Source organism: Thermostichus vulcanus str. 'Rupite' (assembly GCF_022848905.1).
Taxonomy (GTDB): Bacteria; Cyanobacteriota; Cyanobacteriia; order Thermostichales; family Thermostichaceae; genus Thermostichus; species Thermostichus vulcanus_A.
Map to the genome: position 1 here is coordinate 31,846 of NZ_JAFIRA010000011.1, position 45,848 is coordinate 77,693.

The window sequence follows — 45,848 nt, forward strand, 5'->3', positions numbered from 1 at the left end:
GCGAAGGTGCTCCGCACCGCTGTCGCGAAGGTGCTCCGCACCGCTGTCGCGAAGGTGCTCCGCACCGCTGTCGCGAAGGTGCTCCGCACCGCTGTCGCGAAGGTGCTCCGCACCGCTGTCGCGAAGGTGCTCCGCACCGCTGTCGCGAAGGGGCTCCGCACCGCTGTCGCGAAGGGGATTAACCCCGTGCTAAGTGACTAGCGTGCCCTTGGCGCAAAGGGCTGTAAGGTGGCAATTGAACCGGGATCCCTTGCCCTCAACGACTCAGGAAACTGGGATCCCTGGTCTATAATCCTGCCAATCCTCCTCCTGTTGCTTAGGTTGCCATGACCAATACCGCTGCTGCTGCTGCCGAGGCTGCTCTGCTGACTGTCGAAGGGTTACGGGTTCTCTTGCCCAGCCGTACAGCTCGGGCCAGCGGGACGGAGTCCTGGGGATCCCCAGTGGTGGATGGACTGTCGTTTCAACTGCAAGCTGGCCAAACCCTAGGCCTTGTTGGGGAGTCCGGCTCCGGCAAAACCATGACCGCCCTCACCCTCATGGGTCTTTTGCCCCCTCAAGCTCAGGTGGAAGGCCACGTGTACTTTCAAGGCCCGCAGGGTCGTGTAGATTGGCTGGCCTTGGATCCCCGGCAACGGCGGCGCTATCGCGGATCCCAAATCGCCATGATCTTCCAGGAGCCGAGTACCGCCCTCAACCCCCTCTATACCTGTGGCCAACAGTTGCGAGAAACCCTGCAGGCCAACACGTCCCTAACCCCAGGGGAAATTCGCTCCCGAGCTGTGCAGCTTTTTGAAGAGGTGCAACTTTCCCCACAGCTGCTGGAGCGCTACCCGCATCAACTCTCGGGCGGGCAAATTCAGCGAGTGGCCATCGCCTGTGCCATCGCCTCCAACCCCAAATTGCTGATTGCCGATGAGCCGACCACGGCTCTGGATGTAACCGTCCAGGCGGAGATCTTGCGCCTGCTGGCCAACCTGCAACAGCAACGACAGATGGCCATTTTGTTCATCACCCACGACCTGAGTTTGGTGGCAGAGCTGGCGGATCAGGTGATAGTGATGTATCGCGGCCAGGCGGTGGAACAAGCCAGCGTCGAGCAGGTGTTTCGGGATCCCCGGCATCCCTATACCCGCGGTTTGTTGGCCTGTCGCCCGGTGTTGGAGCGGCGGTTGCGGCGGCTGCCAACTTTGCAGGATTTTCAGGTGGAGGAGACGCAAGAGCAACCGGGATCCCTGTCGATTGAGCACCAGTGGCGGCAGGTGGAGATTACAGCGGCAGAAGAGGAAGAGCGGCTGCAGCGATTACAGAGTCAGCAGCCTCTCCTGCAAGTGCGCGAGCTAAGAACCCACTATGCCGTGCGGCAAGGACTGTTTCGTCGTCAGGTGGGGGAACTGCGGGCGGTGGATGGGATCAGCTTTGATCTGTATCCGGGAGAAACCCTGGGCTTGGTGGGGGAATCCGGCTGCGGCAAAACCACGCTGGGTCGGACTTTGTTGCGCCTGATCCGAGCCAGTTCCGGCCAGGTCCTCTACGACGGCGATGAGTGGCTCCGCCTGCCACCCCAACGCTTACGCCGGTTACGCCGGGAGATCCAACTGATTTTTCAAGATCCAGTAGCCTCTCTGGATCCGCGCATGACGGTAGGGGAAAGCGTTATGGAGCCGATGTGGCTCCATCGAATTGGGGCCAATTCTGCAGAGCGGCGGAAACGGGCCGAACAGTTGTTTCAGCGGGTAGGGTTGGATCCCGAATCCCTCAATCGCATGCCCCATCAGTTCTCCGGTGGACAACGGCAGCGTATTTGTATTGCTCGGGCCTTGGCCTCTGAGCCGCGCTTGATCATCTGTGATGAGGCTGTCTCCTCCCTAGATGTCTCGGTACAGGCGCAGGTGTTGAATTTGCTCAAAGATCTGCAGGAGGAACTGGGGCTCACTTATCTGTTCATTTCCCACGATCTGAGCGTGGTCAAGTTCATGAGCGACCGCATCATGGTGATGAATCGGGGCCGGATCGAGGAAATCGGCCCGGCCAGCCAGATCTACCAGTATCCGCAGCAGGACTATACCCGCCGCCTTATCGCCGCCATTCCCAAAGGGGATCCGAAAAGACGAACCCACTTACCCCAAACCGGATGACAGGTCTCCATGCACTTTGAAACCCTGGCCATCCATGCCGGACGGCACCTGGATCCCAGCACCGGCGCAGTGATTCCGCCCATTCACCTCTCCACCACCTTCTGGCGGGATCCCTTGCGAACCCTCGCAGGTGCATCCTTGCCCGACTACACCTACACCCGCGAAAGCAACCCCACCCGTGTTGCCCTTGAAGAGGCCCTGGCTCGGTTGGAAGGAGGATCTGCAGCCGCTTTGTTTGCCTCCGGCTCGGCGGCTACGTTGGCGGTACTGCAAACACTGTCCAGCGGAGATCAGGTGTTGCTACCGCAGGATGTCTATTACGGCACCTTCAAATCCGCCCTCAAGGGGAGAGACCTCTGGGTATGCTTGGGTTGGATCCCTCTGGAGATCGCTGCAACCGGATCCAGATTCTGGTCTACTATAGGGAGCTATGACAAAACTCACCCCCAGCTCCAGCTACAGCATTGCCCTCCGCATTCGCTTGCCCAACCAACCGGGAGCCTTAGCCCGGGTGACTCAGGCGATTGCTGATGTGGGCGGTAACCTCAGCCAGATCGATCTCATCCAGCAATCTGCTTCCGAGACGGTACGGGAAATTTGCGTGGATGCTGCTAGCCATGACCATGCCCAACAGATTCGCGCTGCCGTTGGATCCCTGCCGGGGGTGAAAGTGGAACGGGTGGTGGATCGCACCTTCGAACTGCATCGTGGCGGCAAGCTGCGGGTGGTGGGCAAAAGCCCGCTGGAGAGTGCTGCCGATCTGGCGATGGCCTATACGCCGGGGGTGGGTCGGGTTTCCATGCAGATTGCAACGGATCCCGCCTCTGTGTACGAGTACACTATCAAGGGCAATACGGTTGGCATTGTTACCGACGGCAGCGCCGTGTTGGGGTTGGGGGATATCGGCCCAGAAGCGGCCCTGCCGGTGATGGAGGGGAAGGCGGCTCTGTTCAAGCGCTTTGCCGATATCGATGCTTTCCCGCTGTGTTTGGCCACCCAGGATGTGGAGCAGATCGTCGCAACGGTAGTGCATCTGGCCCCTGGTTTTGGCGGCTTTAATCTGGAGGACATCAGCGCTCCCCGTTGCTTTGCCATTGAGTCGAAGCTGAAGTCTCGCCTCACCCTGCCGGTATTTCACGATGACCAGCATGGGACAGCAATTGTGGTGTTGGCGGCGTTGCTCAACGCCTTGAAGGTGGCGAAAAAGCCTCTGGAGCAGGTGCGCATCGTTTTGAATGGGGCGGGTGCAGCCGGTATTGCGGTGATTCAACTGTTGCGCCGAGCAGGGGCCACCCACATCCTCGCCTGCGATCGACAGGGGATCATCAGCCGCTCTCGTACCGATTTAACACCGGAAAAAGCCAGTGTCGCCGTCCCAGAAAGCGGATCCCTATCGGAAGCCCTGGTGGGGGCGGATGTGTTCATTGGGGTGAGTGTGGCCAATGCCCTGACGGTGGACATGGTGAAGAACATGGCCTCCGACCCTATCGTTTTCGCCTTGGCTAACCCAGTGCCAGAGATCCAACCGGAGTTGATCAGCGATCAGGTGGCGGTGATGGCGACCGGACGCAGCGATTACCCGAACCAAATCAACAATGTGCTGGCCTTTCCGGGGGTGTTTCGTGGGGCACTCGATTGTCGGGCCAAGCAGATTAATACCGAGATGTGTGTAGCGGCTTCAGAAGCGATTGCCGCCTTGATCCCCGCTGAGGATCTGGATCGCAACTGGATCATTCCCTCCGTGTTTGATGGACGGGTGGTTTCTGAGGTGGCTGCTGCCGTCATTCAGGCTGCCCGCCAAACGGGAGTGGCCGGGATCCTTTAGCCCTCAATCTCAGCTCTTTTTTTAACTGGTTTAACCGGCTCCTTGTGGTCCCGAGCCTTTGTCTGTCCTTAATTTCAACTCATTTCACCAGATGACAGGCGACAAAATGTCCCCCACCCACATCCCGAAACTCCGGGGGGGGATCCTGACGGCAGGCCTCGGTCACCCAAGGGCAGCGGGTATGGAAGTGACATCCTTTGGGCGGGTTGACGGGGCTGGGCACATCCCCCTTGAGAATGATCCGTTGCCGTTTGGCCTCCACCTCCGGATCCGGAATGGGTACGGCAGACAGCAGGGCTTGGGTGTAGGGATGAAGGGGATTTTGGTAGATGGTATCTCGATCCGCCAGCTCTACTACCTTGCCCAAGTACATCACCGCCACCCGGTCGGAAATATGGCGTACCACGCTTAGATCATGGGCAATGAACAAATAGGTAAGACCAAATTGCTCCTGTAGCGCCTCTAATAGATTCACCACCTGCGCCTGAATCGATACATCCAAAGCCGAGATTGGCTCATCACAGACGATAAAATCCGGGTTCAAGGCCAAGGCCCGGGCAATAACAATCCGCTGCCGTTGCCCCCCTGAAAATTCATGGGGATAGCGATTGATAAAACTGGGGTTGAGGCCAACCACATCCAGCAGTTCTTTGACGCGATCCTGCTGGGCTTTGCCTTTGGCCACGTTAAAGACCGTCAGCGGCTCCCCGATGATCGCTCCGACGGTCTGGCGCGGATTCAAAGAGGCATAGGGATCCTGAAACACCATCTGCATCCGGCGGCGCATGCGGCGCAGCTCTTCTTTGTGCAGTTGCGTCAGGTCAGTGCCCTCAAAATACACATGGCCAGCAGTAGGCCGATACAGCTGCAAAATGGCTCGCCCGGTGGTGCTTTTGCCGCAGCCCGATTCCCCCACCAAGCCCAGGGTTTCCCCCCGCCGCACCTCAAAACTTACCCCATCCACCGCTTTGACGGATCCCACCTGTCGCTGCAGAATCAACCCCCGCAGGATGGGAAAGTGCATTTTCAGGTTTTCGATGCGCAGTAGCGTCGCTGGACTGGAGGGAGGTGAGGTGGGGTTACTGACATTGACAGAGGGGCTTCCCCCACTGGGAAAAGAAGTGGAGTTAACCATTGACTGTCCTCCCCAACGATCCGCTCTCCTCGTTAGCCATGGCAGCGGACAAAAGGTGCTCTTTCCCCTCCGGTTTCACCCAGCAGGCCACCTTATGAGCAGGGCCAACCGGCTCTAGCTCTGGATCTTCGCTCCAGCAACGGTCAATCACAAAACGACAGCGGGCCGCAAACGGACACCCCTGCGGATAATTGACCAAATCCGGCGGCATGCCTTCAATAGGTTGCAGCTTCTCGTGACGACGTTCATCCAGGCGCGGAATGCTCTGCAATAGGCCGATGGTGTAGGGGTGGCGGGGATTTTTGTAAAGCTGATGCAGGGGGGCTTCCTCCATAATCTGGCCCCCGTACATGACCAAGATCCGATCGGCAATACCGGCCAAGAAGGCCAAATCGTGAGTAATCCAAATGATCGCCATGCCAATCTCATCCCGCAGCGCTTTGATCAGCTCCACGATCTGGGCCTGGATCGTCACATCCAAAGCGGTGGTCGGTTCATCGGCAATCAACAACTGCGGGCGGCAGGACAAGCCCATGGCGATCATCACCCGCTGCCGCATCCCGCCCGAAAACTGGTGGGGGTAGTTGTCCACCCGTTCGGCTGCTGCCGGGATCCCGACCATTCGTAACAATTCAATGGCCCGTTGCCGTGCTTGATCGGCGCTCATGCCCAGGTGTAACTGCAAGGATTCGGTAATTTGCCGGCTCACCCGTAGGACAGGGTTCAAGGAGGTCATGGGATCCTGAAAGATCATGGCGATTCGGTTGCCCCGAATGCGCCGCATTTCCGATTCTTTCAACTTGAGCAGGTCTTGGCCCGCAAACAGCACTTCACCCCCTGTAATTTTGCCGGGAGGCGTGGGGATCAAGCGCATGACCGAGAGCATACTGATGCTTTTGCCGGAGCCAGATTCCCCGACAATGCCAAGGGTTTCCCCTTCGTCAACATGAAAGCTGGGGCCATTGACGGCATGTACCACCCCATCTTGGGTATAAAACCGTGTCTCCAGCCGCCGTACTTCTAACAATCGCGCCATGCCATCGGGATCCCTGCTATACAGATTCTTTTAAGTTTTTTAAGTGGATCATCTCAGAAAAAGCCAGTCAATCCTGAATGATTCAGACATAAACTAAGTTCACCCTCCGACTGACCTCAATTTTGGCAAAAGTTGCAACACAGATTCCGACCCTAACCGGAAATGAGCAATGGGAAGAACCTTAACACACGGCCAGAAAGGCAAGCCGTATAGGCAGGCACACAAAATTCTTGATCTACAAAAGCTGGCATGCCACACCTGCAAGGAAAAATCAACCCATCTCTACGATTTGTTGACAGAAAAATCTTAAGAGGGAAAGAAGCTGCGCCCCGGAGCCCGCCTAAGATTTGTCATACTGTGTAACGAATTACAGAAAAATCGAACCCAGCTGCTACCGTGTTTCGATGGGAACTTGAAGGGGTTGTGGACTGGGGCGAGCATCCAATAAGGCCGAACTCAATTGGGCTGCAAGGCGGGAACTTCACCTGGCTCTTCACCAGTCAAGGTCTCAAATCTGCTGGGATGATTCGGTTGTCGTAGTCTCAATCCCCTGATTTGGTTGTCGCTTAACAAGAGGTAAGCATAGATGTCTTTTAAACGTCTGAAGATGCAGCTGGTCAAGCTGCGGCTTTTGTTGATCCCACTGTTTGTAGTGGGTGGTTTGCTCGTCCACCATTGGGTGCCAGCCCAAGCCCAAGCGGATGACACATTGCGGTTGCTCTACTGGCAAGCCCCAACCCTGTTGAATCCTCATCTTTCCACTGGTACCAAAGATTTTGAGGCCAGCCGCTTGGTATACGAACCCTTGGCCAGCTTCGATGCCCGTGGGGAAATGGTGCCTTTTCTGGCTGCCGAAATTCCCAGTATTGAAAATGGCGGTGTTGCAGAAGACTTAAGTTCGGTTACCTGGAAGCTCAAGAGTGGGGTTACCTGGGCCGATGGCGAACCCTTTACTGCCGATGATGTGGTCTTCACCTACGAATACATCTCCAACCCGGAAGTCGGAGCCATTACCTCTGAATACTATACCGATATTGCATCCGTAGAGGCTTTGGATCCCACCACAGTGAAAATCACCTTCAAAGAGCCGACGGTGGCTTGGTTTGTGCCTTTTGTGGGGACCAATGGCATGATCATTCCCAAGCATATTTTTGAAACCTACAACGGACCCAATTCCCGTGAAGCGCCTGCCAACCTGGCCCCGATTGGTACTGGGCCCTACATCACCGAAGATGTGAAACCGGGGGATGTGATCGTCTACGTGGCCAACGAGAACTTTCGCGAAGAAGGCAAACCCTTCTTTAAGCGGGTGGAACTCAAAGGTGGCGGGGATGCCACATCGGCAGCTCGGGCGGTGCTGCAAACCGGGGATGCTGACTACGCCTGGAACACCCAAGTGGAAGCAGCCGTGCTGACCCAGTTGGAAGCGACTGGCATTGGTCGAATTGTGCCCAAGCCTGGCCCTAACATGGAGCGGATCGTCATCAATTTCTCGGATCCGAACGTGGAGCGAGATGGGCAGCGCTCCCACAAGGATGTGCCGCATCCGTTCTTGACGGATTTAAATGTGCGCAAGGCCCTGAGTCTAGCGATGGATCGTCAAACCATTGCCGATCAACTCTACGGTGTGGCCGGGACTCCCACCAACGACTATGTGCTCTCGCCGGAGAACCTGCGGGCCAATGCTCCTTGGGAATTTAACCTAGAAGAGGCGGCCAAGCTGCTGGATGAAGCCGGTTGGGTGGACAGCAACAACAACGGCATCCGCGACAAAGATGGGGTGGAAATGCGCATGGTGTTTCAAACCTCCGTCAATCCGGTGCGCCAGAAAACTCAGGAGATCATCAAGCAAGACTTGGGCAAGATTGGCATTGACCTGGAGCTGAAGAGTATTGATGCCAGCATCTTCTTTGACAGTGAGCCCAACAACCCCGACAACCTCGGTCACTTCTACGCCGATTTGCAGATGTACACCACCGGCAATGACAACCCGGATCCCACCGGTTACATGCGCCGTTACATCTGCGAAGAGATCGCCCAAAAGGAAAACAACTGGTCGAGTGCCAACGATTCTCGCTACTGCAACCCCGCCTACGACGCCATGTATGCGGAACTGGTGGCGATGACCGATCCAGATGCACGGGATGAACAGGTCAAGAAGATGAACAACTTCCTGACGGTGGAGGATGTGGCGGTGATCCCGCTGATTGACCGAGCTAGTCCCGCAGCTGCTGCCAACAGCATCGAAGGGATCGACCTCACCCCTTGGGATCTGGAACCTTGGAATATCAAAGATTGGACTCGTAAGTCTTAATCCCAGGGCAATCAGCCCTGAGAGCACCCAAGGGATCCCTTGCCTCCGTCGGCCATCAACGGGATCCCTTGCCTTTTTTCTCTTTTGTAAACCTTTTGTCAACTGCTCGGTTTTTCTGGTTTTTGCCGATAACCCCAGATGTTTTTCTTTAACGGTTTGGATCAACGACCTGAACTATGATGGCGGTGCTTTTGCCCCTCTCCTGACCTACCGGTTTTACGGATCCCATGACTCGCTATCTGATTAACCGTCTGTTCATCTCCATCCCCACCTTGTTGGCCATTAGCATTGTGGTTTTCGCCATTCTCGCCTTGGCCCCTGGTGATCCGATGGCAGAATTTGCCACCAATCCCGCCATTACTGCCGAAGTACGGGAGAACATTCGCCGCTCTTTGGGGCTGGATCAACCGATTTACATCCGTTATGTGAAATGGCTGTGGGCCTTCCTGCGCGGGGATATGGGTTTTTCTTTTAATAGCCGGAGCCCGGTGGTGAACTTGATTTTGCAGCGGTTGCCCACCACTCTTTGGGTTGTCGGTACGGCTTACCTCTTGGCTGCCTTGCTGGCAGTGCCTTTGGGGGTGATCTCCGCATTGAAGCGCTACACTTTTTTTGATCAGGTGGTGACGACCTTGGCCTTTGTCGGGTTTTCTTTGCCCACGTTTTTTACTGGCATTTTGTTCATCATTATCTTCAGTGTGCAACTGCGCTGGTTCCCGTTTATCTACAACAGCACCCTGCGGGTTACTGATTGGGCCAGTTTTGTGGCCCAGGTGCGGCAGTCAATTATGCCGGTGATGGTTTTGGTGTTGTTTCAGGCGGCAGTGCTGATGCGCTTTGTGCGGGCCTCGATGCTGGAGCAAATGAACCGGGATTATGTGCGTACCGCCAGGGCTAAGGGGTTGCGGAACTTTGTGGTGGTGAATCGGCATATTTTGCGCAATGCTCTGATTCCGGTGGTGACGCTGGTGGCTTTGGATATTCCCACCGTGTTTACCGGGGCGTTGGTGACGGAACAGATTTTTCGGGTGCCGGGTATCGGTGCGCTGTTGGTGGATTCCATCTTTCGGGGGGATACACCGGTGGTGATGGCGATTACTTTTATCTATGCCATTCTGATCGTGATTTTTAACTTGGTGGCAGATATCCTCTACGGCATTCTGGATCCACGGGTGCAATATACGCACTAATATCCACGCTAATTTCGCTAATTTCAGGGATCCGGATCCCGGACTTCATGGCTGGATTAGATTGCTTTCGGATCGCTGGGTTCGTTGTGACGCTTTGAACTTTTGGATGAGAGATTCTGGATATGTCGGCTTCTATCCCTGCTCCTTCCCAAGCTGCCCAACCAGAACGTCCACCGCGTACGTTGTGGGGGGATGCTTGGCGACGCTTTCGGCGGGATAAGTTGGCCCTGTTTGGGGCCGCAACCCTGGTTGTTATCGTTTTAGCCTGTGTGTTTGGCCCGCTGGTTTATACTGCCTCCCACAGCCAGATCGATTTCTCCCGTGCCCAAATGCCCCCCAGTTGGGCTCATCCGTTTGGCACCAATGATCTCGGGCAAGATGTCTTGGCGCGGGTGCTGCGGGGGGGGCGAGTGTCGCTGTCGGTGGGTATGACCTCGATGTTGGTGGCGATCAGCGTGGGTACCTTGATCGGGGCGATATCGGGCTTTTATGGGGGCTGGTTGGATGTGGCCCTGATGCGCTTTACGGATTTGTTTTTGTCGCTGCCGCAGTTGCCGGTGTTGTTGATGGTGATCTTTCTGTTCCGGGAAACCTTGCGACGGTTGGCGGGGCCGGAAACCGGGATTTTCATGCTGATGGTGCTGGTGATCGGTAGCCTGAACTGGATGTCGGTGGCGCGGCTGGTACGGGCCAGTTTCTTAAGTGTGCGGGAGATGGATTTTGTCTTGGCGGGGCGGGCGATTGGGGCTCCAGCACATCGATTGATCTGGGTACATATTTTCCCGAATGTGCTAAGCCCGGTGATCGTGGCGGCCACCTTATCGGTGGGAACGGCGATCATCACGGAGTCCACCCTGAGTTTTTTGGGGCTGGGCTTCCCGCCGGATGTGCCCACTTGGGGGAGGCTCCTTTATGATGCCCGCGATTACCTGGAACAAGCGCCCCACATGGCTCTTTTCCCCGGTTTGATGATTTTCTTGACAGTGCTGAGCATCAATTTTGTCGGGGATGGCTTACGGGATGCCTTGGATCCGCAAATGCGGCAACGGTGAAGAAGAGATCCTGATAGGCTGGAGGTTAAAGGGCTTCCGTCTCGGATCCCACGCATTTCTGTTTTTTAAGTCTTTTTGTCTTTATTATTGACAAACCGGCCTGCTGCAGAAGGGATCCCGACGATGTTTTACCTGCCTGTCTCACTGCTGTTGTTTGTGGTGCTGGTGCTGCTGCTGCCTCTGTTGTGGTTGGGGTTGGCGGTGGATGTGGTGGCGCTGGCGGTGGCCAAGCTGGGCTTTTCGCGGGATGCGGCCTTACTGTTGCTGGTTGCGGTGCTCGTCGGTAGCCCGATTAATATTCCCCTCTACCGGGTGGAATGCGAAGTGACGGTGGTGGAGGATTTGGCCAGCCTATGGATGCGACAGTTTTGGGGGATCCCGTTGGTGAAAATGCCGCAGGAGACGGTAGTGGCTTTGAATGTGGGTGGGGGATTGATCCCGGTGGTTTTGGCTCTATATCAATTTGGCCGGGCCAATGTGGCTTTGATCCTAGCGGTTTTGGCACTGGTGACTGTGGTCAGCTACTTTGCCTCCCATGTGGTGCCGGGGATTGGCATTCAGATGAATCCTCTGGTTGCCCCTGCTACAGCGGCGTTGGCGGCTTTTTTGATCGCGGGGGAGGAAGCTCCAGCTGTCGCCTTTGCCGGTGGCGTCTTGGGAACCGTGATCGGAGCAGACTTGTTGCATTTGCCGGAGGTGTTGCGGCGAAATTGTTCCGGCATTCTCAGTATTGGCGGGGCAGGCGTCTTCGATGGGATTGCCCTTTGTGGCCTGTTTGCCCTGCTGTTGAGCTAGGGGCAAGCGCAAGGAACTCTACCCCAAATCACACCAACGTATAGGTGAGGGAGAGGGTCAGGGATTGGGCGGGATCCAACCACCACAGGTCAGGATCACCGGAGCCAAGAGACTCAGCCGCGCGGGTGGTCAACTCCTCCATCAAGATGTGCGTCCATTCCAACGGCCCATTGAGCAACATCGGCGAACGGGTTACCCCCAGTTTGCGAGCCATGCTTTTGAGCGCTTCCAGGCTGGCCTGTAGAGGGCGAGTGCTGGCCACAAACAACAACTCTGTCAGCCCCTGGGGGTTACAGGTTAACAAATCCGAGCTGCCTGGGGTGGTACGCAACTCACCCTCAGTTTCGGGTAAACGGGGCAAAACCAAGGTGTTTTGGGCTTCCAGGCGCAGCGGCAGGGTGAAGTTATCTTGTGGCATTGGGGCCAACAGGTGCAGTTGCCCGGTCGGGTCTGTCATCAACACATAGCCGAACAGATCTTGCTCACCGTTGTTGCGCAGCGTTAAGCGCAAGGGATCCCCCCGCATAAAGCGTTGCATCCCCAGTTCAACGGGGGTAGAGGTCACCGCCTGAGTAAAGCGTGCGGCCAAAGAGGGGGCTTTGTCTTTGGATGCTAACTCTGCCACAACCGCCAAGGGAGAACTGGCAGCATTGAGGGTGGTTCGTAACCGTTTGGCAGCTAGCAAATGGGCAAGACGGGGAACCAACCGTTGTACCGCCACGGCTGCAGCTTCCCCCACCGGCCCACAGGAATCCAGGAGCAATTCTCGCCCGGGCCAGAAGAGGCTATAACTATTCACCTGCAGGGGTTTGGGCAGAGTATCCGCCTGAAAAGCGGCGGCCATTTCCGGGGTAATGCGGCCCAACAAGCAATCCACCTGCCGTTCGTGGGGGTTGGCGGTTTCCATCCAGCTAAAACTGGCAATGGCATTGGTGATGTCCACCTTTTCGATGCGGCCCAGGTTGTCTTCCAGGCCCACCAAGAGCTTGAGGTTGTTGGAAATGGCGCGCAGGTTTTCCCGCAAAGGGGTGCCCACAGGAGGAAACTGCCCTTCGGGGGTAGAAAGCTGCACCTGAGCCAACAAGCCGCTCCGAGACCGAAGCACTAGCGGGGTCGGTGTCTTCGCTGCTTCCTGAGAAACATCGGCAGAAATAGGGGTTAACAGTGTGCCCGGTTGCAGACCGCACAATGCCGCCGGTGGGATCCCGCCCAACCACACTTGCGCCCGGTTGCCTTTCACGTCTTGAATCACCCCACTCACCCCAGACTGAGTCAGGTTGAGAAAGTAGGGGGGAATGCGCCGAGCCGTTTCTTTGCCTTCTAAAGTGGGCCGCTGACAGGCAAACATACCCAGTTCCCGCCGACTGGACACCTGATTAAAGGCCACTGCCAGCCGAGTGGCAGGTGTGGTTTCCCAAAGGTACTGGGTGAGCAGATAAGTCAGCACTCCAGCATAGAATCCGGGCCAACTGGCCTCAGCCGCCAAATCTTGAGGAGTCGTGGCGGTAATCAGCAGGCCCTTGGGGGGAGCAGGCCAAACCCGCTGCGGCTCTGGAACACTGCCGATAGATGGATGAGCTGAAGGGGAGGATCCGGATCCCTTCACAGCTGCCACCGGACGAGCCCGCAGTTGCCAGTTACCGCGCACCGAGGGAGCAGTATGGGTAAAGCCACAGTCCAGTAGGGTGGTGAGCTGGGCCGTCCCCAACCCTTCTAGCAGATGGAAAAAGTGTTCTAAAGGGATCGCTGGCATCCCGGTCGAGGCTTCTGATCCTGACAGCAACAGCGCCGGTTGCCAACGATGGTCGGATCCCGCTAACCACTGCCCATGACCGCTAAAATGCACGACAACGGTTTCGGCAGTCCGACTTTGGCCTCCCAGATGCTCAGCAAAGGCAGACTGGATCCCACTCAAGGTAGCGGCTCCATCCGTCAGGGTGAGGATTTCGGGTGGGGCAAAACCGAAGCGATGCAGAAGCAACTCCCGTTGCAACTCCACATCCATCAGGCACCCCTGCAACAGGGATCCCTCACCGGGATAGCGGTTAATGCCGATCAGCAGCGCCAGTTTGCGGGAATTGGCCGCCAAAGCTTGCCCGTAGCGCTCAGACTGCCACGCCATCCAGCCTGGGGGCACACCAAGACTGGCAGCAACCAGGAGCAATTTTTGAAGAAAAGACCGCCTTTCCATGTTGACCTTCAGGCCCAGCGGCTACCCGATTGGTGAGCCACGGCTGAGCTTTAGACTGGATATCTGTCGCTGCCTAGTTTCAGGATATCCCCATCTACAAAGCTTTTTCGAGGGATCTCGTGACAGTTTTTAGCGTTTTCTTTGCATTCCTTACCAAAATCCCAGTCGTTCCCCGATCAGATATCCCACAAGCATTCTCGCCCCTCTGAACAGCCGGAAAAATAGTAGAAATACTTACGGCACCTTTGGGTTAGCGGTGCGTAGCACCTTTATTTAACCAGAGTCCTCTTCTACACCCTTTGAAGTCGTAGGCCAAATCCTGCGGATCGTTCTTGAGGATAAAGTCGGGGCGGGATCCCTTGGCCCCGTGACAAACCAGACAGGTGGCTTCAACATTGATGCGGCGATAGGAGTGAGTTCCTGGCTGCCCATTGAGCAGCTCCTGAGCCCAAAATCCGATCAAATCGGCATTTTGTTGAAAGCGAGCAAGGACGATTTTGGTGTGAAGGTTATCGGGCGGTAGAGGCAGCCACAAGCCGCGTCCCCAATATCCAACACACCAGCAACAACAAGACCCAGCGGCTAATTGTGGCAACTCTAGTAACTGTCATGGCTGTTCTTCACTTGCAAATTTCCTATTTCCTACTGATTTACTGAAAAAAGAATCCTCACTAGGTAGGTAAACTGGCTGCATCCGGGGCTGTTGTAGATTCAGGCCCCAAAGACTGCTTCTGATCCCCGTAATACCAGATTGGGATAATTACCAACGTCAGCGCTGACGACGTCAACATGCCACTGAGTAAGGTCCAGGCCAATCCCGACCAAACCGGATCCGATAAAATCGGCACGGTGCCCAACATCGTGGTGATACTGGTCAGCAAAATGGGGCGAAATCGAACCGCTCCTGCAGCGAAAATGGCCTCCTCTAAACTCACACCAACCGCTCGTTGCTCGCCAATAAACTCCAATAAAACAATGGCATTGCGTACCACAATTCCCGCCAGAGCAATCACCCCAATCATGGCGGTAGCACTAAAATAAACCCCATTCAAGCTGAAACCGAGAAGGATACCAATCAAAGCTAAGGGAATGCTACCCAAGATGATCAACGGGATCTTAAAACTGCGGAACTGACCCACCAAAATCAGGTAGATCAACAACACCGCCACCAACATGGCTAAGCCCAAATCTCGAAACACATCCAACGTTAGTTTCCACTCTCCATCCCACTGAATCCAGTAACCAGAGGGTAGGGGATCCCGCCAAACACGAAGCCATTGATCGATGACTGCGTACACAGAAGAACGATCCGCCATTTCCCCCATCACATAAGCAACCGGGCGTTGATCTTTATGGAAAATCGGTTCATCGGCAACGGTAGGGGTCCATTGCACCAGCTCCGTCAGCGGCACCAAAGAGCCCGATGGGGTGGGCAGTTGAATGCGGCTCAGATCCTCAATGCTCTGGCGGGCAGACTCTGCCAAGCGCAGATGGATACCCATCGGAGTCAGTTCTCCCGGCAGCTGCAAAATACTGACGGTAGAGCCGCTCAGGGCTAAGTTCAACGTTTGTGCCACATCCGCCGTGGTTAGCCCCGCCCGGTTCACCCGCTCTCGATCCACCGTTAACGTCAGTTGGGGCAAAGGGTTTTTCACCGAATCATCGATATCAACCACGCCCGCTGTTTCTGCAAAGATCTGTCGGACTCGTTTGGCCAACTGCCGCACCTGGACATAGTTGGGGCCGTACACTTCCGCTAGCAGGGTTGAGCGTACCGGCGGCCCCGGCGGATCTTCCACCAATTTGACAATGGCATTGTGAGTTGCTGCCACCGCTTGCAACTTTGGCCGCAGCCGCAACACAATCTGTTCCGAATCAAGCGAGCGAGATTCAGGTTTGCTCAGGTGCAGGCGAATATCCGCCACATCCTCTCCACCCCGTCCGGAGCCCCCCCGCAACAGGCCATTAAAATCTATTGGGGATCCCAGCCCCACATAGCTTTCAAAGCTGGCAACATCGGGATCCCTTTGCAGCACCTGTTCCAACGCCTGCACAACTTGGTCGGTAGCTACCAAATCGGCTCCACGGGGCATATCCAGTTGCACCAAGAAAGTATCTTTGTCGGCTTTGGGTAACATGCGAAACTTGACCACCTGGGTCAAAGGCAAGAGAAAACTGGCCAGCAACAATCCCGTCACGACCCAAGAAAGCCAGCGTCGCCGAGATCTTGACTCCAACAACGGTTGCAGGATCCGCCGATACAGCCGATACAGCCGTGTCTCTTCCAGGGCAGGTTGAGCAGCTTGAGTGTGGGGTTTGAGCTGGATCCAACGCAATGCCAAGAAGGGGGTGACCGTCAGTGCCAGGGTTGTGCTGATCACCATGGCAACCGGCACATTAAAAGGGATCGGCCCCATGTAGGGCCCCATCATGCCTGTAACAAAGCGCATCGGCAGAAAAGCCAGAATCACGGTAACGGTGGAAAGGATGATCGGGGTGCCCAACTCCGCTACGGCTGCAATCGCCTCTTCGGTTTTCTGGCGAAAATCCATGCCCGGGCGCAAGTCAAAACGGCGATGAATGTTTTCTGTGACCGCGATCGCATCGTCCACCAAGGTTCCCAAGGCCAGGATCAGGGCGAAGAGGGTAATGCGGTTAATGGTTTGTCCGGCGATCCACCCAACCCCCAGCGTTCCGGCCAAGGTGAGGGGGATGACAAAGGCGACAATGCTTGCTTCCCGCCAACCCAAAAACAGCAGCAGCAAGGCCACCACAATACCAATGGCCTGAACCAAGCTGGTATACAAATCCCCAACGGCCTTAGCTGCAGTCCGTCCATCATTACGGGTGACGGCGATCTGGATCCCAGGGGGTAACTGCGGTCGCAATTCCTCTACCCGTTGGAAAATCTGCTGCGCCACCGTCACTGCATTGGTACCCGGTTTTTTGGCGATGCCAATCGTGATAGCCGGTTGACGGATCCAGTCCCCTGTAGCCCGCCGGCGGGGATCCGGGTTGGGATCGGTAATCGGTTCATCGGTGCGAAAGTGAATGCGCGTGAACTGGGTACGCTCGGCAAAATCATCCCGAACCACCGCCACATCTTCTAGATAGACATCCGGCTTGAGCTGAATCGCAGCCACATCTGCCGCCGAACCCAGCCGATGCCCCCCTTCTACCTGTAACCGCTGGGATCCCACCGTCAAGTCTCCGGCGGGCAATTTCAGGTTTTCCGCTGCGATGCGCTGGGCAATCTGGGTCGGTGCGAGCCCGTAACTGGCCAGTCGTTCTGGATTCAAATCAACTCGAATGGTACGGGGGTGTCCGCCCACAATCGTCAAGTTGGACGTATTTGGGATCCGGCGCAGATCCTCCAGTAGCCGTTCTCCCACCCGACGCAATTGGTTATCGCTGTAGTCAGCCCCCGTCAAGGTTAAGGTAACAATTGGCACATCATCCACAATCACCGGCTGCACCTGATAACTGGATCCGGGCGGAAACAGTTCTGGATGGTTAAACAGCTGATTCTGCAGCTTGAACAAACTGTCTTCCCAGTTTTCGCCTACACGATATTGCACCGTGATCAGGCCACCGGACGCCTGCGCCACCGAGTAAATATGCTCAATACCCGTCAACTCCCGCAGTTTGGCTTCCACTGGATTGACCAAGGTGTTCTCCACCACCGCAGCACTGGCACCTGGATACTGCAAAGCCACATCCGCCACAGGGACAACAATTTGCGGATTTTCCTCTTCGGGCGTGAGTAGGGCCGCCAGCAGGCCAAACGCAGCAATGGCTACGATAATCAGGACTGTGAGCTGAGAGTTGATGAAATAGGCGGTAAGACGACCTACCCCTCGTCGGGGATCCTGAGACTGGGACATGCGGGATTCCAAGACTTTCTATATAGATTATATAACTATAATTTCATATATATTTTTGCCCCCTCGAAACAGGAAGATGAAGATATGGATCAAAACATAGATTTCAATCTATGCTACATTAGCGAAGCCTAGACATTCTCTGATTCCTGATGAAGGCCATTACCCTACATCAACTGCAAATCTTCGAGGTAGCTGCCCGTCACCTCAGCTTTACCCGTGCTGCCGAAGAACTTTATCTGACCCAGCCCACCATCTCGATGCAGATCAAGCAACTGAGTAAGGCGGTAGGGCTACCTCTGTTTGAGCAGGTGGGCAAGCGGCTCTACCTAACTGAGGCTGGACAAGCCCTACACCAAACCTGTGGCAAGATTTTTGAGCAGCTGGATCAATTTGAGATGACCCTTGCGGATCTCAAGGGGCTGAAGCAAGGGCGCCTCAGCATCGGGGTCGTTACCACCGCCAAGTACTTCATTCCACGTTTGTTAGGGCCGTTTTGCCAGCAGTATCCTGGCATCGACGTGGCACTTAAGGTAATTAATCGCCAGCAAGTTTTGGATCGCATCGCCCACAATATGGACGATCTTTACGTGATGGGGTTGCCACCGGAAGATCTGGATGTTGTGGCACGTCCGTTTCTGGAAAATCCCTTGGTGGTGATGGCTCCCATTCATCATCCGCTGGTGGGAGAGAAGAGGATCCCCTTAGAGCGCATTGCCCAAGAACCGTTTTTGGCCCGTGAACCCGGATCCGGCACCCGAATGGCAGTGCAACGACTGTTTGATAAACACAACCTGACCCTGAATATCCGCATGGAACTGGGCAGCAGCGAAGCGATTCGTCAGGCTATTGTCGGTGGCTTGGGCATTTCTGTCTTATCTCAGCATGTCTTAGCGCTTGGGGGCTGGCAACACCATTTGGCAATTTTAGATGTGGAGGAGTTTCCCATTTATGGCTCTTGGTACTTGGTTTATTTGCGTTCTAAACATCTTTCGGTGGTGGCCAAAGCCTTTGCTGATTTTCTGCTTTCACAGGTGGATCAAATGCCCTTAGATTTACTAGACCAAAAAATATCGGATCAAAAAACAGAGCAAACCTGAGCCAAAACGGGATCCCGTTCTTCCTCTTGACAAAAAGGTCGCACCAAATACCCCAACTCTGCTCGCCATTCTCCCCAGCCGTCAAGAGTATGAGTGAAGAATACCCGCAAAAACGCCAAATAAGCGCGTGCCCAGTCATCTGCGGGATCCAACTCCACAATCTGTTGAAAATGAGTCTGGGCGGAGTGCGGTTGTAGAAGCGCTACCAACATCAACCCCTGTTGGTAATGGCTTTGAATTTGCTGCGCTAAATCCCCTCGCTCAGCGGCCCGTTGCCCTGCTCCCTCTAATAACTGGCGGGTCAGGGCACGATCCGGATCCGTTAGAAACGTTGGATATTGCAGAGTTGTCCAAGCATTGAGGTAAAGGGATAACCCCTCCAAGTTCCCCACTGCTGCGGCGTGTGCTGCTTGTTGAAGAAGGAACAAGGGATCAGCCCAAAGTAGGGATCCCTTTGGGGGAGGGGTGGATAAGAAGGCTGGAGAGGCTGTCCAGGGTAGGCTTAGGGATTGTTGGATCCCTTGGGGGGGGTGCCAGTTGAGGTGGAGGATCCCGGAAATTTTGTCTCCCTCTAGCTCAGGCAAGTCTGTCGGGGGCAAGGCCAAGATCTCTTCTACAATCCAGTGGCCCGTCTGATTCAGTTGCAGGCGGTTCTGACCCAAAACCCAAGCTCGCTCAGCCACAATCTGCCCTTGTTCATCTTCTAAGTCGGCCCAAACCAGAGTTTGCGCCAAATCCCTAGCCGGGCCTTGCCAGTGCAGCTTCCAAGCCGGGATCCCCAGATCCGGGATCGGCGTGATCCGATCCAACACCACCTCAGCAACCTCAACCGGGCTATTTTGAACCGTGACCCGTGGCTGTTGGGGATAGTAGGTTTGCAAACGACCCACCGCAGGGAGATGTACGGGCAGATCCACACGCCACTGGGAGCCGGTTTGCAAGCTTTGCCGAATCTGCTCTTTTGCCGCCTCATAAGGGCCGACAATGCCCATCTCCCCTTCGGCATCGATAAACCCATCCAGCAGCGACAGCTCCAGTTCTGGCCAGGGGGTTTGTCCGGCGGCCCGGAAGGTGAGGGGCCACTGGTGCAGAGCAGCCAAATAGGTCAGGGTTTCTGAGGAAATCCCTTCTGTGTTGGGGATAACCCCTAGGGTGGTGGTCAAGTGGGGCTGTACCAAATATCCGATCCAATCGGTCAGCTCTTGCTCAGGGTGCTGTCCTTGCCATTGCATTTGGATCCCCGCCCACAAGGGAGCAACCCCCGGCGTCAAGGGTTGCCCAAAGCTCCACAAAGCCAGGGATCCCAAGCCTAGCCCAAGCCAGGGCCAAGCTTGATACAACCCTTGACACCAGAGTGATGTCTGGGAGCGCTCCTGGAGCCAGCCCCAGGCCCGCCGGATCCCACCTGCTGAAAGCACCGCCAACAGGGGCAGCAGCGGCAGAGTAAAGCGGATATCCTTGATGGTCACCAGCGTGTAGAGGCCATACCCAGAAAGGTAGGTCAGCAAGAGCGCTAGCTCCGCCTGCCGGGATCCCTGTCGAACCTCACTCCATATCCCTGCCAACCCCTGCTTAGCATCCCACCCCCACGGCCACAGCGCCAACAGGGGCAACCCACACAAAAAGGGACTCATCTGTTGCGGCAGCCAGCGCAGGTAGGTTGTCCACCAGCAAAGGGATCCCGCTGCGCAGGTGATGTAGTAATGAGCTGTGTCGGCATAGCCGAAGCCGTTGCTGAGCACAAACAGCCAATTGGCTCCATACCAAGGCCAGCAGAGCAGCAGCGTCACCGCCATTCCCAAAACCACTTGGGCCAACGGGATCCCTCGACGCCAACTCTTTGCCCTGAGTGCTCTGAGGCAAGCTCGCCCCACCAACACCGCCAAGGGGAGCAGCAAAAACAGGATCCCCGTCCACTTGGTCAGCAGCACCGCCGCCCCCGCCGCCCCCACCCCCACCGTCGCCCCCCAGGAGGGATCCTGCCAGTAGGCCAGCATGGCCCAAAAGGCCAGCGCCACCGCCAACACCAGCATCAGCTCCAACATGTACACATGCGCCAGGGAGGTAACCCCCGGATACAGGAGCAGCAACCCTGCCGCCAGCCAACCCATCCCCGCTGAGGCATACACCCGCCAGCCGATTCGCTGCGTCACTCCGGCCAGTATTCCCAGTGCCAACAGGTTGAGCAACTGCCCGTCCGCCCGACTGAAGGGATGCCAAGCTGCCAACGGGATCCCCAGCCAATAGGTCAAGGGCGGGTAGCGCTGGTTCAGGTGTAAAAACTGCTGCCACCAAAGGGGATCCCAGCGGAAACGACCGACATGAGATCCAAAAGCTTGCGCCTGCAACAGATGTTGAGCCTCATCCCAAGCTGGGGGGAGCGGATCGGTCAGATTCCAAATCACCAGCAGGATCACAGATAGCCCGGCCAACAGGGCCAACAGACCCGAAGGGATCCCACCAACCTGCAGCCCTTCTCCTCGTGTACGCATGGGTTGCTCACATGGGTTGCCTAGCAAAGCCAGAGCCATTGTCTCACCCGTTCCCATGGTTGCTACGCAACGCTTACGCGACAGCGGGACGGAGTCCTTTCGAGTTGAGCAGATTGAAGCAGCGTGAACCGCTAGACTCAACCTATTGCATTGCAGCGGATCCCATGACACCTTCCCCCCCTGGCTCTATTGGCGTTTGGATCCTCGGCGATCAGCTACACCCCCAACAGGCAGCTCTGGCCTCTTTAGCTGCTTCAGTGCCGGAGCGGATCCCGGTAATCTTGATCGAGTCCTCAGACTGGGCCAACCGCCGCAACTATCATCAGCAAAAATTGGTGCTGGTTTGGTCGGCCATGCGCCACTTCGCCCAAGAGCTCCAAAACCAGGGCTACCCCGTCACCTATGTGGAATCAGATGGCTTTGCCGAACCCCTGCAAGCCTGGGCCCAGCAGCATCAATTGCAACAGATTCGTCTCATGCAGCCCGCCGATTTGCCGTTCCGGTCTGAAGTGGACAAGCTGGGATCCCAACTTCCCTGTCCGATTTTGCAGATAGAGAATAACCACTTTCTCTGGACAAGCCGCGACTTTATCAACTGGGCTGCCAAGCGCAAACGGCTGCTCATGGAAGACTTTTATCGGGAAGGACGCAAACGCTTCCGGGTGCTGATGGACGGTTCCAAGCCCCTAGGCGGACGCTGGAACTACGACCGTGAAAACCGCAAACCCCCCAAAGCCGGGATCCGCTACCCCACTCCCCTCCACTTCCTCCCCGATGCCCTCACCCAAGCGGTTATCCATAAGGTCAAGCAACACTACGGACAGCACTTTGGATCCCTGGCCGGGTTTGGTTGGGCGGTAACTCGTAGTCAAGCTCTACAAGTTCTGGAGCATTTTATCAAGGCAAGACTGCCCCACTTTGGCCCCTGGCAAGATGCCATGCAAACCGGCGAAGACTTTCTTTATCATTCCCTGCTCTCCCCCTACCTGAACTTGGGCTTGCTCACCCCCCACGAGGTTGTCGCCGCCGCCGAAGCCGCCTATCACCAGGGCGGGATCCCGATCGCCTCGGCGGAGGGGTTCATCCGGCAAATCCTGGGATGGCGAGAGTACATGCGCGGCCTCTACGAGTACCTCATGCCCACGGGGTACAGTCAACAGAACTTTTTTAACCACACCCACCCTTTACCGGACTTCTTCTGGACCACCGACACCGACCTCAACTGCCTGCGGCAAACCCTGCAGCAAATCCATCGCCACGGCTACGCCCACCACATTCAACGGCTGATGATCCTCAGTAATTTTGCCCTGATTAGTGGTATCCAACCCCAAGCAGTCGAGGCGTGGTTTCACGATGTTTTTATCGACAGCTACGACTGGGTGATGCAGACGAATGTGATCGGCATGGGTCTGTTCGCCGATGGTGGCATGTTGGCCAGCAAACCCTACGCTGCTTCTGCTCAGTACATTCACAAGATGAGCGACTATTGTCGCAATTGCCGCTACAATCACAGCGAAAAGGTGGGCGCACAGGCTTGTCCCTTTAATACTTTTTATTGGGATTTCCTGTTGCGTCATCGCCCTCGCTTGGCATCTTTGGGCAGGATGGGGTTGGTACTGGCTCATCTGGAGCGGATGAAACCAGAGCTGATTTCTCAAATCCAAGCTCAAGCCACGGCTTGGTGGGAGCACCTACAACCGACATCCGACCAACAGAGTCCTTCCTCTGCGCAGTCCGTCCGATAAGATCGGAACACCTTCCCCCTCTTGACCTGTCAGTTTGTTTGAGGATCGCCAGCCATGAAATGTCCCCGCTGTAGCAAACAAGAGATCCGAGTTCTGGAGTCTCGTTCGGCAGAAGCTGGCCAAAGTGTACGGCGGCGACGAGAATGCATGTCCTGTGGCTACCGCTTCACCACCTACGAGCGCATCGAATTTGTACCGATCATGGTGATCAAACGGGATGGATCCCGTGAAAGCTTTAATCGCAGCAAGATTCTGCAAGGGGTGATGCGGGCCTGTCAAAAAACTCAGGTCAGCGTTAAGCAGATGGAAGAGCTGGTCAACGAAATCGAAGAAAAACTGCAACTGGAAGATGTTCAGGAAGTTACAACTCTGCGCATCGGCGAAATGGTGCTGGATCGGCTGCAGAATTTGAGCGAAGTCGCCTATGTCCGCTTTGCCTCCGTCTACCGCCAGTTTCAAGGGGTGAGAGACTTCGTCAATGAGCTGGAGCAATTGGAACCACCGCTGCGGCAAGATCTGGAGCGCCTACTGCGGGAATCCCCTGGTTCTGAAGGATCCCCTGATTTGGTGGGGGGGTATTCGTGAAACATTCGTAAAACATCAGTTGCGCTAAGCCCCAAGGGATCCCTGGTTCTTCCGGGTAATCGGGAAGTGGCGCTTGTGGGTGGAAAAAATTGCTGAAAGAAGCCACCCATCTGTAGAGCTAGGCGGTATGCTTGGGGTAGCAATCGCTGCTTAACACTAACCCTAGTGCTGAGTATGATGGTTTAGCCCTAATCAGCACTATCCTTGGGAAGTTCCCACAGCTTCGTCTGTCAGGGATCCCTGTGACAGCCCACCCTAGACCCCCAATCTATCGGAGTCGATATCCCACCTATGCAGTACGATTTTCGGGGATCCCCAGGCGCACGCAATGGCAATGGCAATGGCAACCTCAGCAGTTTGCCTCGTCATGGCTATCGTTCCCCTTCTGCCATGGAAACCGGGCCAGGGGTGGTTCCCCTTCAGATGTACCAGCAAGTTGCTGAAGAGTTGGAGGCTGCTCGCCAGCAGGTGAGCCAGCTTTCCTCAGAAAACCAGCGCCTGCGGTCTTTGCATCAGCAACTGTCGGGAGAAATTGCCGGCATCAGCCAAGAATTTCAAGGTCAGTTGGGTCACACCCTAAAACGTCTCCAGCAAATTGGGCAGGCCGCCCAATCCGCCGCTGGTTCAGAAGGTGGATCCCAACCTTTTCAACCCGCCCCCACCCCCCAGCCCAGTGCCCCAGAAGCTCCTCCTACCTACGACTTTTTGAATCGCCTTAAACGCCGACAAGCGGGCAACGGAGCCTCCCCCTTACCGTCGAACAGTTATCCGGAACCCTACACATCTAACCCCGGCTTCTCTGCCCCCTTTGATCCCCCCTGCCGGCCTGCTCCCTCCCGGACGGAAGCCACTGTGCCTCCACCGGGGTTTGATCGCCCCCGCCATACCAACTCTGCTGAGTCTTACCCCCGCGCCGGTTATCAGGTTCCTTCTTTAGATGAGTTAATGCAGGATATGGGCGCTCCGAATCCCTATGCCGAGGCTTATCCCACAGGTGTTTACCAGCGGGTTCGGGATCAACACCACGGATCCCAGGGATCCACCGTGCTTTGGTTGGCTGCTGCGGTCATTTTGGTGATCGGGTCGTTTGGATTGGGGTTTGTGGCTGTACAGCCCTTCCTGCGTAACGATCCACCGCCCCCGTCTGTACAGGCACCCTAAGAGCCACAGAGACTGTAGCTGTACACGGGGATCCCACTAAAAATCCACTCGCTAAGCTAGGGATGTCCTCCCCTTTGTGAGGATGCAGGAATCTGTTGGGGGTTGTATCAATATCAATGGTTCAGACTGTCCCTGCTCCTCTCACACTTGAAGCATTCTTTGAGCATGTGCCTGATGACGGTCGCTTTGAGCTGCGTAATGGAGTCGTGGTGGAAATGCAGCCCACAGGCACCCATGAACAGGTAGCGGGATTTCTAGCACAACAGTTGGCAGTTACCATTCACACCAATGCCTTGCCCTATTTGATCCCCCGTCAGGCAATTCTCAAAGCCGCAGATAGCGACCTTTCAGGCTACAACCCCGATGTGGTGGTTTTGAATAAGGATGCCCTCAAGAATGAGCCGCTCTGGAGTAAACGCTCCACCCTTGTAGAAGGTAAGGCTGTCGTTTTAGCCATCGAGGTTGTCAGTACAAATTGGCAGGATGACTATCTGCTCAAACAGGGGGAATACGAACGGCTAGGGATCCCAGAGTATTGGATCGTGGACTATTTGGGGTTGGGGGGTAAACGATTAATCGGAAATCCCAAGCAACCCACCCTCACTATTTGTGAGCTGGTTGAAGGGGAGTATCAAATCCGGTTGCTCAGAAACCAGGATCCCTTGGTATCGCGGGCATTCCCAAGGTTAAATCTGAGAGTGGATCAGATCTTTGCTGCAGGCCAAGAAAATTCTTGAGTCTCTCTTGTTTGTCAAAGCCCAGCACGCCGGCAGAGATCCGTAGCCTGGGATCCCACCTGGTGTCGCAGTTCCTCCTCAGGTAGGGTGAGCACCTGTCGGTTGTGCATGAGGATTTTCCCATCGCAAATCGTGGTGGAAACATCGCTGCCGTGAGCCGCATACACCACCTGGGCGATCAGGTTATTCAGGGATCCCTGTAGGCGGGGCCAGAGATGGGGAGCCCGCAAATCCAATAGGATTACATCCGCTTTTTTACCGACCTCCAAGCTGCCAATCTCCTGCTCCAAACCCAAACAAGCCGCACTACCGCGGGTGGCCATCCACAAAGCCTGTTCAGCCGGTAGAGCTGCCCCATCTCCCGAGGTCAACCGTTGCAGAAACACCGCCAATCGCATTTCCTCGAACAAGTCCAGATTGTTGTTGCTCAAAATGGAGTCGGTGCCCAACCCCACCGGGATCCCTTGCCGTAGCCACTGCAAAACCGGCGCTATGCCGGAGGCCAGTTTCAGGTTGGAGCTGGGATTATGGGCGATGCGGACTCCTTTGGCTTGCAGTAGGTCGATCTCTTCCGGTTGCACCTGCACACAGTGGGCGGCCAACGTCCTGGAAGTCAAGCATCCCCACCGTTCCAAACACTGCACCGGCGTCATTCCGTAGCGGGCTTGGAGGGTTTCCACTTCCCAACGGGTTTCGGCCAAATGGGTATGCAACCCAACACCGTACTTTTGGGCTAGCTCGGATCCCTGGGTGAAACTCTCAGGATGACAGGAATAGGGAGCATGGAGCCCCACCCAAATATGAATCCGACCCGATCCCCGCCCGTGCCAGGCTTGGATCAGGTTCTCCGTATCTGCCAGAGCTTCTCCTACCCCTGTCGGTTCGTCGATTACCTGTGGGCTGAAGATCCCTCGCAACCCAGATTGCTCGGTGACAGCAGCAGCAGCAGCCGGGTGCCGGTAAATGTCGATGAAGGTGGTCGTACCGGATCGGATCATCTCCAGTTGGTTCATGCCGGCGGCTGCAGTTATGTCGGCGGGGGTATAGGCGGCATCCAGAGGGAAACAAATCTCCGTCAACCAACGGGACAGCTCTCGATCTTCACAGAGCCCCCGTGTTAGGCACTCGTGCATGTGGGCATTCACCAACCCTGGCAAGGCAACGTGATCCCTTCCGTCCAGGGTTTGCCGGCCTACATAGGGGAGATCCTGCCCCAACGCCACGATCCGATCCCCATCAATGGCAATATCCACCCGCTCTAAAACCCGCCCCAACTGATCCATCGGGATGGCAGCACAGTCGCGCAGCAACAAATCAACCGTTTTTCTCTCCATCCCATCACGATTCAGAGCCATACAACTCCGGGCGCAAAAACTGGATATACCGCTGTAGGTAGCTCTCCGGCAGGATCCCAGCTTGGGCTAAAGTCGCTTCTGCTTCCGCCAGGGATCCAGTTTCTCCCACTTGGGCTGCGATCCGGTTCACTGCTGACACCAAAATCTTCGGATCAAAAAACAGGATCATTGCCTGTAACGGAGTAATGCGCAGCAGGGATCCCCAGGGTTCACCCAGCCGCATCCGATGCAATCCCAAGTTGCCCTTAGCGGCCTCCATCGGCCACTTTTCCACCGGATCTGGCATGGCACTACAGGCGCGTCCCATATCCGCCACATCCTCTTGAGTCAGTCCGTAAGCCCCCAAAAATCCGCCCGCCCGCATCACCCGACCCACATTCCGCTCCAAATCCTCAAGCGCCAATTCCTCATCGCAGCCATAACCGGAAAGCCCGTAGACCGATGGCACAGAACAACGGTAGAGCCCCGACAAACTGATGAAGTCCGCAAGGGGTGTGCGCGGCTGTCGCACCTCATCGGTATGGCTGTAAATGCTGTCGGAGCCAATATCTACCCCCACTACCAGATCTACCGAGAAGGACTGGATCACCGCTTCCAACCCAGTCAAAAACCCTTGCCCACCCCCCTGTAGGCTGAGCAATACTGCTTCCACTCCAAACAACTCCGCCATTTGCGCTTCCGCTGGGATCCGCTTCCCTACCCGGGCCGACCCATCCACCTGCAACGCCTGGGATCCAACCCAGCGTCCGTGAACTACCTCTTCGAGGGCATAGTAACAAGGCCCCCAAACTGAAGCTGCAAGGGGAAACGGAGCCTGGGGTTCTGGATCAAACTCCGGGGGCGGCCACCACTGGCAGGTGACTCCCCCGATGATTACCCGCTCCACCCCCAAGTGTTGCAAGTAGTTGCGGATCGGGAGGGTCTGAATCACATCTCCTCCCCCACCCATACCGTATACAAAGACGGTCTTGGCAGAGCGAGCCAGTTGGTGCAAAGCCGGTAGCATAGCAAACCCTACAAGAACAGTTGGGTAGCTTACCATGCAAGCAAATCTGGAAAAGTTCCTGGATAGCGGTCAGGTTCCAGCCTTTAGGTTGCTCCCATTCCCCCAAGGGTAAAGGAGAAGGTTGCCCCTGCCCCCAAGGAAGACTCTGCCTTAATCTGCGATGGATAATTCGCTGTACAGTCGCCAAACCAATACCCGTGCCAGGGTAGTCTTGAGAAGAGTGCAACCGCTGGAAAGGGCCAAACAACTTGTCGGCATAGTGCATGTCGAAGCCTATACCGTTGTCTCGCACGAAATAAATGCGTTCCTTCTCCCTAAGATGGGATCCCAGCTGAATGCAGGCCAGTTCCTGCTTTGCCGTAAACTTCCAGGCATTGTCCAGTAAATTTTCTAACACCACCCGCAGCAGGCGCGGATCCCCGTAGGCCATCAAATCCGGTTCAATCTGCCACGACACAGCACGTTGGGGCTGGGTTTGTTCCAGCTCTTGGGCAATGAGATAAGCCAACTGGCTCAGATCCACCCAATCCCGGTTCAACTCACTGCGGGTGACCCGCGATAACATCAGCAAATCATCGATCAACTGGCCCATGCGCTGAGTCGCCGCTCGGATTCGCCGCAGATAGTCTTGCCCCACCGCATCCAGTTGGTCGTTGTAATCTTCCAAAAGCGCCTGACCAAACCCATCGATGCTGCGCAACGGCGCCCGTAAATCGTGGGAAACCGAATAGGAAAATGCCTCTAACTCCCGGTTGGCCAACTCCAACTGCAGCGTGCGTGCTTCCACCCGCTGTTCCAGGGTTTGGTTCAGTTGCCGGATCTCCGCCTCCGCCTGCTTGCGATCGGTAATCTCAAAGCGGATCGCCAGATATTGCCAGGGTTTACCCTGGTCATCCAAAAACGGCACAATGACCGTATCGACCCAGTAGAGGGTGCCATCTTTGGCCCGATTGCAAATTTCTCCCTTCCAGGTTTGGCCGCTGGATATGGTTGACCACATCTCCCGGAAGAAGGCTTTACTGTGATGGCCGGAATTGATCAAACGGTGATTTTGCCCAATCAACTCAGCCCGGCTGTACTGGGCAATCTGACAAAACCGATCGTTAACGTCGGTGATTATCCCCTGGGCATCGGTGGTGGCAATAATCGCCGCTTCATCCATGGCGTATTTCAAATCTGACAGATCCCGCAACGTGCGCTGTAGATTTTCTTGAGCACGCCGCAGCTCTGTAACATCCCGCGCAATTGTTAGGGATCCGCGTCTGCCATCGATTTGCACTTCGTGAGAGGTCATTTCCACCTCCAAAGCCGTTCCGTCCTTGCGCCGATGCCAAGTTGATACACCCCACAGAAGCTGGGTCCCTAGAGAGTTCTGGAGATGGGATCCCGGCAATTCCAGATCCTTTAAGTTCATCCTCAAGAACTCGGATGGGTCATACCCGTACTGGCAAATGGCAGCCTCATTGACATCCCAAAATTCCAAACTGTGCGGATCCGCCAACCACATCGGCATCGGATTGGACTGAAACAACTCGCGGTACTGCCGCTCACTGGAGCGCAATGCCTCCAATGTAGAAGCCAATTCCGTGGTGCGCTGCTTAACCAACTGCTCCAGCCCATCGTGTGCGGCTTGCAACTGAGCCTGCCAACGGCGGCGCTGCACATCCTGCCGCCGCAACAGCAAATACACCCCCACCAACAAGCTGATGCCGGTCATGCTGGTGAGGACAATCGCCAATGTGGTGCGCTGAATACTAAGGCTGGCGACCCGGCTGCGTTGAGCCAAGAGTTCTCGCTCTGCATCCTCCATTTGCAAGAGGATATCTTCCACTGCTACCTGAAGTTCAGATCCCAATTCGGTCAAGGTTGCTTGGGTTGCCCAATCCTCAGGGTCATCTTGATAAACCTTTAAGGAACGGTTCAAATTCTCTAGGCGCTGTTCAATCTGGCGCTCCACCCTATCCAGGCGTTCCTGTTGCCAAAGATTATCTTGGGTCAACTCCCGCAAGATCTGTTGGTGGAGCTGCACCTGGCGGATCCCTGCCTGAAAAGCCTCCAGTTGTTGCGGGTGTCCAGTTAAGATATACCCCCGTTGCCCGGATTCAGCCTCCTTCAAACCCAACAGCAAAAATTCCAGGTTCTCCAACACCGAGTGGCTATGACTGACCCGCTGTTCCCGCCGTATTAGCTGGTAGGATTCAAACAGACTCAACCCTGCGCCCGTGGCCAGAAGTGTCAGGGCAACCAGGAATCCGAAGTTGAGAACAGTTTGTTCCGGAGACTTTTTCATCGTTGTTTCCATAATTGTATTCTAGGTACAGGCTCAGACAGGCTCCTGATCTCCACGGTTTCTTTATCAAGCCTTGGCTTAGGGAAAAACTGGGCCGCAGTTTACAGATTTAATATCTTGTGGTATTTCTCTCATTTCTTGAATTTAGATGAAGATTCTTTTGGTAGAAGATGATCCTCGACTAGCGGAAGTCTTGGTGGAGGCACTCACCGATCAGCGTTATATCGTCGATTGGGTTGGGGATGGGGAAACCGCCTGGGATCAATTGCGCCTACAAACCTACAATCTCCTGTTGTTGGATGTCGGCCTCCCGGTCTTAGATGGGGTGCAACTTTGCCAACGCCTCCGCGCTCAGGGGTTTCAAATCCCGGTTTTGATGATTACTGCCCGTGATGCCAGCAGCGACAAAGTGCTTGGTTTGGATGCAGGAGCTGATGATTACATGGTCAAGCCTCTGGATCTGCCAGAACTTTTGGCCAGAATTCGTGCCCTTTCCCGCCGGGGCCAAGTCGCCACATCCCTCACCTTGGAGTGGGGATCCCTAGTACTCAGTCCAGAGACCTTTGAAGCCTCCTACCAAGGCCACAAGCTACAGCTCACCCCAAAAGAATTTGCCCTCTTGGAATTGCTCATCCGTAATGGGCGGCGGATCTTAAGTCGAAGAGCCATTTTGGATCACCTTTGGGGAGTCGGCGAAGCACCGGAGGAAGAATCGATCAAAGCTCACATCAAAACGTTACGGCAGAAACTAAAGGCTGCTGGAGCAGAGCTGGATCCGATTGAGACTGTCCATAGCGTTGGCTACCGGCTTCGCTAAAATTAAAACCATGTTTTTTTGAACTCGGTCGACCTTTTCGGAAAATCAGTACGGAAGTGCTTTAGGCGAGAGTTCGAGGCTGCTTTGATGTTGAGAGCTACAGTCCGGCAGGCGGAAGGATGGTGAGAAGGCGATGCTAGAATCAATAAGCCTAAATTGCTGGTGTAGCTCAGTTGGTAGAGCACTCGACTTGTAATCGAGCGGTCGTCAGTTCGAGTCTGACCATCAGCTTTGGGATCCAGAACAGCTGCACGGGTTTGCTCGGGATCCAACCTTGGAGCTTAGGCCATTTTCCCCTACTGAGGACTTGGTCAACCCTTTCCCTATCCCCGAAGGGGGTCGTAGCTCCTACACTAGTGGTTAGATCAACTGTGGCGGGATCCCATGATCTTGCTCTCGAAGTGGATGGGTAAGTCCGCTTCCGGATAGGGGTGTGTTCGCCCAGTCTGTTGGGTAGTTCTGTTGCTTTTTCTTGGATGTTTGGATATCTATGTCCGGTCTCCCAGCCGCTACAGTTCGTCGATTACAAAAGCTGCCCCAGGTGCCATCCGTATGGGAAGGGGATCGCCACAGCCTTTCGGGGCGACTTCGCATGGGATCCCAGGTGAGTCCTGGTGCTGCGGAAGGGGAGTGCATCCTTTGGGTCGATGGGATTCAAGGCGTGGTGCGGGCAATGGAAGTCGTGCCCCTCGGCTCGGGTATTGAGCCGATGGTGCGTACCCTGATCCTGGCCATGGAGCGACCCCATTCTGCCTCACCTGCCCGTCCGCAAAAGATCATCGTGCGGGATCGGGAGGTGCAATTTTTTCTGCGGGGGGTTTTGCACGAGCTGGACATCAAGGTGGAATGCCAGCCGGAGCTGCCCTTAATCGATGAAATTCTGCAAAGCTTTGAGGATGCCCATGAGCGACTCTCACCCCCTCTACCGGCAGAGTATGCCGATTTGCTCACCCAAAAAGCTCTCACCCTTTGGCAAGATGCTCCCTGGGATTATCTAGAAGATCATCAGGTTTTAGCCATTGAGCTGAACCACTGGGATCTGGAAACCCTGTACGTTTCGGTGATGGGGCGACTGGGGATGGAGTACGGGGTGCTGTTTTACCGTTCTCTGCATTCCCTCAAACAGTTTCGCCAGGATGCAGGCCAGCCAGATACACCCGAAGAGATGGAAGAAGCCTTCCTCAAGCAAGATTGTCTCTACCTCACCTTCCAAGCTCGTAATCCCGACCTGAATGAGCTGCCAGACCTGGACTTGGCAGAGTTGGATCCCGATGAGATCGAGCCCAATTTCGGTACCATTCATCCCCTAGAGGGCTTGCGAATTATGCTGCAGGAGGATGAGGCGGCGGTTCTATCTGTGGCTCTGGAGGCATTGCATCGCTTCCTGAAGCAACACCACAACAAATTGGAACAGGACTTTCAAGCCTGCCAAGGGCGATATCGCATTCCCAATCCGCAATCCAAAAATCAGCCCAAAGAAAGCACCCTCTCGGTACAGGTGCGAACCTTGCCCGACGTGGCAGCAGATTTGTTGGAGCTCGGGGAGGAGGAGTCGGAAACACCTACCCACACGCTCCTGCGGGATGACTTGGTACCAGAAGGAGCCCAGTTGGGTTTGGGGGTTTTGCCCTGGACAACGGTAGAAGCCCTACGGCTGATGGGACAACTGCATCCGCTCCCCCAAAGCAACCTGGTGGAAGAGGGAGAAGGACTGCCGGTGGTGATTGTGCGTACCTCCCGTCCTAAGGCCAAGCAGTTGATCGAAAACCTGCGGGGAGAAGGCGGGCCACAGGGAATCTGTTTCAATACGGGGGTGGATCCCTTTGATGGCGATCGCTACGACCTGGAGATCGTGCAAACGGGCAACCAGGATCTGCACCTGTTTGGGGAATTTCCCGAAGATGATCCGGTTCACTCTATGGCTCGTAAACGCTGGGAACGGCGCTGCCGCGATACGGGGGGTTATTGCGGCTTAGTGGTGGCGATGGGGGTGACCTCGGTGCGTCCTGAGTTGCAAATGCGGCATATCCTAGCGCTTTTCGAAATGCAGGCTTTGAACCCAACGCGGTTGGGGCTAGGGCCGATGGTGCGGATCAGTCGTCAGTTTCACCTACCCTAGCCAGGGCAAGCTGAATACAGCTAGCAGAGAATGATGATCTCAGTAAAGAGTAAAGGATCTCAGGAGCTACTTTGCGGGCAACCTAGTATCAAACCTTCTCTGGAAGAAGGGATGGGGTAATATGGCTTTGCATTAAGCTGGTTTGCATTAAGCTTGATGTAACTGAGAGAACACACCTTACCTGTACGCGCTCGCGAGGCCCGGTCTAACCTGATGTCCTCATTCCAGTATCCCCCCCGTCCTGACCGCATTAGCGCAGCTCGTCAACAGGCGATTCGCCGAGGGATCCTTTGGTTATTGCTTGGGTTTACAGCGGTGGTGGCTGGCTCTGCCGGTGCCCTCTTGGCGGTGATGTTGCCCCGTCCGGTGATCCCCACCCCCCTGACTGCTGAACAACAGGAAGCCTTCCGACCGGATGCATTGCGGGTGGCTGCCCTGGATCGCTCGTTGCATATTCTCATCCTCGGCACCGACAATCCGGATCCCACCTTGCCCCTCCTTACTGAACGGGATCGCTTTAATACCCGCACCGATACCATTCTCTTGGCCCGTTTTGATCCCCAGTCCCGTCGAATCAGTATTCTGTCGATCCCCCGCGATACCCGCGTGCGGTTGCCTGGATTTGGCATCGGTAAGATCAATGCAGCCAACTTTGCGGGCGGCCCGGCGCTGGCGGCTCAGGTGGTGAGTGACTTAATGGGCGGGATCCCGATCGACCGTTACGTTCGCCTCAATACGGATGCCCTTGAGGCTTTGATCGATGCGGTGGGTGGGGTGGAGGTCTACGTGCCGGAGCCGATGCAGTATGTGGATCAAACCCAGCAGTTGTTCATCAACCTAGAACCAGGGTTACAACGCCTCAATGGAGAGCAAGCCCATCACTTTGCCCGCTTCCGCCGCGATCATCTGGGGCTAGGGGATATCGGTCGGGTGCAACGACAACAGGAATTGTTGCGGGCCCTCAGTCGGGAACTGCTCTCCCCTGCGGTTTGGCCACGGATCCCGAAGATTTTGCAAACCATTCGTGCCAACCTGGATACCAACCTGACCTGGGAAGAAGTGCTGACGCTGGCCAAGTTCATTCTCACCTCGGGTGGGGATCGGATTGACCTGGTACTGTTGCCGGGTCGATTTAGTCAACCCGGAGAATTTGCCACCAGCTACTGGCTGCCCGATGTCCCTGCTGTGCGGCGGGTGGCTGCTTCTCATTTCGGCTTAGAGGCTCAGGTGACCAGCATTCCCCCACAACGGCTGCGAATTGCCGTGCAAAATGCTACTGGAGAGCAAGGGATGGCCCGCCGCATGATCCAGGAATTGGCCAGACAGGGCTTTACCCAAGCCTTTGCCGTGGAAGACAGCACCCAGGTTTTGCGACAGACGGAAATTCTAGCCCAAAGTGGGGATCGAAACGGGGCCAAACAGATTCAAGCTGCCATTGGCCTCGGGGAAACACGGGTGGAATCTACAGGCATCCTCAATTCCGACATCACCATCCGGGTTGGCCAAGATTGGGCCCAACAGCTCACCCTCGATATCGACCAGGCGCAAGCTTTGCCTGGGGCAGCCCAGCTTTAGAGGGCGGGCGGTTCGGTTCCAAGTGCGGATTTCTGGAAAGGGGGCCTGCTTGTCGTGGGTTCCCCGGCTTCTGTAGATTGGCACTGAGCCCATTCGAGTGCTAAGCCTGCCTATGACCATGCTGGAGCAGGGATCCATCACGATCCACACCGAGAATATCTTCCCGATCATCAAGCAGTCTCTCTACTCCGACCGAGAGATCTTCCTGCGGGAGCTGGTCTCTAATGCTGCTGATGCCATTGCCAAGCTAAAAATGGCCAGTTTTGCTGGGGAATTGTCGGATCCCCCTGAACCCGAGATCGTCATCACTCTGGATAAAGAGGCAAAAACCCTAGCGGTAGCCGATAACGGCATTGGCATGACCGCCGAAGAAGTCAAGAAATACATTAACCAGGTGGCTTTTTCCAGCGCCGAAGAGTTTATCCACAAGTACAAAGGCAAAGAAGCAGAGCAAGCGATCATTGGGCATTTTGGTCTGGGCTTCTACTCCTCTTTTATGGTGTCGCGGCGAGTAGAGATCGATACCCTCTCCTACAAACCAGGTAGCACTGCTGTGAATTGGGCTTGCGATGGCACGACTGCCTTTACCCTCTCAGATTCGGAACGGGCCAGCATCGGCACCACCGTTACCCTTCACATCGCCCCGGATAATGAAGAGTATCTCGAACCCAGTCGGATTCGGGAATTAATCCGAAAATACTGTGATTTCATTCCCGTTCCCATTAAGTTGAATGGGGAGGTCATCAATAAGCAAAAGCCCCTCTGGAGAACCTCACCTTCTGAACTCAAAGACGAGGACTATCTTGAGTTTTATCGCTATCTGTATCCCTTCCAAGAGGATCCCCATTTTTGGGTTCATATCAACACCGACTACCCCTTTATCGTGCAAGGGATCCTCTATTTTCCCAAGTTACGCCCGGATATCGACCCTACCAAAGGGCAGGTGAAGTTGTTTTGTAATCAGGTCTTTGTACAAGACAACTGTGAGGAGGTGATCCCGAAGTTCCTGCTGCCCTTGCGGGGTGCTATCGACAGTCCCGATATTCCCCTTAATGTTTCCCGCAGCTTTTTGCAAAATGACCGCACCGTGCGGCGCATTGGTGACCATGTGGCCAAAAAAGTGGCGGATCGCCTCAATGAGCTTTATACAGAAGACTACGAAAAATATGTCAAGGTTTGGCCAGATATTAGCCTCTTCATGAAATTTGGGGCGATGAATAGCGATAAATTTTTCGCCCAAATTAAGGATATCCTGATCTTTCGTCTGGCCGGATCCCCTGCTGATAAGCCAGAGTATCTGACACTGCAAAGCTACCTGGAGCGTACCCGCGAGAAGCAAAACAAGCGAGTTTACTACGCTACTGATGAAGCTGCCCAAAGCGCCTACATCGACCTGCATCGTTCACAGGGTCTGGAGGTCTTGATGCTGGATAGCTGGATTGACAGCCATTTCAGCAGCTTCCTAGAGCGGGAGTATAAGGAAGACGGGATCCAATTCAAACGGGTGGATTCTGAGTTGGATGAAACCCTTGTGGACAAAGACAAGGCCGCAGAAATTGTCGATCCGGTCAGCAACAAAACCCGCAGTGAAAAATTGGTCGATTTGTTCAAGCAAGCCTTAGGCAAAGACAAGCTACAGGTGAAAGCCGAAGCCCTAAAATCGGAATCTGTCCCGGCAATGATCCTGCTGCCAGAGGCGTTGCGGCGGTTGCAGGAGCTGAATGCCATGATGCAGCAAAAGCCCCTCGAGTTTTTAGAGGAACATACCCTGATCCTGAATACGGCTCATCCGTTGGTGCAGAATTTGCAGGCACTGGCCGAAGAAGGTCGGGATCCTGACCTCGTTACTCTGATCTGCAACCACATTTACGACCTAGCTCTGATCACTCAAAAAAGTTTTGACCCGGCTTCAGCCCGTGCCTTTGTGCAGCGTTCCAATGAAGTGCTGACGCGCCTGACCCGTCGTCAGTAAGCAGTGCTATCTAGAGTAACTCCCGGCTTCAGGGCCCCTGAGTTTGTGGGGAGAGGGGGACGGGATCCGGATCCGTTGCTGCCATGGATCACGGGGTTCATTTGGCGCATCAGGGTGGCCATTTCCAGGGCGCTCATGGCATATTCCCAGCCCTTGTTGCTCTTAACCCCAGCCCGCTCGAGGGCCTGCTGCATCGTATCGGCGGTGAGAATGCCGAAGATTACCGGTACGCCGGTGCGAAACCCAGCCGCTGCAATGCCTTTAGCCACTTCAGCCGACACATAGTCGAAGTGGGGAGTTTGCCCACGAATCACTGCCCCCAGGCAAATGACAGCATCGTACCGGTGGGATTGGGCCAATTGGTGAGCCACCAAGGGGACCTCGAAGCTACCGGGCACCCAGTAGTAATCCACCTGCTCACTGTCGGGTGAAACATCCATCCCATGGCGCTTGAGGGCATCCTGACAGCCTTCTAGGAGCTTACCGGTGATCAAATCATTAAAGCGACCAATCACAATTGCCAGACGCAGATCGCCCGTCTGAACAAAATTGCCTTCGTAAACTGCCATTCCCCCTGCTCCGTTAGAAGGGATTCCCTAAGTTGGTTGTGTTCCACAGCAAAACCGTGTCTAACCATCGTGACATACTCCCGACTCCAACTGCTTAGGCGGCTATTGCTAGGCAACGCTAAGCGACCAAAGGGGGCTTCTCCTCCAAGATGGCCTCAGATTTTATGGTGCCCTGCACAACCTTCACCTCAGGGGTGCGGAGCATTAAAGGGCTGTCGTTTGTGTCTGTGCATGTCTGTGGGGCGATAGGAGATGGGCTTTACGAAGCTTGCGGTAAAGGGGTAAAAGTTAAGTCAGTCCTCACGTTCGCTGTGTTGTTGGCTCCCTTGAGGTAGACCCTATGCACTTATCGCCCCAGGAGAAAGACAAGCTGCTGGTTTACTTGGCTGCTCAATTGGCTCAGGATCGGCGGCAGCGGGGCCTCAAGCTTAATTACCCAGAGGCAGTGGCCTTTTTGAGTGCGGCAGTGCTAGAGGGTGCCCGAGAAGGCAAGACGGTGGCCCAACTGATGAGCGAAGGATTGACCTGGTTAAGCCGGGAGGATGTGATGGCTGGGATCCCAGAGATGATCCCCGAAATTCAGGTGGAGGCCACCTTCCCCGATGGCACTAAGTTGGTGACACTGCACCACCCCATTCGCTAAGTCGGTTGGGATCCCTGAGTTTAGACCTTAACGATTGAGACGGTTGGAGACTGCCCGCATGGCCCTGACTCGCAAATCGAAAATCAAGCCCAGTGCTGAAGCTGAAGCCGGTTTGGTACCGGGGGAGCTATTACTGGCGGAGGAACCCATCCAAGCCAATGTGGGGCGGGCTACCGTCACCCTGCAAGTGACCAACCAGGGGGATCGCCCTATCCAAGTGGGATCCCATTTTCACTTTTTCGAGGTGAACCGAGCTTTGGTGTTTGATCGGGCTGCCAGTTTTGGTATGCGCTTGAATATCCCTTCAGGGAATGCAGTACGTTTCGAGCCGGGGCAAACCCATCAGGTGACTTTGGTGGCGCTGGGGGGCAAAGGATTGGTGCATGGATTCAACAACCTGACAGAGGGCAGTGTTCGCTCAGGCACCCAAAAACGGCTGTCATTGGCGCGATTGCAGGAGTGGATGGGTTAAAAGGCAATTGGGGCAGGGTTAACCCCTCCTCAACTGTGCAGGTTTGAGCATCTGAACCGAGGCTCAGTCACATCCTATTCCCAGCCCAGATCCGTAACAGTAGTGCTATCCCTTCTTCCTCTAGGAGCCAGCACGATGTCGGAGCGCGAAACAGTTTTGTGGATGTGGGTGCAAGGTTTAGGGTTAAATTTATCCGGTCTGGCTTTGTTGGCGGCAACAGGTACCGTCTTTGGGCCGGTGGGCTGGACGGGAACGGGGGTAGCGATCATGTTGAAGCTGATCGGGGATGGACAACTGATCCGAGGCTACTGGCTCTGGCAAAGCCAACAGCAACAACTGGGATCCCCCTCTGAGCAGGCACCAGTTACTTGAGTCAGTTGCGGAGCGCGTACAAAAGGTAGCCAATAGAGATTCACCGTAACTGCGCTACCGTCACCCCCGTGCCTCCATCCTGGCTCTCAGCAGCCTCAAAGCTCTGTACCCGCGGATGCTCCCGCAAATAGGCTTGTACCCCGGCGCGAAGGCGACCGGTGCCATGACCGTGAATGATCCAGACGGGGCCAGGAGGAGCTTGGGCGAAGTGTTGCTCTAGGAGGATCTCGGCATCGGCAATGGTTTTTCCCCGCAGATCGAGGGTATTTTGGCGGGTGCGAAGGTTAAGGGGCGCTGGGGCAGAGGGGGCTGGGGGGGGTGCTTTGGGCCGTTGGCGCTGCTTGGCCTGATGCTCGTCGATGGGATCCAGGTGTCCACGAGGCACCGTAAATTTCAGAATGCCGCTGCGCACCACAAACACATCTTCTTCAACGGCGATCACCTCTCCGGTGTGGCCCAGACCCCGCAAGCGCACCCGGTCCCCAATTTCCGGCACAAATTCCGTTTCCACCGGTGCAGGAGGAGGGGAATAGCGTTCCTGAATTTCATCCAGCTTGGCGGTGATTTGCTGGGGGGCATCCCCCTGCTGTAGCTTGCGGATGGCGGCAGCCACTTCTTCTCGGGCAGCGGCCAAAAGGGCTTGGATCCCCTGGGTTTGTTTTTGCTCAAGCTGGGCTTCTCGTTCCGCCATCTGGCGGCTGCGCTGTTGCATCTGCCGTTGCAAGGCTTCTAGCTCTCGGTGCAGGGATCCCACTGCGGCGGCGCGGGCTTCCAAGTCCGCTCGTTGTTCTTCCAGCCCCGCGATCACCACATCCACTTGGCTTTCCCCCTGCAACCGTTGCTTGGCCCGTTCCAGAATCTCCGCATCCAGGTGCAGCCGTTGGGCAATGGTCAGGGCATTGGAACGGCCTGGGATCCCCCACAACAGACGATAGGTGGGGGCCAGCGTCGCCTCATCAAACTCCACCGAGGCATTTTCAAAGCCGGGATGCTGGTATTTCAGAGCCTTCAGCTCCCCGTAGTGGGTGGTGGCCAAGGTGAGCTGGGCATGTTCCGAGAGGAATTCCAGCAGTCCCGCGGCCAGGGCAGCACCCTCCGTGGGATCCGTCCCGGCACCGACTTCATCTAGCAAAATGAGGACGGATTGTGAGGTGGAGCGCAGAGCCTGCACCATGCGGCTGATGCGGCGAATATGTCCGGAAAAGGTGGAGAGGCTTTGCTGCAAAGATTGTTCATCGCCAATATCGGCATAGACCTCATCGAACCAAGGAAGCTGGGGTGGATCCTGAGCCGGTAAAAAGATCCCTGCCTTGGCCATGAGGGTAAGGAGGCCTAGCGTTTTTAGGGCAACGGTTTTGCCACCGGTGTTGGGACCTGTGATAACAACAGCGCGAATGTTCTCCGCTAGGGTGAAATCAATCGGGATCACCCCAGACTCGTTGCCTTCTAAGCGGCTTTGCCAAAGAAGCAACGGATGTCTGACTTGGCGCAATCGCAATCCTGCTGAGACAAATTGCGGACGATTTCCCTCCAACCACAGGCTGTAGCGGCCACGGGCTAAAGCCACGTCTAGCCCTACCATTAAGGCCTGTAGCTGCTCCAAATCCGGTGCGACGGATCCCACCTGAGCCGAAAGGGCTGCTAGGATGCGTTCTTCTTCCGCCTGAGTTTGGGCTTGGGTTTGCCGCAGGCGGTTGCCCAATTCCACAACAGCATAGGGTTCTACGTACAGGGTGGCGCCACTGGCGGAGCTATCGTGAACGATGCCTTGGATGACATCGCGGTGGCTGGCTTTCACCATCAAGACAAATCGCCCCTGCCGCTGGCTAATCAGAGTATCCTGCAGCGCTTGCGGGTATTGATTCATCAGTTGGTGCAACCGTTCTTGAATGTGGCTGCGTTGCTGACGTTGCTGGCGGCGCAAATCGGCAAGGGTGGGGCTGGCGCTATCTCGCACCTCACCGTGATCTTCTAAGCAGCGAAAGATTTCCTGTTCCAGCTCAGGATAGGTACGCAGCGGGCTTATCCATTCCTGCAGACGGGGTAGGCGGGTATCAGCATCAATGAGGCGACGGATGCGGCGGGCTGTCCCCAAAGTGGTAGCAATTTGGATCAGCTCTTCCCCGGATAGGATCCCCCCCCGTTCGGCGCGTTCCAGAGCTGCTAGAAGATCGTGAATGCCCTCCAGAGAAAGCCCCCCCGGCTGGCTTTGCTCCAAACGAATGGCTTCCTCTGTTTGATCCAGGTGTTCTCTACTGCGGTCTTGACTCAGCCAGGGATCCAGTTCTAAACAGGCGCGGCGGCCCAAGGAGGTGGCGGCAAAGGTGGCTAAATGTTGACAAAGACGGGGCCACTCCAACAGTTCCAGGGTTTCCTGCCGGAGGGAGGGATCCGGCCCAACCAGGGGAGGGTGCAAGGTGGGGGCGGTTGGCATTAACGGCTACGGGAAGAATACAACCGCAGTTGCTCGAGTTCTCGTAAAAACTGCTTCTGGTAGTTCAGGAAGGCGGTATGCCACTCGCGGAAGCGGCGTTCGCCATCGCGCACCAGCATTTGCCGGTATTGTTCGGAGTTAAGGCGAGGTTGGGAAGAAGACAGGCTCATGGAAGCGCTCTGAATCTGCTCTGAATCTATTGTGGCAGCCTGTGGCCGGCTCTTGAACGGGATCCATTCCGAGGGTTGGGATTGGTTGGGGCTAGGGTTGCCACTTCCCGTCTTACTCAGACTCTTCTACCATCAGCACATGGGTGGGGATCCCAGCAGGCAGCGCTTTACAACCGGGCAAAAAGGCGAGTTCGATCAAGAAGGCGAACCCCCCCACTTCAGCACCCGTTTGGGCCACCAATTCAGCGGTAGCAGCTGCCGTTCCCCCTGTGGCAATTAAATCATCCACAATCAACACCCGTTCTCCGGGCCGCAGGGCGTGGGCACGCAGTTGCAATTCATCCTCACCATATTCCAGGCTGTAGCGTTGGCTAAGAACCGGCGGGGGAAGTTTACCGGGTTTGCGGACAGGGACAAACCCCAGGCCCAAATGCTGAGCCAAAGCAGCGCCCAAAATAAATCCGCGCGACTCGATACCGACAATGTAGTCGAGGGATCCCATGCCGGTGGTGCCAGCAGCCAATTGTTCAATGGCCACCCGAAATCCAGTAGGATCTTGTAACAGGGGGGTCATATCCCGGAAGAGGATCCCAGGTTTGGGGAAATCGGGCACCAAGCGAATTAGGGATCTCAGCTCCATCCTGTTCTCCTCCCGGCCACGCTGCCCGCTGAAAGGGCGTTCCAAGCAACCCATCATACCTGCTCCTCTTGGCAATGACGGCTCAGGGCCTCAACATCACCGGGATCCCTTGGCAATTTCCGAGCCTAGGTGGGAGATTCTTTATAATTGGCAAGGCTGGGGGGCTATGGCTTACCTGGTCGTCCTTTTCCTGACCTCGGAGACTTCCCATGCGCTATTACATGGCCATTGACTCCAATCCTCTAGCCAGTTTGCCGCTTTCCTTGTTTGGGGTGAGTGGCGAATCGGCCTATGTCGATCTGCTCCAAGACAAGTTAATCGTGCGGGCGGGCAGCCTGTTCAGCGAAACCTTCTCCCTCAGTGAATTGGGACAGGGGGAGCGGTTTCCCTGGCCTTGGTACTACGGAGTGGGGGTACGCACCGATTTCCAGGGGATGGTTGGCCCCGTCACCAGCACACAGGGGGTGGTGGCCATTCCGCTGTTGGAGGAAAAACCGCTGTTCATCCCCTTGTTGGGGCCCGTGGGGCTACAATTGCCCTGCAAAAAGATCGTCTTTAGCCTCAAGGATCCGGATACGTTCTTGACGAATTTTAATCAGGGTCGTCCTGACGTGAATGGTGGCCCGAAGAATGTGGTGATCGAGTAGGGAATTCGGGATCCCCCTCTTGGTGTTCTGGATCCCGTAAAACAACAAAAAGCCCCCAGCCAAATCGGTTAGGGGTTCTTGTTCAGTAACCATTGACTGGATATAGCGGGGACTGGATTTGAACCAGCGACCTTCGGGTTATGAGCCCGACGAGCTACCAGACTGCTCTACCCCGCGTTGCTTTGACCAGCCACGCTAGCCTAGCCTTTTCTGGTCAGATCTGGCAACTGAGCAAATTTTCTCGACGGGTCTGGATCAGTTGGGCAGTGATGCTGATGGCAATTTCGGCGGGGGTTTCGGCGTGGATTTCCAGGCCAATCGGGGCGTAGAGGGGGGCAAAGGCATTCTCAGGGATCCCTTCCTGGGCCAGGGTTTGCAGCACCGTTTTCACCCGTTTGCGGCTGCCGATCATCCCCAAGTAGCGGTAGGACAGCTTGGCTTGATGAAGGGTACGCAAAATTTGACAATCGAGGCTATAGCCGCGGGTGAGGAGAGCAATGTAAAGATCCGCAAGACAACTGAGGTCTGGGATCAGGTCTGAGAAGGGCTGTGGGCACAGCCGCTGGGCGGTAGGGAAACGCTCTGGAGTGAGGTATTCTGGGCGGTCATCTTGAATCCAAATGCGAAACCCAGCCCAATGGGCGATTTGGGCCAACGGGATCCCACAGTGGCCGGCTCCAACGATCAACAGGGTGGGAGAAGGGAGGAGGGGATCCACAAAGGACTCGCAGGTCGCGTCAGCGGTGCGGAGCACTTTGAGCTGAGGGCTGGAGAGGGACTGAAACTCCGAACTGAGATAGGGAAATCGCTGGGGATCCAGGGGAGTAATCAATTGCGTGCCTCCCCCTGTGGCCAAGGCTTGCTGAATTTGGGTGACCCGTGCTTGGGCCAAGGATCCCTGCCACCGTTGCAGCCAAAGATTCATTCGCCCACCACACACCCCCAGGGGAGAGTCCCTCAGGTCGATGGAGACTTCCACCCCGGCTGGATCGGTTGCCTGCAAAAGGATCTGCGCCTCAGCAATCACCTTGGCTTCTCCGGCCCCGCCCCCAATAGTGCCCAGCAGACGGCCATCGGATCCCAGCGCCAGTTTTGCCCCCACCTGCCGTGGCACAGATCCCTGAGTGCGGATCACAGTAGCCACCACTACCGGGCCGAGGGAGATCATCTCCGCCAGTTCTCGGTAAAATGCCTCTTCCACGCGGTTGATTTGGTTAACTACAACTTTCCCTGCTACAGCAATCTTGTCTGATTCGCAAGAATCTATCTGCCTGCTAGCCCTGTCGGTTGCTTGAAACTCCTCAATCTTTCAGCAAGGCTACGGGATGCCTGTCCAACCATTGAGGGGATCCCCTACTCCAAACCCTCACGCTCTGACATCCTCCCGACGCTGTAGCTTGCTTCCCCCAGGGTTGCTACGCATACAGCACGGGGTTCCTCCTTCAACCAGCCGACTTGTCCAAATCAATGACCCTACGGGTCGTGCGGAGCACGATTGCTTGACTTGGATAGTGGTCGTTCTGTCCAGAGGCGTTAATTCCGGTGTGCCCCACCGTACTCAATCCAGCCAATCTCAATCCCTTCTCCAGGATGTTCCATGCTGCATTCTCATCTCGGCATCGCACAGAGCCACAGTGAGGACAGATATGAGTGCGGGTACTCAGAGTTTTCTGAACTGGCTGCTTGCAATCAAAGCAATCAACTGTAGTGTTCTGGGCTGGAACAGGTTGCTGCACTTTGCCAAAGATCCGGGCATAGTATTTCACCCAATCAACGAACAAACTCCAGGCTGCATCGCTGATCGTGCTCCGCACGGCGCGGAGCGCCATGGACTTCGCCAAACGAGAATTACGAACCATGTTCCGCACCTGCAAATTCTCATAGGCAATGAAGTCGTTAGACATCACCAACGCACGGGCTGGTTTCACAGCCCAGTCTTTACGCTGCCGACTCACTTTCAGGTGTTGCCGTCCCAGACGATTTGTTGCTTTCTTGCGATTTTGGGATCCCTTTTACTTTTTGGAAACTCGCCGCTGCAACCGTTTCAGTTTGCGCTCCGACTTCCTCAAAAATCTGGGGTTTTCTACCTCAGTGCCATCGGTTGCCTTGTAGAAATACTTCAACCCCAGGTCAATGCCAACGGCTTTGCCTGTGGGTGGAATCGTTTCCTGTCGGTCAACCGCAATGCAAAACTGAGCGTAGTAGCCATCCGCTTTGCGCACAACCCGAACCCGCTTAATCTGGGAAATCGGGTAGAAATGCAAGTCCCTGGCTCCTACCAGCAAAAAGGTTCCGGCCTTGAAACCATCGGTGAAGGTAAGATGCTTCCGGTCTTCAGAGAGCTTCCACCCAGAGGTTTTGTATTCCACCGAGCGGCAATTCTTCTTGAACCTGGGGAAGCCCTTCTTTCCGGGCTTCTTAGCTTTGCAATTGTCGTAGAACCGTTTGATAGCAGACCAGGCACGCTCCGCGCTAGCCTGTCTTGCCATCGTGCTCCGCACGACCCGGAGGGTCATCGAATTAAGCTTGCCTGCCCATTCAAATTCCTTGGCCAATACAGCACAGAGCTTGGAGAGGTCGTACTGTCCTAACCCCTTTGTTGTCCATCCAGTAGCGCACACATTTGTTGCGAATGAACTGAGCAGTTCTAATCGCTTCATCGTCCTCCGGACGGCGCGGAGCGCCATCAATCAGCGCGAACTGAGTGGGATTACCTCTGAGCTTGGTTTCTAGAACAATCATGAGAGGCAAAACTCAAGCCTTATAAAGATATTTTGCCATAAACAGAAGAGCAAATGTATGCAAAAAGGTCTGTTTTGTCGAACAGATTGTTGGCAAACTCACCGGGGTTGACCGGATTCGTTTGCCGCGACTTTCATCTCGACGCTGACCCTAGTGGGTACAGCGCGAGCCTTCCCGTCTAGCAAGGTAAGGATTTTCTAGGAAGCGGGCGGACGGAATCGAACCGACAACAACAGTTTGGAAGACTGTAGTTTTACCATTAAACTACGCCCGCACAGGTACTCACCTGTACCGAATGTCCATGATAACACCTCTGCTCCACCCAGAACCCGAAACCGGCCTCACTGGGAATGTGGGTACTTTAATCTGCTCAAGGGATTCTCAGCTCACAAAAAAGCCACCCCCGTAGTTGGGAAAGTGGCTCCTAGTTGATCTCGAAGTTGATCTCGAAACTGGGCTTGTCAGCTAAGCTCACTCCCCAGTTGGCTTAGCGCAACCCGAAGGCAGCAGCAAGCACACTGTGGCCAACAGTAGCTTCAACAGCAATGCTGATGACAAACCCCAACATCGCTAGCCGTCCATTCCAGCGCTCCGCCTTTTCAGTCCAGCCAATTTCCCATTCAGGCGGTGTTTCGCTGTCTTGGCCGT

35 protein-coding genes, 3 tRNA genes and 1 pseudogene are annotated in these 45,848 nt (G+C 55.5%); 22 read left to right on the top strand and 17 right to left on the bottom strand.

All coding sequences use genetic code 11. The annotated features are described in order from the left end of the window. The 4 genes from JX360_RS06150 to JX360_RS06165 form a co-directional block, all read left to right on the top strand. Positions 1–201 (top strand): hypothetical protein (locus JX360_RS06150; RefSeq protein ID WP_244349768.1); only part of this gene is annotated, 201 nt, incomplete at its 5' end. A gap of 125 nt (positions 202–326) precedes the next feature. Beyond that, positions 327–2,138, top strand: coding sequence for an ABC transporter ATP-binding protein (locus tag JX360_RS06155; RefSeq protein WP_244349769.1), 1,812 nt, complete (start codon positions 327–329; stop codon positions 2,136–2,138). Between the two features lie 9 nt (positions 2,139–2,147). Then, positions 2,148–2,669, top strand: a complete 522-nt coding sequence (locus tag JX360_RS06160) for a PLP-dependent transferase (RefSeq protein ID WP_244349770.1) — start codon at positions 2,148–2,150, stop codon at positions 2,667–2,669. Continuing rightward, entirely contained in the window at positions 2,569–3,963 is a 1,395-nt protein-coding gene (locus tag JX360_RS06165; RefSeq protein WP_244349771.1) for a malic enzyme-like NAD(P)-binding protein, read from the top strand. Before JX360_RS06160 ends, JX360_RS06165 begins: the two co-directional genes overlap by 101 nt. Positions 3,964–4,042: 79 nt before the next feature. Here JX360_RS06165 and JX360_RS06170 read toward each other — a convergent pair whose 3' ends face one another. Beyond that, positions 4,043–5,098: an ABC transporter ATP-binding protein gene (locus tag JX360_RS06170; protein WP_279611292.1), complete on the bottom strand. Its 1,056-nt coding sequence runs from the start codon at positions 5,096–5,098 to the stop codon at positions 4,043–4,045. Beyond that, on the bottom strand, positions 5,091–6,134 hold the full coding sequence (locus JX360_RS06175) for an ABC transporter ATP-binding protein (RefSeq protein ID WP_244349772.1): 1,044 nt from the start codon (positions 6,132–6,134) through the stop codon (positions 5,091–5,093). Before JX360_RS06175 ends, JX360_RS06170 begins: the two co-directional genes overlap by 8 nt. A gap of 586 nt (positions 6,135–6,720) precedes the next feature. Between JX360_RS06175 and JX360_RS06180 the strand changes: the two genes are divergently transcribed. The 4 genes from JX360_RS06180 (at position 6,721) to JX360_RS06195 (ending at position 11,485) form a co-directional block, all read left to right on the top strand. Next, positions 6,721–8,448, top strand: a complete 1,728-nt coding sequence (locus tag JX360_RS06180; RefSeq protein WP_244349773.1) for a peptide ABC transporter substrate-binding protein — start codon at positions 6,721–6,723, stop codon at positions 8,446–8,448. Positions 8,449–8,675: 227 nt separating this feature from the next. Next, positions 8,676–9,638: an ABC transporter permease gene (locus JX360_RS06185; protein ID WP_244349774.1), complete on the top strand. Its 963-nt coding sequence runs from the start codon at positions 8,676–8,678 to the stop codon at positions 9,636–9,638. A gap of 122 nt (positions 9,639–9,760) precedes the next feature. Further along, complete coding sequence (locus tag JX360_RS06190) at positions 9,761–10,690, top strand: ABC transporter permease (protein WP_244349775.1); 930 nt, start codon at positions 9,761–9,763, stop codon at positions 10,688–10,690. A 123-nt stretch (positions 10,691–10,813) separates the two neighbouring features. Then, complete coding sequence (locus tag JX360_RS06195) at positions 10,814–11,485, top strand: DUF1614 domain-containing protein (RefSeq protein WP_244349776.1); 672 nt, start codon at positions 10,814–10,816, stop codon at positions 11,483–11,485. A 28-nt stretch (positions 11,486–11,513) separates the two neighbouring features. Here JX360_RS06195 and JX360_RS06200 read toward each other — a convergent pair whose 3' ends face one another. The 3 genes from JX360_RS06200 to JX360_RS06210 form a co-directional block, all read right to left on the bottom strand. Continuing rightward, positions 11,514–13,607: a caspase family protein gene (locus JX360_RS06200; protein ID WP_244349777.1), complete on the bottom strand. Its 2,094-nt coding sequence runs from the start codon at positions 13,605–13,607 to the stop codon at positions 11,514–11,516. Positions 13,608–13,926: 319 nt separating this feature from the next. Then, positions 13,927–14,211, bottom strand: coding sequence for a c-type heme family protein (locus JX360_RS06205; RefSeq protein ID WP_244349778.1), 285 nt, complete (start codon positions 14,209–14,211; stop codon positions 13,927–13,929). A 136-nt stretch (positions 14,212–14,347) separates the two neighbouring features. Next, positions 14,348–17,560, bottom strand: coding sequence for an efflux RND transporter permease subunit (locus JX360_RS06210; protein WP_244349779.1), 3,213 nt, complete (start codon positions 17,558–17,560; stop codon positions 14,348–14,350). A gap of 149 nt (positions 17,561–17,709) precedes the next feature. Between JX360_RS06210 and JX360_RS06215 the strand changes: the two genes are divergently transcribed. Continuing rightward, complete coding sequence (locus JX360_RS06215; RefSeq protein WP_244349780.1) at positions 17,710–18,657, top strand: LysR family transcriptional regulator; 948 nt, start codon at positions 17,710–17,712, stop codon at positions 18,655–18,657. Here JX360_RS06215 and JX360_RS06220 read toward each other — a convergent pair. Continuing rightward, entirely contained in the window at positions 18,636–21,149 is a 2,514-nt protein-coding gene (locus tag JX360_RS06220; RefSeq protein WP_244349781.1) for a hypothetical protein, read from the bottom strand. The two genes, JX360_RS06215 and JX360_RS06220, sit on opposite strands and share 22 nt — an antisense overlap. A gap of 164 nt (positions 21,150–21,313) precedes the next feature. Here JX360_RS06220 and JX360_RS06225 point away from each other — a divergent pair, with 164 nt between their 5' ends. From JX360_RS06225 to JX360_RS06240, 4 genes are all read left to right on the top strand, one after another. After that, positions 21,314–22,894: a cryptochrome/photolyase family protein gene (locus tag JX360_RS06225; RefSeq protein ID WP_244349782.1), complete on the top strand. Its 1,581-nt coding sequence runs from the start codon at positions 21,314–21,316 to the stop codon at positions 22,892–22,894. Between the two features lie 54 nt (positions 22,895–22,948). Next, positions 22,949–23,479, top strand: a complete 531-nt coding sequence (gene nrdR, locus JX360_RS06230) for a transcriptional regulator NrdR (RefSeq protein ID WP_244349783.1) — start codon at positions 22,949–22,951, stop codon at positions 23,477–23,479. Between the two features lie 291 nt (positions 23,480–23,770). Further along, positions 23,771–24,640, top strand: a complete 870-nt coding sequence (locus tag JX360_RS06235; RefSeq protein WP_244349784.1) for a polyadenylate binding domain-containing protein — start codon at positions 23,771–23,773, stop codon at positions 24,638–24,640. A 116-nt stretch (positions 24,641–24,756) separates the two neighbouring features. Beyond that, positions 24,757–25,377 carry a Uma2 family endonuclease gene (locus JX360_RS06240; RefSeq protein WP_244349785.1) on the top strand — a complete coding sequence of 207 codons (621 nt, stop codon included), beginning with the start codon at positions 24,757–24,759 and terminating at the stop codon, positions 25,375–25,377. A 14-nt stretch (positions 25,378–25,391) separates the two neighbouring features. Here the strand turns inward: JX360_RS06240 and JX360_RS06245 are convergent, their stop codons facing one another. The 3 genes from JX360_RS06245 to JX360_RS06255 are packed head-to-tail and all read right to left on the bottom strand — an operon-like array spanning position 25,392 to position 30,028. Beyond that, a complete protein-coding gene (locus JX360_RS06245; RefSeq protein WP_244349786.1) occupies positions 25,392–26,732 on the bottom strand; it encodes an amidohydrolase in 1,341 nt (446 codons plus the stop codon). Next, positions 26,716–27,663 (bottom strand): DUF1152 domain-containing protein, encoded by a 948-nt coding sequence (locus JX360_RS06250; protein WP_244349787.1) that lies wholly within the window; start codon positions 27,661–27,663, stop codon positions 26,716–26,718. Before JX360_RS06250 ends, JX360_RS06245 begins: the two co-directional genes overlap by 17 nt. Next, entirely contained in the window at positions 27,560–30,028 is a 2,469-nt protein-coding gene (locus tag JX360_RS06255; protein ID WP_244349788.1) for a PAS domain S-box protein, read from the bottom strand. The genes JX360_RS06250 and JX360_RS06255 overlap by 104 nt, the downstream gene beginning before the upstream one ends. A 148-nt stretch (positions 30,029–30,176) precedes the next feature. On the opposite strand from JX360_RS06255, the gene JX360_RS06260 reads away from it, so the two are divergent. From JX360_RS06260 to htpG, 5 genes are all read left to right on the top strand, one after another. Further along, positions 30,177–30,845: a response regulator transcription factor gene (locus tag JX360_RS06260; RefSeq protein ID WP_244349789.1), complete on the top strand. Its 669-nt coding sequence runs from the start codon at positions 30,177–30,179 to the stop codon at positions 30,843–30,845. A 158-nt stretch (positions 30,846–31,003) separates the two neighbouring features. After that, positions 31,004–31,076, top strand: a tRNA-Thr gene (locus JX360_RS06265). 259 nt (positions 31,077–31,335) lie between these two features. Then, the gene (locus tag JX360_RS06270; protein WP_244349790.1) at positions 31,336–32,964 is read left to right on the top strand and encodes a DUF6930 domain-containing protein; all 1,629 of its coding nucleotides are present in this window, start codon (positions 31,336–31,338) and stop codon (positions 32,962–32,964) included. A gap of 213 nt (positions 32,965–33,177) precedes the next feature. Next, on the top strand, positions 33,178–34,539 hold the full coding sequence (locus JX360_RS06275; RefSeq protein WP_244349791.1) for an LCP family protein: 1,362 nt from the start codon (positions 33,178–33,180) through the stop codon (positions 34,537–34,539). A 112-nt stretch (positions 34,540–34,651) separates the two neighbouring features. Continuing rightward, entirely contained in the window at positions 34,652–36,511 is a 1,860-nt protein-coding gene (htpG, locus tag JX360_RS06280) for a molecular chaperone HtpG (protein WP_244349803.1), read from the top strand. Here the strand turns inward: htpG and ribH are convergent. After that, positions 36,505–37,080 (bottom strand): 6,7-dimethyl-8-ribityllumazine synthase, encoded by a 576-nt coding sequence (gene ribH / locus JX360_RS06285; RefSeq protein WP_244349792.1) that lies wholly within the window; start codon positions 37,078–37,080, stop codon positions 36,505–36,507. The two genes, htpG and ribH, sit on opposite strands and share 7 nt — an antisense overlap. 340 nt (positions 37,081–37,420) lie before the next feature. Here ribH and JX360_RS06290 point away from each other — a divergent pair, with 340 nt between their 5' ends. The 3 genes from JX360_RS06290 to JX360_RS06300 all read left to right on the top strand — a co-directional run bounded on the left by JX360_RS06290 (position 37,421) and on the right by JX360_RS06300 (position 38,567). Beyond that, positions 37,421–37,723, top strand: a complete 303-nt coding sequence (locus JX360_RS06290) for an urease subunit gamma (protein WP_235276751.1) — start codon at positions 37,421–37,423, stop codon at positions 37,721–37,723. Positions 37,724–37,781: 58 nt separating this feature from the next. Then, on the top strand, positions 37,782–38,195 hold the full coding sequence (locus tag JX360_RS06295; RefSeq protein ID WP_244349793.1) for an urease subunit beta: 414 nt from the start codon (positions 37,782–37,784) through the stop codon (positions 38,193–38,195). A 135-nt stretch (positions 38,196–38,330) separates the two neighbouring features. Beyond that, positions 38,331–38,567, top strand: a complete 237-nt coding sequence (locus tag JX360_RS06300) for a hypothetical protein (RefSeq protein ID WP_244349794.1) — start codon at positions 38,331–38,333, stop codon at positions 38,565–38,567. Positions 38,568–38,607: 40 nt separating this feature from the next. Here JX360_RS06300 and JX360_RS06305 read toward each other — a convergent pair whose 3' ends face one another. The 3 genes from JX360_RS06305 to JX360_RS06315 form a co-directional block, all read right to left on the bottom strand. Continuing rightward, positions 38,608–41,001, bottom strand: coding sequence for an endonuclease MutS2 (locus JX360_RS06305; RefSeq protein WP_244349795.1), 2,394 nt, complete (start codon positions 40,999–41,001; stop codon positions 38,608–38,610). Continuing rightward, positions 41,001–41,171, bottom strand: a complete 171-nt coding sequence (locus JX360_RS06310; protein WP_244349796.1) for a hypothetical protein — start codon at positions 41,169–41,171, stop codon at positions 41,001–41,003. The genes JX360_RS06305 and JX360_RS06310 overlap by 1 nt, the downstream gene beginning before the upstream one ends. Positions 41,172–41,283: 112 nt before the next feature. Continuing rightward, positions 41,284–41,811 carry an adenine phosphoribosyltransferase gene (locus tag JX360_RS06315; RefSeq protein ID WP_244349797.1) on the bottom strand — a complete coding sequence of 176 codons (528 nt, stop codon included), beginning with the start codon at positions 41,809–41,811 and terminating at the stop codon, positions 41,284–41,286. 209 nt (positions 41,812–42,020) lie between these two features. Between JX360_RS06315 and JX360_RS06320 the strand changes: the two genes are divergently transcribed. Continuing rightward, positions 42,021–42,458, top strand: a complete 438-nt coding sequence (locus tag JX360_RS06320) for a hypothetical protein (RefSeq protein ID WP_244349798.1) — start codon at positions 42,021–42,023, stop codon at positions 42,456–42,458. Positions 42,459–42,561: 103 nt separating this feature from the next. On the opposite strand, the gene JX360_RS06325 is transcribed toward JX360_RS06320, so the two are convergent. From JX360_RS06325 to JX360_RS06340, 4 genes and pseudogenes are all read right to left on the bottom strand, one after another. After that, a tRNA-Met gene (locus tag JX360_RS06325) sits at positions 42,562–42,635 on the bottom strand. A gap of 37 nt (positions 42,636–42,672) precedes the next feature. Then, entirely contained in the window at positions 42,673–43,659 is a 987-nt protein-coding gene (locus JX360_RS06330) for an XdhC family protein (protein WP_244349799.1), read from the bottom strand. 241 nt (positions 43,660–43,900) lie between these two features. Further along, positions 43,901–45,200: pseudogene (locus JX360_RS17850) on the bottom strand (RNA-guided endonuclease InsQ/TnpB family protein). Between the two features lie 203 nt (positions 45,201–45,403). Then, positions 45,404–45,474, bottom strand: a tRNA-Gly gene (locus tag JX360_RS06340). Positions 45,475–45,848: the final 374 nt, after the last annotated feature.

Excerpts from the sequence above, each read along its gene's own strand:
- JX360_RS06155 (WP_244349769.1), top strand. The coding sequence starts at position 327 with ATGACCAATACCGCTGCTGCTGCTGCCGAGGCTGCTCTGCTGACTGTC.
- JX360_RS06160 (WP_244349770.1), top strand. The coding sequence starts at position 2,148 with ATGCACTTTGAAACCCTGGCCATCCATGCCGGACGGCACCTGGATCCC.
- JX360_RS06165 (WP_244349771.1), top strand. The coding sequence starts at position 2,569 with ATGACAAAACTCACCCCCAGCTCCAGCTACAGCATTGCCCTCCGCATT.
- JX360_RS06170 (WP_279611292.1), bottom strand. The coding sequence starts at position 5,098 with ATGGTTAACTCCACTTCTTTTCCCAGTGGGGGAAGCCCCTCTGTCAAT.
- JX360_RS06175 (WP_244349772.1), bottom strand. The coding sequence starts at position 6,134 with ATGGCGCGATTGTTAGAAGTACGGCGGCTGGAGACACGGTTTTATACC.
- JX360_RS06180 (WP_244349773.1), top strand. The coding sequence starts at position 6,721 with ATGTCTTTTAAACGTCTGAAGATGCAGCTGGTCAAGCTGCGGCTTTTG.
- JX360_RS06185 (WP_244349774.1), top strand. The coding sequence starts at position 8,676 with ATGACTCGCTATCTGATTAACCGTCTGTTCATCTCCATCCCCACCTTG.
- JX360_RS06190 (WP_244349775.1), top strand. The coding sequence starts at position 9,761 with ATGTCGGCTTCTATCCCTGCTCCTTCCCAAGCTGCCCAACCAGAACGT.
- JX360_RS06195 (WP_244349776.1), top strand. The coding sequence starts at position 10,814 with ATGTTTTACCTGCCTGTCTCACTGCTGTTGTTTGTGGTGCTGGTGCTG.
- JX360_RS06200 (WP_244349777.1), bottom strand. The coding sequence starts at position 13,607 with ATGGCGTGGCAGTCTGAGCGCTACGGGCAAGCTTTGGCGGCCAATTCC.
- JX360_RS06210 (WP_244349779.1), bottom strand. The coding sequence starts at position 17,560 with ATGTCCCAGTCTCAGGATCCCCGACGAGGGGTAGGTCGTCTTACCGCC.
- JX360_RS06215 (WP_244349780.1), top strand. The coding sequence starts at position 17,710 with ATGAAGGCCATTACCCTACATCAACTGCAAATCTTCGAGGTAGCTGCC.
- JX360_RS06220 (WP_244349781.1), bottom strand. The coding sequence starts at position 21,149 with ATGCGTACACGAGGAGAAGGGCTGCAGGTTGGTGGGATCCCTTCGGGT.
- JX360_RS06225 (WP_244349782.1), top strand. The coding sequence starts at position 21,314 with ATGACACCTTCCCCCCCTGGCTCTATTGGCGTTTGGATCCTCGGCGAT.
- nrdR (WP_244349783.1), top strand. The coding sequence starts at position 22,949 with ATGAAATGTCCCCGCTGTAGCAAACAAGAGATCCGAGTTCTGGAGTCT.
- JX360_RS06235 (WP_244349784.1), top strand. The coding sequence starts at position 23,771 with ATGCAGTACGATTTTCGGGGATCCCCAGGCGCACGCAATGGCAATGGC.
- JX360_RS06240 (WP_244349785.1), top strand. The coding sequence starts at position 24,757 with ATGGTTCAGACTGTCCCTGCTCCTCTCACACTTGAAGCATTCTTTGAG.
- JX360_RS06245 (WP_244349786.1), bottom strand. The coding sequence starts at position 26,732 with ATGGCTCTGAATCGTGATGGGATGGAGAGAAAAACGGTTGATTTGTTG.
- JX360_RS06255 (WP_244349788.1), bottom strand. The coding sequence starts at position 30,028 with ATGAAAAAGTCTCCGGAACAAACTGTTCTCAACTTCGGATTCCTGGTT.
- JX360_RS06260 (WP_244349789.1), top strand. The coding sequence starts at position 30,177 with ATGAAGATTCTTTTGGTAGAAGATGATCCTCGACTAGCGGAAGTCTTG.
- JX360_RS06270 (WP_244349790.1), top strand. The coding sequence starts at position 31,336 with ATGTCCGGTCTCCCAGCCGCTACAGTTCGTCGATTACAAAAGCTGCCC.
- JX360_RS06275 (WP_244349791.1), top strand. The coding sequence starts at position 33,178 with ATGTCCTCATTCCAGTATCCCCCCCGTCCTGACCGCATTAGCGCAGCT.
- htpG (WP_244349803.1), top strand. The coding sequence starts at position 34,652 with ATGACCATGCTGGAGCAGGGATCCATCACGATCCACACCGAGAATATC.
- ribH (WP_244349792.1), bottom strand. The coding sequence starts at position 37,080 with ATGGCAGTTTACGAAGGCAATTTTGTTCAGACGGGCGATCTGCGTCTG.
- JX360_RS06290 (WP_235276751.1), top strand. The coding sequence starts at position 37,421 with ATGCACTTATCGCCCCAGGAGAAAGACAAGCTGCTGGTTTACTTGGCT.
- JX360_RS06295 (WP_244349793.1), top strand. The coding sequence starts at position 37,782 with ATGGCCCTGACTCGCAAATCGAAAATCAAGCCCAGTGCTGAAGCTGAA.
- JX360_RS06300 (WP_244349794.1), top strand. The coding sequence starts at position 38,331 with ATGTCGGAGCGCGAAACAGTTTTGTGGATGTGGGTGCAAGGTTTAGGG.
- JX360_RS06305 (WP_244349795.1), bottom strand. The coding sequence starts at position 41,001 with ATGCCAACCGCCCCCACCTTGCACCCTCCCCTGGTTGGGCCGGATCCC.
- JX360_RS06310 (WP_244349796.1), bottom strand. The coding sequence starts at position 41,171 with ATGAGCCTGTCTTCTTCCCAACCTCGCCTTAACTCCGAACAATACCGG.
- JX360_RS06315 (WP_244349797.1), bottom strand. The coding sequence starts at position 41,811 with ATGGAGCTGAGATCCCTAATTCGCTTGGTGCCCGATTTCCCCAAACCT.
- JX360_RS06320 (WP_244349798.1), top strand. The coding sequence starts at position 42,021 with ATGCGCTATTACATGGCCATTGACTCCAATCCTCTAGCCAGTTTGCCG.